The 55,576-nt window shown below is 61.5% G+C and carries 51 protein-coding genes and 4 tRNA genes (1 of these 55 cut by a window edge); 26 read left to right on the top strand and 29 right to left on the bottom strand.

Annotation, left to right across the window (positions count from 1 at the left end; translation table 11 throughout):
• The 5 genes from ACW4TB_RS23010 to ACW4TB_RS22990 all read left to right on the top strand — a co-directional run.
• Positions 1-1,502: the 3' portion of an efflux transporter outer membrane subunit gene (locus ACW4TB_RS23010; RefSeq protein ID WP_008786734.1), read on the top strand. Its footprint begins 4 nt before the window's first position; the window shows 1,502 of its 1,506 coding nt (coding positions 5-1,506); the start codon falls outside the window, past its left edge; its stop codon occupies positions 1,500-1,502.
• A 50-nt stretch (positions 1,503-1,552) separates the two neighbouring features.
• Positions 1,553-1,945 (top strand): MerR family transcriptional regulator, encoded by a 393-nt coding sequence (locus tag ACW4TB_RS23005; protein WP_019396549.1) that lies wholly within the window; start codon positions 1,553-1,555, stop codon positions 1,943-1,945.
• Positions 1,946-2,036: 91 nt separating this feature from the next.
• Positions 2,037-3,233, top strand: a complete 1,197-nt coding sequence (locus ACW4TB_RS23000) for an MFS transporter (RefSeq protein WP_008786732.1) — start codon at positions 2,037-2,039, stop codon at positions 3,231-3,233.
• 224 nt (positions 3,234-3,457) lie between these two features.
• Positions 3,458-4,105: a CopM family metallochaperone gene (gene copM, locus ACW4TB_RS22995; protein ID WP_049950248.1), complete on the top strand. Its 648-nt coding sequence runs from the start codon at positions 3,458-3,460 to the stop codon at positions 4,103-4,105.
• 61 nt (positions 4,106-4,166) lie between these two features.
• Positions 4,167-4,433 (top strand): glutaredoxin family protein, encoded by a 267-nt coding sequence (locus tag ACW4TB_RS22990; RefSeq protein WP_008786730.1) that lies wholly within the window; start codon positions 4,167-4,169, stop codon positions 4,431-4,433.
• Positions 4,434-4,439: 6 nt separating this feature from the next.
• On the opposite strand, the gene ACW4TB_RS22985 is transcribed toward ACW4TB_RS22990, so the two are convergent.
• The 9 genes from ACW4TB_RS22985 to ACW4TB_RS22945 all read right to left on the bottom strand — a co-directional run bounded on the left by ACW4TB_RS22985 (position 4,440) and on the right by ACW4TB_RS22945 (position 11,944).
• Positions 4,440-6,434, bottom strand: a complete 1,995-nt coding sequence (locus ACW4TB_RS22985; RefSeq protein ID WP_019396546.1) for a relaxase/mobilization nuclease domain-containing protein — start codon at positions 6,432-6,434, stop codon at positions 4,440-4,442.
• A 445-nt stretch (positions 6,435-6,879) separates the two neighbouring features.
• Positions 6,880-7,476: a S26 family signal peptidase gene (locus ACW4TB_RS22980; protein ID WP_031631133.1), complete on the bottom strand. Its 597-nt coding sequence runs from the start codon at positions 7,474-7,476 to the stop codon at positions 6,880-6,882.
• Complete coding sequence (locus ACW4TB_RS22975; RefSeq protein ID WP_031631134.1) at positions 7,473-8,018, bottom strand: DUF2840 domain-containing protein; 546 nt, start codon at positions 8,016-8,018, stop codon at positions 7,473-7,475. The genes ACW4TB_RS22980 and ACW4TB_RS22975 overlap by 4 nt, the downstream gene beginning before the upstream one ends.
• A complete protein-coding gene (locus tag ACW4TB_RS22970; protein ID WP_031631135.1) occupies positions 8,015-8,287 on the bottom strand; it encodes a hypothetical protein in 273 nt (90 codons plus the stop codon). Before ACW4TB_RS22970 ends, ACW4TB_RS22975 begins: the two co-directional genes overlap by 4 nt.
• Complete coding sequence (gene parA / locus ACW4TB_RS22965; RefSeq protein ID WP_031631138.1) at positions 8,284-8,922, bottom strand: ParA family partition ATPase; 639 nt, start codon at positions 8,920-8,922, stop codon at positions 8,284-8,286. Before parA ends, ACW4TB_RS22970 begins: the two co-directional genes overlap by 4 nt.
• Positions 8,923-9,223: 301 nt before the next feature.
• A complete protein-coding gene (locus ACW4TB_RS22960; RefSeq protein ID WP_455828576.1) occupies positions 9,224-10,081 on the bottom strand; it encodes a replication initiator protein A in 858 nt (285 codons plus the stop codon).
• A gap of 26 nt (positions 10,082-10,107) precedes the next feature.
• Entirely contained in the window at positions 10,108-10,392 is a 285-nt protein-coding gene (locus ACW4TB_RS22955) for a helix-turn-helix transcriptional regulator (RefSeq protein WP_455843084.1), read from the bottom strand.
• A 112-nt stretch (positions 10,393-10,504) separates the two neighbouring features.
• Positions 10,505-11,275 carry a DUF2285 domain-containing protein gene (locus tag ACW4TB_RS22950; protein ID WP_031631142.1) on the bottom strand — a complete coding sequence of 257 codons (771 nt, stop codon included), beginning with the start codon at positions 11,273-11,275 and terminating at the stop codon, positions 10,505-10,507.
• A gap of 321 nt (positions 11,276-11,596) precedes the next feature.
• Complete coding sequence (locus ACW4TB_RS22945) at positions 11,597-11,944, bottom strand: DUF2958 domain-containing protein (RefSeq protein ID WP_031631145.1); 348 nt, start codon at positions 11,942-11,944, stop codon at positions 11,597-11,599.
• Between the two features lie 265 nt (positions 11,945-12,209).
• Between ACW4TB_RS22945 and ACW4TB_RS22940 the strand changes: the two genes are divergently transcribed.
• On the top strand, positions 12,210-12,500 hold the full coding sequence (locus ACW4TB_RS22940) for a helix-turn-helix domain-containing protein (RefSeq protein ID WP_031631147.1): 291 nt from the start codon (positions 12,210-12,212) through the stop codon (positions 12,498-12,500).
• 33 nt (positions 12,501-12,533) lie between these two features.
• On the opposite strand, the gene ACW4TB_RS22935 is transcribed toward ACW4TB_RS22940, so the two are convergent.
• The 4 genes from ACW4TB_RS22935 to ACW4TB_RS22920 all read right to left on the bottom strand — a co-directional run bounded on the left by ACW4TB_RS22935 (position 12,534) and on the right by ACW4TB_RS22920 (position 16,891).
• Entirely contained in the window at positions 12,534-12,848 is a 315-nt protein-coding gene (locus ACW4TB_RS22935; RefSeq protein ID WP_031631150.1) for a DUF736 domain-containing protein, read from the bottom strand.
• Between the two features lie 775 nt (positions 12,849-13,623).
• The gene (locus ACW4TB_RS22930; protein WP_031631151.1) at positions 13,624-13,833 is read right to left on the bottom strand and encodes a hypothetical protein; all 210 of its coding nucleotides are present in this window, start codon (positions 13,831-13,833) and stop codon (positions 13,624-13,626) included.
• Positions 13,834-13,895: 62 nt separating this feature from the next.
• On the bottom strand, positions 13,896-15,980 hold the full coding sequence (locus tag ACW4TB_RS22925; protein WP_031631153.1) for a ParB/RepB/Spo0J family partition protein: 2,085 nt from the start codon (positions 15,978-15,980) through the stop codon (positions 13,896-13,898).
• Between the two features lie 80 nt (positions 15,981-16,060).
• Positions 16,061-16,891 carry a DUF932 domain-containing protein gene (locus ACW4TB_RS22920; RefSeq protein WP_031631155.1) on the bottom strand — a complete coding sequence of 277 codons (831 nt, stop codon included), beginning with the start codon at positions 16,889-16,891 and terminating at the stop codon, positions 16,061-16,063.
• Between the two features lie 583 nt (positions 16,892-17,474).
• Here ACW4TB_RS22920 and ACW4TB_RS22915 point away from each other — a divergent pair.
• Genes ACW4TB_RS22915 through ACW4TB_RS22880 form a run of 8 tightly spaced genes read left to right on the top strand, consistent with a single transcriptional unit; the run spans position 17,475 to position 30,962 of the window.
• Positions 17,475-17,705: a helix-turn-helix domain-containing protein gene (locus ACW4TB_RS22915; protein WP_075806001.1), complete on the top strand. Its 231-nt coding sequence runs from the start codon at positions 17,475-17,477 to the stop codon at positions 17,703-17,705.
• Complete coding sequence (locus ACW4TB_RS22910; RefSeq protein WP_031631161.1) at positions 17,705-20,518, top strand: DUF499 domain-containing protein; 2,814 nt, start codon at positions 17,705-17,707, stop codon at positions 20,516-20,518. The genes ACW4TB_RS22915 and ACW4TB_RS22910 overlap by 1 nt, the downstream gene beginning before the upstream one ends.
• Entirely contained in the window at positions 20,518-21,537 is a 1,020-nt protein-coding gene (locus ACW4TB_RS22905) for a hypothetical protein (RefSeq protein ID WP_031631163.1), read from the top strand. The genes ACW4TB_RS22910 and ACW4TB_RS22905 overlap by 1 nt, the downstream gene beginning before the upstream one ends.
• A 10-nt stretch (positions 21,538-21,547) precedes the next feature.
• Positions 21,548-22,624 carry an SIR2 family protein gene (locus ACW4TB_RS22900; protein ID WP_031631166.1) on the top strand — a complete coding sequence of 359 codons (1,077 nt, stop codon included), beginning with the start codon at positions 21,548-21,550 and terminating at the stop codon, positions 22,622-22,624.
• A gap of 7 nt (positions 22,625-22,631) precedes the next feature.
• A complete protein-coding gene (locus ACW4TB_RS22895) occupies positions 22,632-24,425 on the top strand; it encodes an ATP-binding protein (RefSeq protein WP_031631169.1) in 1,794 nt (597 codons plus the stop codon).
• 10 nt (positions 24,426-24,435) lie between these two features.
• Positions 24,436-27,654 carry a DUF1156 domain-containing protein gene (locus tag ACW4TB_RS22890; protein WP_455828575.1) on the top strand — a complete coding sequence of 1,073 codons (3,219 nt, stop codon included), beginning with the start codon at positions 24,436-24,438 and terminating at the stop codon, positions 27,652-27,654.
• A complete protein-coding gene (locus ACW4TB_RS22885) occupies positions 27,651-28,163 on the top strand; it encodes a hypothetical protein (RefSeq protein WP_031631174.1) in 513 nt (170 codons plus the stop codon). Before ACW4TB_RS22890 ends, ACW4TB_RS22885 begins: the two co-directional genes overlap by 4 nt.
• A gap of 9 nt (positions 28,164-28,172) precedes the next feature.
• On the top strand, positions 28,173-30,962 hold the full coding sequence (locus ACW4TB_RS22880; protein WP_031631176.1) for a DEAD/DEAH box helicase: 2,790 nt from the start codon (positions 28,173-28,175) through the stop codon (positions 30,960-30,962).
• A gap of 102 nt (positions 30,963-31,064) precedes the next feature.
• On the opposite strand, the gene ACW4TB_RS22875 is transcribed toward ACW4TB_RS22880, so the two are convergent.
• The 6 genes from ACW4TB_RS22875 to ACW4TB_RS22850 form a co-directional block, all read right to left on the bottom strand.
• A complete protein-coding gene (locus ACW4TB_RS22875) occupies positions 31,065-32,231 on the bottom strand; it encodes a PDDEXK nuclease domain-containing protein (protein WP_031631178.1) in 1,167 nt (388 codons plus the stop codon).
• A complete protein-coding gene (locus tag ACW4TB_RS22870; RefSeq protein WP_031631181.1) occupies positions 32,228-33,427 on the bottom strand; it encodes a tyrosine-type recombinase/integrase in 1,200 nt (399 codons plus the stop codon). Before ACW4TB_RS22870 ends, ACW4TB_RS22875 begins: the two co-directional genes overlap by 4 nt.
• A 446-nt stretch (positions 33,428-33,873) precedes the next feature.
• Positions 33,874-34,260 carry a carboxymuconolactone decarboxylase family protein gene (locus ACW4TB_RS22865; RefSeq protein ID WP_012316327.1) on the bottom strand — a complete coding sequence of 129 codons (387 nt, stop codon included), beginning with the start codon at positions 34,258-34,260 and terminating at the stop codon, positions 33,874-33,876.
• A 25-nt stretch (positions 34,261-34,285) separates the two neighbouring features.
• Positions 34,286-35,560 (bottom strand): OprD family porin, encoded by a 1,275-nt coding sequence (locus ACW4TB_RS22860; RefSeq protein WP_012316328.1) that lies wholly within the window; start codon positions 35,558-35,560, stop codon positions 34,286-34,288.
• A gap of 143 nt (positions 35,561-35,703) precedes the next feature.
• Positions 35,704-36,231, bottom strand: coding sequence for a cupin domain-containing protein (locus tag ACW4TB_RS22855; protein ID WP_279933661.1), 528 nt, complete (start codon positions 36,229-36,231; stop codon positions 35,704-35,706).
• A gap of 152 nt (positions 36,232-36,383) precedes the next feature.
• Complete coding sequence (locus ACW4TB_RS22850; protein WP_012316330.1) at positions 36,384-37,421, bottom strand: AraC family transcriptional regulator; 1,038 nt, start codon at positions 37,419-37,421, stop codon at positions 36,384-36,386.
• Between the two features lie 134 nt (positions 37,422-37,555).
• On the opposite strand from ACW4TB_RS22850, the gene ACW4TB_RS22845 reads away from it, so the two are divergent.
• The 3 genes from ACW4TB_RS22845 to ACW4TB_RS22835 all read left to right on the top strand — a co-directional run bounded on the left by ACW4TB_RS22845 (position 37,556) and on the right by ACW4TB_RS22835 (position 40,917).
• Positions 37,556-38,497 (top strand): 3-hydroxyacyl-CoA dehydrogenase family protein, encoded by a 942-nt coding sequence (locus ACW4TB_RS22845; RefSeq protein ID WP_279933660.1) that lies wholly within the window; start codon positions 37,556-37,558, stop codon positions 38,495-38,497.
• A 5-nt stretch (positions 38,498-38,502) separates the two neighbouring features.
• Entirely contained in the window at positions 38,503-39,441 is a 939-nt protein-coding gene (locus ACW4TB_RS22840; RefSeq protein ID WP_012316332.1) for a BKACE family enzyme, read from the top strand.
• 111 nt (positions 39,442-39,552) lie between these two features.
• On the top strand, positions 39,553-40,917 hold the full coding sequence (locus tag ACW4TB_RS22835; protein WP_012316333.1) for an MFS transporter: 1,365 nt from the start codon (positions 39,553-39,555) through the stop codon (positions 40,915-40,917).
• Between the two features lie 4 nt (positions 40,918-40,921).
• Here ACW4TB_RS22835 and ACW4TB_RS22830 read toward each other — a convergent pair whose 3' ends face one another.
• The 3 genes from ACW4TB_RS22830 to ACW4TB_RS22820 form a co-directional block, all read right to left on the bottom strand.
• On the bottom strand, positions 40,922-41,827 hold the full coding sequence (locus ACW4TB_RS22830; protein ID WP_279933659.1) for a DUF6538 domain-containing protein: 906 nt from the start codon (positions 41,825-41,827) through the stop codon (positions 40,922-40,924).
• A 10-nt stretch (positions 41,828-41,837) separates the two neighbouring features.
• Positions 41,838-41,913: transfer RNA gene (locus ACW4TB_RS22825), tRNA-Thr, on the bottom strand.
• A gap of 70 nt (positions 41,914-41,983) precedes the next feature.
• Complete coding sequence (locus ACW4TB_RS22820) at positions 41,984-42,394, bottom strand: pilin (protein WP_012316337.1); 411 nt, start codon at positions 42,392-42,394, stop codon at positions 41,984-41,986.
• 215 nt (positions 42,395-42,609) lie between these two features.
• Between ACW4TB_RS22820 and ACW4TB_RS22815 the strand changes: the two genes are divergently transcribed.
• Genes ACW4TB_RS22815 through yacG form a run of 4 tightly spaced genes read left to right on the top strand, consistent with a single transcriptional unit; the run spans position 42,610 to position 45,507 of the window.
• Positions 42,610-43,818: a type II secretion system F family protein gene (locus tag ACW4TB_RS22815; protein ID WP_012316338.1), complete on the top strand. Its 1,209-nt coding sequence runs from the start codon at positions 42,610-42,612 to the stop codon at positions 43,816-43,818.
• A gap of 2 nt (positions 43,819-43,820) precedes the next feature.
• On the top strand, positions 43,821-44,687 hold the full coding sequence (locus ACW4TB_RS22810; RefSeq protein WP_279933658.1) for a prepilin peptidase: 867 nt from the start codon (positions 43,821-43,823) through the stop codon (positions 44,685-44,687).
• Complete coding sequence (coaE, locus tag ACW4TB_RS22805; RefSeq protein ID WP_012316340.1) at positions 44,687-45,310, top strand: dephospho-CoA kinase; 624 nt, start codon at positions 44,687-44,689, stop codon at positions 45,308-45,310. The genes ACW4TB_RS22810 and coaE overlap by 1 nt, the downstream gene beginning before the upstream one ends.
• Positions 45,307-45,507, top strand: coding sequence for a DNA gyrase inhibitor YacG (yacG, locus tag ACW4TB_RS22800; RefSeq protein ID WP_012316341.1), 201 nt, complete (start codon positions 45,307-45,309; stop codon positions 45,505-45,507). The genes coaE and yacG overlap by 4 nt, the downstream gene beginning before the upstream one ends.
• 130 nt (positions 45,508-45,637) lie before the next feature.
• Here the strand turns inward: yacG and ACW4TB_RS22795 are convergent, their stop codons facing one another.
• Entirely contained in the window at positions 45,638-46,315 is a 678-nt protein-coding gene (locus tag ACW4TB_RS22795; protein WP_039605296.1) for an energy-coupling factor ABC transporter permease, read from the bottom strand.
• A 97-nt stretch (positions 46,316-46,412) separates the two neighbouring features.
• Between ACW4TB_RS22795 and ACW4TB_RS22790 the strand changes: the two genes are divergently transcribed.
• The 3 genes from ACW4TB_RS22790 to ACW4TB_RS22780 all read left to right on the top strand — a co-directional run bounded on the left by ACW4TB_RS22790 (position 46,413) and on the right by ACW4TB_RS22780 (position 48,728).
• On the top strand, positions 46,413-47,042 hold the full coding sequence (locus tag ACW4TB_RS22790) for a DUF1780 domain-containing protein (protein ID WP_012316343.1): 630 nt from the start codon (positions 46,413-46,415) through the stop codon (positions 47,040-47,042).
• 132 nt (positions 47,043-47,174) lie between these two features.
• Positions 47,175-47,348: a DUF3094 domain-containing protein gene (locus tag ACW4TB_RS22785; RefSeq protein ID WP_012316344.1), complete on the top strand. Its 174-nt coding sequence runs from the start codon at positions 47,175-47,177 to the stop codon at positions 47,346-47,348.
• Between the two features lie 84 nt (positions 47,349-47,432).
• Complete coding sequence (locus ACW4TB_RS22780; protein WP_012316345.1) at positions 47,433-48,728, top strand: NAD(P)/FAD-dependent oxidoreductase; 1,296 nt, start codon at positions 47,433-47,435, stop codon at positions 48,726-48,728.
• A 117-nt stretch (positions 48,729-48,845) separates the two neighbouring features.
• Here the strand turns inward: ACW4TB_RS22780 and ACW4TB_RS22775 are convergent.
• The 6 genes from ACW4TB_RS22775 to rluD all read right to left on the bottom strand — a co-directional run bounded on the left by ACW4TB_RS22775 (position 48,846) and on the right by rluD (position 53,958).
• Positions 48,846-48,921: transfer RNA gene (locus ACW4TB_RS22775), tRNA-Lys, on the bottom strand.
• Positions 48,922-48,927: 6 nt separating this feature from the next.
• Positions 48,928-49,004: transfer RNA gene (locus tag ACW4TB_RS22770), tRNA-Pro, on the bottom strand.
• Between the two features lie 4 nt (positions 49,005-49,008).
• Positions 49,009-49,084: transfer RNA gene (locus ACW4TB_RS22765), tRNA-Asn, on the bottom strand.
• A gap of 423 nt (positions 49,085-49,507) precedes the next feature.
• A complete protein-coding gene (clpB, locus tag ACW4TB_RS22760; RefSeq protein WP_012316346.1) occupies positions 49,508-52,072 on the bottom strand; it encodes an ATP-dependent chaperone ClpB in 2,565 nt (854 codons plus the stop codon).
• A gap of 186 nt (positions 52,073-52,258) precedes the next feature.
• Positions 52,259-52,999, bottom strand: coding sequence for a peptidoglycan editing factor PgeF (gene pgeF, locus ACW4TB_RS22755; RefSeq protein WP_279933657.1), 741 nt, complete (start codon positions 52,997-52,999; stop codon positions 52,259-52,261).
• Positions 52,996-53,958: a 23S rRNA pseudouridine(1911/1915/1917) synthase RluD gene (gene rluD / locus ACW4TB_RS22750; RefSeq protein WP_039602973.1), complete on the bottom strand. Its 963-nt coding sequence runs from the start codon at positions 53,956-53,958 to the stop codon at positions 52,996-52,998. Before rluD ends, pgeF begins: the two co-directional genes overlap by 4 nt.
• A gap of 147 nt (positions 53,959-54,105) precedes the next feature.
• On the opposite strand from rluD, the gene ACW4TB_RS22745 reads away from it, so the two are divergent.
• Positions 54,106-55,125, top strand: a complete 1,020-nt coding sequence (locus ACW4TB_RS22745; RefSeq protein ID WP_012316349.1) for an outer membrane protein assembly factor BamD — start codon at positions 54,106-54,108, stop codon at positions 55,123-55,125.
• A gap of 93 nt (positions 55,126-55,218) precedes the next feature.
• Entirely contained in the window at positions 55,219-55,449 is a 231-nt protein-coding gene (locus ACW4TB_RS22740) for a PP0621 family protein (protein WP_012316350.1), read from the top strand.
• Positions 55,450-55,576 lie beyond the last annotated feature (127 nt).

The following is a 55,576-nucleotide window of genomic DNA, read 5'->3' as shown; positions in this document are numbered from 1 at the left end:
AAACATCTTTCGCATTCACACGACCCGCCAGGACGCTGGCGCCGCTCGCCCTCGCGGCGGCGTTGACTGGCTGCTCCATGGCACCGAAGTATGACCGGCCCGCAGCGCCGATCGACACGGCTTATCCCTTGGGCGCGGCCTATGTGGAACCGGCGGCCGCGACGCCCGACGACGCGATCACGGCCGAGATCGGCTGGCGGGACTTCTTCCGCGACCCGCTGCTGCAGCAGTTGATCGGCATTTCACTGGAGAACAACCGCGACATGCGCAAGGCCGCGCTCAACGTGGAGGCGGCTCAGGCGCTGTACCGTATCCAGCGTGCCGAGATGCTGCCGAACCTGGGCGTTTCCGCCCGCGGCGCGTCAGAGCGCGTACCGGCCGACCTCAGCACCACGGGGCAAAGCGACGTGCTCCGGCGCTACGACGTGGCCGGGGTGACGGCCGCCTGGGAACTGGACCTGTGGGGCCGCATCCGCAGCCTCAGCGACCGGGCGCTGGCGTCCTACCTGGCCCTCGACGAGACCCGCATCGCCACGCAGATGAGCCTGGTGTCCGAGGTGGCCAGCGCCTACCTCACGCTGCGTGCCGACCAGGAACTGCTGCGCCTGACGAGCGACACCCTCGCCACGCAGAAGCGCTCCTACGGGCTGACCACCCAACTGGTGGAAGCGGGCAACTCCACGCAGCTCGACCTGCGCCGCGCAGAGATCGCGTTGCGCACCGCCGAGGCCAACCATGCCGCCTACACACGGCAGGCGGCCAAGGACCGCAACGCGCTGGTGCTGCTGTTGGGCCAGCCGCTGACGCCGGAGCTGTCCCGGCAGCTTGACGAGGCCATGGCGCTGCCGGACGACATCGTGCCGACCGGCCTGCCGAGCGGCCTGCCGTCCGAACTGCTCGCGCGCCGGCCGGACATCCGCGCCGCCGAGCAGATGCTGATCGGCGCCAACGCCAACATCGGCGCGGCGCGGGCCGCGTTCTTCCCGACGATCAGCCTTACGGGCTCGGCGGGCACGGCCAGCGCTTCGCTGGACGGCCTGTTCGATTCGGGCTCGCGGGCCTGGAGCTTCCTGCCGCAGATCACGCTGCCCATCTTCCGCGGCGGCGCGCTGCGCGCCAACCTGGACGTGGCGCACGTACAGAAGCGCATCGAGATCGCCAACTACGAGAAGTCCATCCAGGCGGCCTTCGCCGAGGTGGCCGACGGCCTGGCGGGCAAGCGCACGCTCGATGAGCAGATCCGCGCGGAGCAGCTCCTGGTGGCGGCCAGCCAGAAGGCCTACGAGCTGGCCGAGCAGCGCTTCCAGGAGGGCGTGGACGACAACCTCACTGTACTCGACGCGCAGCGCACGCATTACGGCACGCAGCAGACCCTGGTGCGCACGCGCCTGACGCGGCTGAACAACCTCATCCATCTGTACAAGGCGCTGGGCGGCGGCTGGACTGAGCACACGGTGCAATCGGGCGCCACGGCGCAGCAGTCCGCCCGGTCGCCGGGATGAGGGCCGGCGCGCAGCGGTGGCGTCCCCCATCGCTGCGCGCGGAGAGCTGGATGAGGATTGGTGAACTCGCGCGCTTGACCGGCACGCCCCCTGAGAACATCAGGTTCTACGAACGGGAGGGCCTGCTGCCCGCTCCCGAGCGGTCCCGCAACAACTACCGGCGCTATGGCCCGGCCCATGTCGAGCGGCTTTACCTGATTCGCAACTACCGCGCGTCGGGCATCGGCCTGGATGACATGCGCAACTTGCTGGGCTGGACGCATCGCGAGTCCCCGGAACCCGAGCTGCTGACGCAGGCTGTCCGGGACCATCTCGCCTATGTCGAGGAACGCATGGCGCAACTGACCCGGGTGAAAGAGCACCTGCTCGCATTGGAACGGCAGGCTGTTCCTTCTGCCGCTCGGGAGATTTGCGAGGAGCGACCAGGTTGCGGCGGTTCATGAGCATCGCATGGCCGAATCATGGTCGGATAACTGAACATATATTCATGCGTGTAATATTTCCGGCCAGACAAACGAACAAGAAAGACCGCCCATGACCGACCAGAGCATCACGCGCCGAAACATCGGCGTTCTCACCGCCGCGCAGGCGCTCGGTGGCGCCAGCGCGCCCATCGTGATGTCGCTGGGCGGGCTGGTCGGCCAGCAGCTTGCCAAGGACTCGGCCTGGATCACCTTGCCCGTGAGCCTGTTCGGCCTGGGTCTTGCCATCGGCACCTTGCCTGCGGCGTTCATCATGCGGCGCCATGGCCGCCGCAACGGATACGTGGTCGGGGTCGGCTTCGGCGTGGCCTCGGGCCTGATCGCCGCGCTGGGCATCATGCTGGCCTCGTTCTGGATCTTCTGCGCCGGCACCTTCCTGGCGGGCTTCTACGGCGCGTATGTGCAGAGCTACCGCTTCGCAGCCGCCGACACCGCCGAGGACGCGCTCAAGGCCAAGGCGATTTCCTGGGTGATGGTGGGGGGTCTCGCGGGTGCCATCATCGGGCCGCAGTTGGTGATCTTCACGCGCGACGCGGTAGCGGGCACGCCCTACGTCGGCAGCTTCCTCAGCCAGGCGCTGCTGCCGCTGATCGCCCTGCCGATCTTGCTGATGCTGCGCACGCCGCGCCAGACCCCGGCCGAAGCCGCCGCCGACAGCGGCCGCACGGTGCTGCAGCTCCTGGCGATGCCGCGCTACGCGCTGGCCGTGGCCGCGGGCGTGGTGTCCTATGGGGTGATGGCGTTCGTGATGACCGCCGCGCCGGTGGCGATGGTCAACCACGGGCATTCGGTGGACAACGCCGCCCTGGGCATCCAGTGGCACCTGCTGGCGATGTTCGGGCCGAGCTTCTTCACTGGGCGGCTGATGGTGCGCTACGGCAAGGAGCGCGTGACCGCCGTGGGCATGGTGCTGCTCGCCGCCTCCGGGGTGGTGGCCCTGGGCGGGCTCGGCCTGTCCCACTTCTGGGGCTCGCTGGCGCTGCTGGGCATCGGCTGGAACTTCAGCTTCATCGGCGCGACGGCGGTGGTCACCGATTGCCACACCCCGGCCGAGCGCAGCAAGGCGCAGGGCATGAACGATTTCTTCGTCTTCGCCGCCACGGCGGCCGTGTCGTTCCTCGCGGGATCGATCCTGCACAGCTCGGGCTGGCAGGCGGTCAACTGGATGATCTTCCCGGCCCTGGCGCTGATCTTGGTGCCGCTGCTGTGGCAGACCGCGCGAAAGCCGGTGCGGCTAGGTCCGGGCTGATCGGGCCGATGCGGGAGGTGTTCCATCTAGCGGTCGCCTCAGGCGCTACATCACCTGCTTCCACCGCTGCAGCTTCGACAGCGCGTTGTCGTAGGCGGCGGAAGTGAAGGACTGGATCTTGCGCCGAGGGTCTTCATCGGCATCAACGGCGAAATGAGGGGCTTGACCTTCCAACAATGGGAAGCCCTACAGTGACTCCATCAATCTCATTCAAGGAGTTTTTCATGAGAGTCAACAAGTTCAGCCTGTTGTTCATTGCGGGCGCCGTCGTGGTCGCCATCGGCCTGATGGCCGTTCAGAAGAAGGTGGTCCCGTCGGGTGAAGTGATGCAGGCCAATGCGAGCGGAGATCACCAAGGGCACGCGATGCCCTCCAGCGCCTCGGCCAATGACAGCCCTTCCACGACCGCGTATCGCGCCGTGAACGACCAGATGCACGCGGGGATGGGAGCGCAGTTCACTGGCAACGCCGACGTCGATTTCATGCGCGGCATGATCCCGCACCACCAGGGCGCGATCGACATGGCCAAGGTGGCGTTGCAGTACGGCAAGGACCCGGAGGTCCGCAAGTTGGCTGAGGAGGTTATCTCTGCGCAGGAAGGCGAGATCGCCATGATGAATAAGTGGCTTGGAGAACGCGGCCAACAGGCGGCGACCGGCAGCTCGGGCGACGCCTCGACGACCGCCTACCGTGCCGGCAATGACCGCATGCACGCCGACATGATGATTGACTTCAGCGGCGATGCCGATGTGGACTTTATGCGCGGCATGATCCCGCATCACCAGGGCGCGATCGACATGGCCAAGGTGGCGTTGCAGTACGGCAAGGACCCGGAGGTCCGCGAGTTGGCTCAGGAGGTTATCTCTGCGTAGGAAGGAGAGATCGCCATGATGAAGAGCTGGCTTGCCGCTCGGGGAAAGTGAAGGCACGACCATGAACCAAGCCAGCACCCCGCGCATCATCATCTATAGCACTCCAGCCTGCCCGGACTGTCGGGTGCTGAAGGAGTGGCTGTCCCAGCAGAGCATCGTGTTTGAAGAACGCGACCTGACCGACCCGAAGATTTCTGCGGAAGCCAAGTCACGAACCGGCGTGCGCGTGGCTCCGATCACGCTCATCGGTAATGAGGTCTTCTATGGCACCTTTGCGAGCCAGAAGCCGGGGCTGATGAAGGCGCTCGGCCGTTCGACAAGTAGATGAAGGGTCTCAAGAAATACTTGGCCCGCGCTGCCGTCCAAGCTCCCAAGATACGCCGCCACCGCGCACCACGGCGGCGATATGCTGCCCCAGCCGCTGCTCGATCACCGGCCGCCACGGCACCAAGCTGAATCCCATGCCGTCGTCCAGCATCGCGTAGCGCCCGCTGGCGAGCATGACGCTGCGCCGGTAGATGCCAGCCACGCGCTGCCCGTCGGCCACCGGGCGATGCTCCAGGCCGGTTTCAGCGGCAATGCCCTTCGCGGCCTGTGCCAGTTCCCGGTTGCGCAGTGTGCCCAGCAGGTTGCGCGCCAGGATCACGCGCTGCCCGCGCCGCTCGGCCAGCCCCTGTTCGGCCAGGAAGTCGGCGCGCTGTTGCATGGCCTGTTTGGCCTCGCCACCAAAGCCCAGGTCGCCCAGGCCCGAGCCGCCGCCGATCAACTGCTGGTCGAGCCACGTGGCCCCGATCACGCGGGCCTGCCGCTCGATGGGCAAGTGCGATTTCAGCTCCACGGCCACGCCGCCCAGGCGCTGCGCGTCGTACTGGCGGCCACGCTCGGCCAGGTCGTCCGGCACCTTCCATAGCCCTTCGGCAACGCGCTCCACAATGCCGGCCCGACGCAGGGCCTCCAGCCGGCGGATGTGGGCGGCGACGACTTCTTGCGGGTCGCGTCCGGCCTTGGCCCGGCCCTGCCCGATCGCCAGGTGATGGTCAGTGCGGTACAGGCCATCGCTCGCCAGCGCGGCGATGTTCTTGTCGGCTGCGCGCACGTCGGCCGAGCCTTTCACCTCCACCACGGCGCCGCTCGGGTAGTTCGCCAGCTCGTCGCGGGCGTTGAGCGCGACGTAATGGGCCTTGCCGTCCACCCCGTCGATGACCAGATAGCCCCGGTCGCGCAGCTCGTCGGCCAGCCCCTTCGCGGCCACACGGCCGAGGATGGTTCGGCCATCGTCCCCCGGCTCGAACACGGCCAGCTCGCGCGGCTCGCCGCGCATGGCCCGCTGCACGGTGCGGATGATGTCGCCGCGCTCGCCCAGCGCGCGCAATGTCTTTTCCGCATCGGCATGGATGGCCCAGGTGCCGGGCTGCGTCTCGTCGGCCAGGCCCAGGCGCTGCAAGTGTTGCAGGCGGCCGATTAGCATCAGGCGTTGGCGCTGCAAGCGGGGGGCGTTGAACCTTTCGACGCGCACCAGGCCATCGCCGCCGGCCTCGCCTATCTCACGCTTGAGGGTGCGATCCAGGCTCGTCCACCGCTCTTGCTCCACCTCACGCTGCAAGGTCTGCTGGATCTCCAGTTCGGTGCGCGGCCCCAGCCATTCGGTCGCCAGCTCGGCGGCGCGATAGCGGAAGCCATCGGCGATGTAGTCGCCCGCGATGATGAGGTCTTTGCCGGTGTCGTCGCGCCCGCGCACGACGATGTGCGTGTGCGGGTTGTCGGTGTTCCAGTGGTTCACGGCCACCCAATCGAGGCCCGTACCCAGGTCGGCCTCCATGCGGCCCATGAGGTGCCGCGTGTAGGTGCGCAGGTCTTCCAGCTCCGCGCCATCCTCGGGCGAGAGGATGAAGCGGAAATGGTGCCGGTCGTCGGCGCAGCGTTCCTTGAAGGCGTCGAGATCGGCCACGTCTGTCTGCGGCCCGTAGGCTTGGCCCGGCTCGCCGTCGCGGCCCACGCCGTCGCGCTCGATGTAGCGCAGGTGCTTGGCGAGCGACTGCGGGCTGGCCCGCTGGTGGTTCACCAGCAGCGTCTTGATGGTCGCGCGCCGCGACATAGGCGTCAGCTTCGCCCCGGCGAAGCGTGCTGCCGTGTGGCCGCGCCCCAGGCGCGAGCCGGGCCGCTGGCCGGTGCCACTCGCCGATGCCGGACGGCGCACCGTGGACTTGCCGCTGCTGGCTTTGCCCGCCTGTTTGAGCACCTTGGAAACGAAGCTCTGCCCCTGGCCCTTGCCCCGGTTCTTCGGGGCGCTGGGGCGCACGCGGAAATCGTCGTCGCGGCGGTCGGTCATGGCTGCGCTCCCTGCAAGCTCTGGCGTGTCCTGTCGTGCGAAGCACGCGGACATGCCTGCATTGGCGCGACCTTCGCGCCGAACGCGGCACGGCGGCAAAGCCGCTCCGTGCCGCGCCACCCCCATGTGCAGACTGGCTTTCGACGCGGCCCGGTGCCGCGTCCTTTTGTCTTGCCTTCCGCCTTTGCCCCTCGCTGTCGCTCCGGGCGTCGGCGGCCCGGCGGCGCTGTGCTGCTTGCAGCCAGCCCGCCGGCGAACGCGCCGATGGCCGCAGGCCAGGCACGTTCGAGGCAAGACGCCTGCACACTGGACGGCTGCGCCGGAGACAGCGCGAAGTGCGGTGCGAATGCCCCCGCACTGCACGCGCGACGACACGACGACGAACAGTAGAACGAGACGCCCGATGGCACGACAAGATGCACGGCAACGTGCAGCGAGTCGGCCATCATGGGCGCGACTCCAGCCAGACCGGATGCGCGAAGCCGATCACGGCGGATGCGCTGACCGGGCCGAAATACCGGCTGTCGAACGATGCCGGATTGGTCATGCTCAACAGGAACAGCTCGCCCGCTTGGAGACGGCGGCAAAGCTGCAAGGATGGCAGTTGCCGGCCCAGCCGGTCGGCGGGCAGCGCGGCGGCCGCAGGCTCGCCGTCGATGCGTACCTGACCAGCAACGATGCAAACGTGTTGTGGCGCGACCGCACCCACACGTTTGAGCAGCGGCACGCGCGTCGGCAGGTAGCCGCGCTGCGCGGCCAGCATGGCGGACTTGGCGGGCAGCGGCACCAGCACAATGCTGTCCACGGACAACGGACGTGGCAGCGAGGCGGTGCGCGGGTCGAACGGTTCGATGCGATACCAGCCGACCGCCACGCTGTCGGACGGGTTGTAGGTCAGGCGCGGCAGCGGCGACACGAAAGCCGCCCAGGCCAGCGCAGCGAGGCCGACGGCGGCGAAGCCCGCCAGGACGATGCGAGCGCGCAAACGTGCACGGGGCGAGCGAGGACGCGACACGGGGCCGGTCGTGGAAATAGTGGTCATGGGAATGTCCTCCCGGCCAGCCAGGCGGCGTGCCGTTCGATGCTGTATTCGGGCAGCGGCGAGCGCGCCGCAAGCCGGTTGGCGAGCGCGCGCCAGTACGCGGGCGACACGGCGGTGGGCGCGATGCCCAGAGCCTCAATGCCGTCGATGCGTTCGAGCACGGCGCGCACGCTGGCATCGCCTTCGGCGTGCAGCAGCAGGTGTGCGCCCGGCTGCACGGCAGGAATGCGCTGCACCGCATCGAGCGGCGTGGCGGTCTGCATCACCATGAGCTGCCAGCGGATCGTGCCGTAGTCGTTCGCCTGCCAGCGGATGCGGCAGAGCACCGCACCCGGCAGGAACACGGCGCAGCGCCGCCAGCGGTCGAGCTGGAGCGTGCGTGCCGGTTCGCCGAAGCGCAGGTAGAGCTTGAAACGGGCATCGATGTAGGCCAGCGCCACGCGCGTCAGCGGCACGTTGCCGGCCTGGCCGGTGAGTGTCGCAAGCGCGGGCCGCGATGCAGCCGTGGGCGCGTGCGCCGCAGGTAAGGCGGATGTGTTCATGGCGTGTTCTCCCTGCGGTGTTCCGGAAACTCGCGCTCCAGCAGTTCGCGCAGTAGTTCGGCCACGGTCACGCCTCGCGTGAAGGCCGATACCTTGATGCGCGCCCGCATGGCGGGCGTAATGTCGAGCGTCAGGCGAGCCGTGTAGAGGTCGCCTTTGTTGAGTGCATCGGCGTCGCCCTGGCGAATCCACGCCTCGGCGTGAGGATTCGCGGGCGGGCGTGCGCCGATGCCAACGCGCTTACCGCGTGGTGGCTGCTTCGCTGTCATGTCGGCCACCGCAGCAGTTCGTCCACCAGTGCGGTGATTTCGCGTGCGGCGGCACTGTCGGGTGCCGTCTCACGGGCGAGCCGGCCAGCGGCCACGCTGTCGGCGAACACGATGCGCTGATGCACCTCCGAGCGCAGCGCGGGAAGCGGCTGTTCGGCCAGCGATTGCCGTGCCTCGCGGCCGATGATGGTGGTGCTGACGCGCCGGTTGATGACGAAGGCCGCGCGCAGTGCAGGCCGGAACACCTGCGCCTCGCGGATCAGCGCCACCATCTCGGCGCTGGCCCACACGTCATAGGGGCTGGGCTGCACCGGGATCAGCACGCGCTCGGCCGCCAGCAGCGCGGAGCGCGCCAAGGCGGCAATCCTGGGTGGGCCGTCGATGATGACGTGATCGGCCCGCCTGGCCAACTCTGGCGCTTCCTGATGCAGCGTTTCGCGGGCCAAGCCCACGGCGCTGAACAGCCGTGGCAAGCCCTGCTGGCTTCTGCGCTGCGTCCAATCCAGTGATGAGCCCTGCGGATCGGCATCGAGCAGGACGACATGCTGGCCGTGCATCGCCAGTTCGCCCGCGATGTGCGTGGCGAGCGTGGTCTTGCCGACACCGCCTTTCTGGTTGAGCAGAGCGAGGATCATGGCGCGGCCCTCCAGTTTGAAGAACCGGGCTGTTCTTGCCCTGCTGAACGGCGTTTGGTTTTGGGCTGATTTCGCCTTTCAAGCCGCCGTGCTTTTTTCGTTTCGGGAGTTGTCCACCGAAACGGTGCTTCTCTACTAAAAGTTAGAGAATTTAAGTTAGGAATGTTAGAGGCCGGCGAAACCCAATGCTGGCGCGGGTTTTCGGCCAATTTTGTTGCCTGATAGCACGAGGATTTGTTGCCTGATAGCACGAGCCTTCTGTTGCCTGATAGCACGAGTGAATTAACAGGTTTTCCCGCACTTATCCCCGTGCCGTGGGCGGCACGGGCCGGAAGGTCAGCAGCTCGGTTTTCTCGCTGGGCATCCGCTCGATGCCCAGGACGTAGCCGGGCAGCGACTGCCGCGCCACCAGCGTGCGCAGATCGGCGGCGAAGTCGTAGAAACGCGCCACGCTGCCCGACTTGCGGTACAAGTGCTGGAAATCGAATTGCCAGCCGTGCTCCTGCCGGCCTCCATGCTTGCGCACCAGCCGGTACAGCCAGCGTTCGATGCCGCCAGTGAGCCGGAAGTACGTCGGGTCGATGGTCAGTACCAAGGCGGCGTCCACCACGCCCGCGTAGAACCAGTCTGGCAGGATCAACTCTATGCCCAGTGGCGTGCCGCTGGCATCGGCCAGTTCCTTCCACTCGTTGATCCACGAGAATCGGTGCAGCCGCCTTCCCGTGGTTTCGCGGATGGACGTGGCCACTGTGGTCGATTGCAGCCGGTCGAGCGCGGCCTTGAGGCGCTGGTAGTCGCGCAGCGACGTACCGCGCCCGATGAAGCGCAGGATCTCGTAAGGGCGCACCTGCATCAGCCGCGAGGTCGGGATGCCCGCATCGCGGGCTTCCACGATTTGGCTGGCGGCCCAGATCAGGATGTCGGCATCCCAGATTGTTGCGATGCCGTGTTCCCGCGTCCCTTCCACGCAGATGGTGATGCCGCCCGCCCGGAAGTCGATCGGCGCGGTGCGCCGCGACTTCGCCAGCGAGAAGAACGGAAAGGCCATCAAGTCCTGGCTGTCGCGCGGCGCCATGTCGCCCGGCAGCGCGCGGAACAGGTCGAGCTGTTCCCGCTGCTTTGCTGGTCGCTGCCGCAGGGGCAGCGATGGGCTGGACATGGCGATTGCCACCGGCGAGCCAGAGATCAGCGGCCGTCACGGTAGTCGCCCGCATGCCGCTCGGCATATTCCGGGTCGGAAGTCGCCGCGTAGCTGTGCGCATCGGCCCAGGCATCCAGGTCGGACACCGCGTACAAGACACGGCGGCCGAACTTGCGAAACTTCGGCCCGCCGCCGATCACGCGCTGTTTCTCCAGCGTGCGCGGCGACAGGCGCAGGTAGTCGGCGGCTTCGTCGTTGGTCAGGTAGCGTTGGGGCTGCGCGGGTGCAGCGACAGCAGCGGCGGCAGGCCGCAAGGGAGCAGGTCGCATGGGAAGTACCTCCATCAAGCCCGGCCACACCACGCGGCCGGATAGAGGCACTTTCAAGAAAGCGAGGCTTCTTGCTAAGGGACGAAATGAAGAGGCTGCAAAACGTCCCCCCTTACTGCGATGCAACTGGCGGAAGCTGCGCCAGGCTGCGATAGCCGCCGCGCATCAACGCCTCGCCACGCCGCACCAGCCGCCGCACGCGGGCACGCAAGGCGCTGTCCTTGTGCCAGTCGGCCGCGACGGCATCAGTGCCGAACAAGCCTTCGGCCACTTCGCGCAAGGACGCGCCCGCCAGGGTGGCGTCGAGCGCCTGCAAGGTGTGCAGTTCCAGCATTGCCGATAGCGACGGACGTGGCCGAACGGTCGCCGCAGGTGCGGCACCGGCGGCTACGGCGATCGTATTCAATTCGCTCGCGATGGCCGCATAGCGTTCGCAAGGCGCGGCGCAGGCCCGGATGGCATAGGCGTAAGCCATGCCGTCGGCCAAGCCTGGCGCGAGCACGAAGCGCAGGCAGCAGCCGGGCCAGCGCGCCATCAGCACCAGGCGCTTGCCGTCATGGATCAGGTGTTTGCGGCCCGGCAGCTTCCAGAACTCAAAACCCAGCGCATCGGGCGGCGGATCTGCATCCGGGTAGAGCTGCACCACGGCATCGTGATCGGGGAACCAGGCCGGATGCGCATCCCGCGAATCCAGGGTGGGATCTTCCAGCAGACGCAGCCCCCAGCGCTCGGCAGCATCCGGTTGGCGACGATGGCGCAGCCAGTCGCGCCGGTAGTCGGGATCGCGGCGCAGATACTCCCAGGCCAGCGCCGGGCCATCCAGGTGCAGAACGTAGAGATAGGCCGCCGTGGCATACCACGGCTCGGCACTGCGATCAGCCATGAGGCAACCTCCCTGTGCTGGGGATGCGTCGCCAAAGCGAAACGGCGTGCTACGAGGCCATCGTCAAAACGTTATGGGTGAAGCGTAAATTGGCAGTGTCAAGACCGATGGACTCCGATGCGTTGCTGAAATCGTCCGAATGCGACGGCGGCAACGCACTCCAATGGCATGCCGCGTCGGCCAGCTTGCCGCAGCCCGCGCCAGGCATCATGACCGTTTCGATCAGGCACGCACCGCTACGGTGCAAGACTGCCGATTCAGACCGAACGGGTCATAGACCAGACCGAAATAGACATAGTGCGCCCCGCTTCGCGGTGGCGCTCAATCGGTGATCGAGCCGTTGTCTTCGGCCAGTCGCAGGTATTCCGACAGCCGCCGCACCGGCTTGAAGTAGCGATCCCGCATCACGGGCTGCTGGCGCGGCCCGACGATGGCGGCCAGGTCGGACAGCTTCACCGTTCCCAGTGCAGGCATGCCAATCCCCAGGTCGATCAAACCGTGGGCGGTATCGCCATCGGCTGGATCGAGTGAGGCCAGCAGCCAGGTGACATGCGCATCCGGGGTGAACAGGCGCACCACGGGCAGTGGATCGGTGTCCTGCCCGGCAGCACGGGCTTGGCCGTTGGCCAGCAGGCGCAAGCGTTCGTCGGCGGTGATGAGCGGGGTCATGGTTTTACTCCCACGGATGCACAAAGCATCAGAGACGCTTTACCGCGTTCCCTCGTAAGCGGGGATGCGCAAGCCCACGCATCCGCAGAAGCGTGGAAGCACGAAGGCACATGCACGGAAGTCAAGAAAGACACGGATCAGGCTCTCCGCTTTTGAAGAAAGCCGCCAATGCGGATTTCAGTAAAGGCACAAAAACAGGTGAGATTGGATGAATGAGTTAAATATAACGTGGTTTTAATTGTGCTGCGAATCGACGCTTCTGTCTATGCAGAAGCGAACCGTCCAGCGCGGCCGACCGGCCGGCTCCACCACCTTCGACGCCGAGCTGGCCCAGGCTTTCGGTGTGGCGGTGCGTGCGCTGCGCACGGAACGCGGCATCGCCCAGGAAACGCTGGCCAACCTGGCCGGCATTGAGCGCTCGCACATGGGCAAGATCGAGCGCGGCGAGCACGCGCCGACCCTGGCGATCATCTTCAAGATCGCCGGTGCTCTGGAGTGCAGCACAGCAGCGCTAATGGCCGAGGCGGAAAACCGACTTTCGGCTTCCGAGACGTAGCGCCTCGTCGCGATGGACGGGGCGCTGCGGCGGTTACGCCGCTTTGGGCTTGCTACGCGACCAGATCAGGTCGTGCGTGCCGTCCCCGTTGTCGATCAGACGGGCATAGACCGTTGCAGGGAAAGAAGGATCGTCCAGGGTCACGGACACGTAGGAGCGTCCTGCCTCGCTGGTCTTTTTCCACGCTGCGCCGATGTCATGGCCAGCCGCTTGCAGGCGGTAGTCGGGTGCGCTTTCGTTGTTACCTTTGTCGTTGGGAACCAGCTTGACCTTGACGTTGAGGGTCAGGGTGCGAAGCGTGCCGGTGAAGCCGTCTTTCTCTGCGGTGAAGGTGCCGATGTTTGCCATGATGAATTTCCTTTCGGTTGAACAGGGTTCGCGCCCATCGCGTCCTGTTGTGATCCGAACGGCGGGGGGACGGGCTGGCTGCACCGCTTGCGGGCGCAACGCAGTGGAGCGCCTGGAAGCGAAAGGAATTTGTCCCGCGAGGAATGCGCGCAGCGCAGGGGAAATTGTTTTCGCTGGAAGGTTGCAGCCATAGAAGCTCGGCCACCGCCAGTATTCATAAACAGACAGAACGCCTTGGGCCGACCCGCTCCGGAAGGAAACATGGCCGGCTCGGCTCCCCGCGTGACGGCGTCACCGGCTTGCGCCCTGACACGGGCAAGGACAACGCCCAGCGACAAGGTGAACGCGTCCCTGACGTAGCAGGCGGCCTCTTGCTTGAGGCGTGGCGTGGAAGCTCCATTGCAAGGCCGGGCGGCGTGTCGGTGAACCGTCCTTCGTGACGTACAAGCGACGAACCGCCAGCGTCGAGGACGGCACGCTTTCATGCAACCTGTGGCAGCAAGCCGGGGCGTAGGCCCACAAGCCCCGATCATTGGTGCGGGGCGCATTCGGAATGTCGTCGGCGCTGTGCGCCGACGCACTGATGGGTTTTGATCGGCTTCGAGGGTTTCCCGCGCACAAGGCTACTTGTGCGCCACCCCTGCGCGGCCTGCCCGAAGGCGGCGCAGGGGCGCTCTGGCTTTGGGCCTTGAACACCGGGCGCGGCTACCGCCGCGCCCGGATTTTTGGCATTCCCCGCGCCCAAGACGGAACGGCTTGGGCGCGGGACTGCTCCCTATTCTTTGGTTTCGATGATCCACCACACGGCACGCGGCAAGGCGCGGTCCGTAATGGGGTGCAGGTCGGTCAGGTCGGCGCGGGCTATCCAGCCGCGAGTCGGGCGGTAACCGCGCACGTCGCTAGCGCCATGCCAGCGGCGGGCGCGTAGCGTGCCGGGGGCATAGGTCGCGGCCATGCGGGGGCGGTTTGCGGGGTGGTGGTTCATGGTGGGTATCCTCGGCATGAAGCGCCCCGGCCGGAACCGGGGCGCTTATCTGCTGTGCAGGGTCACGCGGCCAGTGCCTCGGCCTGCGGCTGCTCATCCGCCACGGCGGCGGCTTCCTCCGGCGCTTCGGCTTCCGTGTCGGTCGCTGCTTCCTGCGCGGCCTGCTGCGGGTCTTCGGTGCGGAAGATGGCGGGCATCCAGCCGGTGCCATCGGCCAGCCGTTCGGCTTCGCTGGCAATGTCGCCTTTCTTCAACTTCGCCAGCCGGGTGACGTGCGCCGGGGCGTACTGCTCCACGGCTTCCAGAATCGCGGCCTTCGGCACATGCTGGAAATAGCCGTCAGCGGTGGGCTTCCACCATGCGGCCATGTCCAAGCCGACAGCCTGCGCCAGTTCCGCGCCGGGTTGGTGCTGTGCAGCGCGGGACGTCACCACGTCCACCGTGACGGCCACGCATACGGCCAGCAGCCGCACCAGTTCATCCTGCGACTTCGCCAGCAGCACGGCGAACAGTTCGGCGCTGTCCTCCGGCAAGCCTTCGCCTGCTACCTGCTGCAACTCGCGCAGCGCCACGGCGGCGGGCGAATCCGGTATGTCCGGGGCGATGCCTTCCAGCCGGTCTTGCGCTTTGAGGCTCACGCCCAGCGGCAACGCATCATGACGGTGGCCGTAGTGGCTTCCCTGCAAGACGGTCTGCACCATGCCATGCACCAACGCGGCCAGCGCCACTTGCGGATGACGGGCGACTTCGATTTGCAGCGCGGCGGTGCGGTGGGCGCTCAACCGCTGCGCCAACTTGTCGGACATGGCGGCGGTCTTGGGCTGCCCCTCGCTGTCTCCGTCCTCGCCTTCGTGGTCGTTCCCGGCATCCTCGCCGCTGAAACCTTGGCGCAGGCGTTCCAGCGTGCGCAGCGCCTTGGCTTCGGCTTCGCGCATCAACCCGCGATGAATCACGGCTTCGCCGCTGCGGTCGATGGTGACGATGGCACCGGCTGCGGCCTTCACGGTCGCACCGTAGTCCTGCAAACCATCTTCCAGCGCCTGCAACTGCTCGCCCAGGGCTTCTCCTTCTTCCTGCAAGGCATCGGCCTTTTCCTCGTCGTCGGCGTCCAGCGCGGTATCCACGGCCTCGGCCAGTTCGTGCAGCTTGGCTTGCAGCTTCTCGATGCGGGCAGCTTCGCGCTTGTTGGGTTCACGGCACTCCCTCGGCGCACGCTGGAAGGCGTGCAGGTCGGCATGGGTCACGCTCGGCGTGGCATCCACCCATGCCCAGCCTTCGGCCTTCACCTCGGCGGCAATGCCTGCCAGCTTGTCTTGCGCCAGCCGTTCCAGCAGCGCGGCATCGGTCAGATACACGCCTGCATCCCCTTCCGCGAACAGGTCGCGGCGAATGCCGCCGCCTGCGGCATCGTAGGTGTCCAGCCCGACGAAACGCACCAGCGGATGGCGGTAGGCGTCAATCTCCCTTTCGGTGAGGCGGTCGCGCAGCGCGGACGGCTGGCGCTGCCACGCCGGCGCGTCATAGAAGGCGCTTTCCTGCGCGGCGTGGTCGTCGGTGATGGCAAGGGCCATCAACTGATCGAGCGTCACGGCTTCGGCACGGTAGTCGGCCAGCAGGCGCGGCGAGACGTTCGCCAGCTTCAAGCGGCGCTGCACCACCAGCGGGGACACGCTGAAATCGGCGGCTATGTCCTCAATGGGGCGGCCTTCGGCCACCAGAGCGGCGAAGGCTTCAAACTGGTCTGCCGGGTGCATGGCTTCACGCTGCACGTTCTCGGTGAGGCTGGCCGTGCGGGCGGTTCCATCGGCCACCAGCAGGCAAGGCACGTCCCATTCCTTGCTGATGCGGCGCTTCTTCGCCAGCAGCTTCAACGCGGCCAGCCTGCGGCCACCGGCCACCACTTCGTAATGCTCGCCATCGGCGGATGCGATCACGATCAGATTTTGCAGCAGGCCGACCCGCTGGATGCTGGCGGCGAGTTCGGGAATGGACATGCGCGGGGTCTTACGCACGTTGCGGCCAGCGGGACGCGATACCAGCCGCGACAGCGGGACAAGAATCAGGTTCTTGGCCGGGTCGGCGGCTTCCAGCGGGATAGCGGCGGCGGTGTTGAGGGCGCGGGCTTCGGTTTGGGTAATGGCGTTCATGGTGATAACTCCTAACGGTTCAGGGATGCAGCAGCGAGGGATGCGGCAAGGGCTGCTGCCTGCCCCTGCCGCGTGGGGAATCAGGCTTTCAACTGGCGCAGGCCATCGGCCAGCATCCAGAGGGCGCGATTGAGGCGCACATCGGAATCAATGCCCTGCACCGGCCGGGTCTGCTGGCGGCGTCCGTTGGCGCTGCGCCCATGCAGTCCGCCTTTGGTCAGGTTTTCTTGGGTGCGGTTGAACACGCTCCACAAGTCCGGGCGGCGGTCGTCGAACCGGCGCGGCATCAGGATTTGCGATTCGGTGATGGGCGCGGGCTTGTTGTCGGTGGGGTCGTACTTGAGAGCCAGCGCGGAACGGGCGAACACCTCGGCTTCGCCTTCGTCCAGCGTGATGGCCTGCATGGATTCGCGGGATTCCAGCGCACGGTCAAAACCGTGCAGCACCTGATAGGCACCTTCGATCACTTGCCCGGCCACGTCGCCCTTATGCGGCACGCGCACATCGGCCACGGTATCGCCGCAAACAAGGCCATTGCTGCACACGAAACGGAACATGCCGGCCAGCATCTGGTAACTGCTGGTGCCGTCATGCGAGTTCAGCAGGATGATTTCGTTGGCTTCGCCTCGGGCGTTGATCTGGCTGGCGTGGCGCAGCCGGATCATGTGCTTGGTGTAGTCGCGCCGGTCTTCGTGGCGGGTGCGGGTCTGCGTCACCATGAAGGGCTGAAACCCTTCCTTGCGCAGTTCGGTCAGCACCGTGGCGGTGGGGATATAGGCGTAACGCTGGGAACGGCTTTCGTGGGGTGCTTCCGCGAAGATGGACGGAGCCACGCGGTGAATCTGGTCATCGGACAGCGGGGAATCGCTGCGCAGTACCGGGGAAAGGGAAGCGAAACGGGATGCAAGCATGGTCTTTCTCCTGACGAAAAGGGTTTGCTGTTCAAACCGCATACCGGATTCCTAGATTCGGAGCCCAGCCTTTCGGCTGTTCTGTGCGGTTGGCACGAGGAACCCGGTTGGCCCTGTTGCCACCGTCTTTCCTGAGTTCATCGCCCGCGACGGTCAGGAGCCCACGGACGTGGGCCGTCAAGGAGAAAAGCGGCAGGTAGGTGCGGCCCGCAGGCGCAGCCGAGGACACGGCCTGGCGCGCCTTGATGGCACGCGGCCACGGGCTACAGTCGCGAGCAAGGTGATGGAGTCAGGAGAGACGGCTGGACATGGCAACGGCCGCCGCGATGTGCAAACCGCACGCAAGCGAAGCGCGCAGGCCCGAAGCTGGAAGCCGGGCCGTAGGCGTCAGGGATGTGGAAGGCTGGCGAATGCCAGTCCCGTCAGGGATGAGCGGACAACGAACCTGGCGCAGCCTGGGCCGCGAAGCGGAGACGCACGCAAAAGCAATGCGCAACACGCAGAACTTGCCAATTTCGCCGATTCTTGCCAAATTGGACTAAAATTCGCCAATCCATGAACTGTTTTGTTGGGCTATAGCGCCATGCCGACTGATAGCGACGAAATTTTTACCATTGAAGAAATGGCCGTCTATTTAAAGGCGGGCAAGCGCACGGTTTACCGCTTGGCGGCAGAAGGAAAAATTCCCGCGTTCAAAGTTGGTGGGACTTGGAGATTCCTGCGTGCGGACATCGAGCACTGGATCAAGCAGCAGTCAACCGGCCAGTCCAAGGACGGTCTCCAAGAAAAATCGCGTAAAGAGGAAGAAAACTAATGCTTGGATTGACTTTACGTGATGAGTTTCGGGGCAAGCGCCTCAAGGGGACGGCCATTGAGCTTTCCAACGACTCGAACACTGGCGCCACTCAGATTGCCGCACAGGCATTCTTGGAGATTACATATCCGACCCACGATCTGCTGAAGGGGATCGAAGCCGTTGGTCCTAACCAAGGGCGGCCGGTGGTCGTGATCGGCGAGCGCGGCCTGGGTAAGTCGCACTTGATGGCAGCGCTCTATCACGCAGTCAATGATCCCGCATCGACGGGCGCTTGGCTTAACTCTTGGTCAAGCACGCTGGGTGATCCCAGCATCGGAAAGATTGCACTACGCGATGGCATGTTGGTCATTGGCGAGAGCTTGCACCGTCAACGCTATAAATTCTTGTGGGACTTGCTGTTCGAGCGCCATCCGCGTGGCGAATTCATAAAGGGCAAGTGGGAAGGCATGGGGTCGGCCAAAACTGACATACCCTCAGACAAGCTCATCATCGAGCTGCTTGAGCATCGGCCCGCGATGCTCCTCCTCGACGAATTCCAGACTTGGTACGACGGCCTGACCAACACCAAGCAGTACCCCTGGAAGCAATGGGCATTCAACTTCATCCAGATCCTGTCGGAGATCGCCAAAGAGCGCCCCGACCTACTGGTGTTGGTTATCTCCGTGCGCAATGGTAGCAGCGATGCTTACCAGCAGGTACACCGCGTCAATCCGGTGGCCATCGACTTCAAGGCGGGAGGCAATGCCGAGCGCATCCAGCAGGATCGGCGGCGGATGCTGTTGCATCGCCTATTCGACAACCGTCTTCAGATTGCAGACGGCACCATCGAATCGCTGGTTGCACAACACGTCTACGAATACTTCCGCCTGCTGGATGTGCCGCCCGCTGAGCAGGATCGCAAGCGCCGTGAATTCACGGAGTCTTGGCCTTACGCACCCCACTTGCTGCGCCTGCTTGAGGAACAGGTGCTGATCGCCACAGATGCGCAAGAAACACGCGACATGATTCGCATCCTGGCCAACCTCTACAAGAGCCGAGGCGAAGCGGTGCCTGTGCTCACTGCTGCTGATTTCCGGCTGGATGACGATGCTTCGGGCATTGGCGCACTGCTGGATTCAGTTTCCAACGAACACCACCGCACGCTGCGCGAAAAAGCGCAACACAACATCATTTCGGTGACCGAGGCGGTGTACGACCACGCCAACCTTGCCCCTCACCTGCAAGAAATCTTGAGCGCGCTGTGGCTGCGTTCCATCGCCGTCGGCAATCTGGCCGGGGCCGATCCTGCCACGTTGCAGGTGGACATTACCCGCAACAAGCCGGTGGATGGCAATGCCTTTCAGGTCGAACTGGCAACTATTGTCGAAAACAGCTTCAACATCCACCAGGAAGGCCCACGGTTAGTCTTCCGCGAAGAAGAAAACCCTCGCGCCAAGCTGATGGCCTGCGCGCGCAATGACAAGCTATTCACCGATGGTTCCGACCAAGCACAGCTTGCTAGACAGGTTCGCTATGTCATCGGCGGCAGCGAAGATGCTGCTGGTAAGTTCCGCGTGATTGCGCTGCCGAAATCATGGCAGAACGATCCCTGGGCGTCGCTCGACGAAGCCGAGCAGCCGGAGCGCTGGGACGACCGGCTTCCCATTCTAGTGCTGCCCGAAGAACCGGAGAAAATTGACCAGACGCTGGGACGCTGGCTCAAGGATCACCTGCAAAAGCGCCGCAACACCATTCGTTTCTTGTTGCCTCGCGCCGGTTCCACCAATGCCTTTCAGGATCGCGATCTGCTCATCCTTGCCCGTGCCGAAATGAAGGCGCAGGAATGGAGTGGTCAGAACCCCGAATACAAGAAACTCCACAAAGAATTTGAAGGCACGCTGCGCGAGAACCTGAAGAAGCGCTTCGATCGGTTTGCCATCCTGCACCGCTACGACCACCAGAACCCGCAACAATCGCTGCTCAGTGCGGAACATTTGAAAAAGCAAGGTGCACAAATCCCCGAGGGCATCGAGGAAACGCTGACCAACGACCTCTTTGTTCCCGAAGACTTCGAAGACCTCGTGCTTGAAGCCGCCTCTGAGAACGCACCCCTCGGAAAGCTGCTGCGTGAACTGCAAGAGCCTCGTCCTGCGGGCCAGGATTGCATCCCCTGGCTGGGTGAAACCGCGATGAAGGAGCGCATCCTGCGGTTGTGCGCGCGCGGCAAGATCGCCATCAACCTGCGTAATCTGGAGCACCTGCAAACGCAAGCAGGCGAAGATGAGGATACCGCTTGGCGGCGCTTGCGGCCCAAGCTCTCATACACCGGGCGTCAGCTCGATGAAGTGTTCCTGATGGAACCCTCGGCAGTGTCCGCCACCGGCGGCACTACGCCACCCGCGCCGCAGCCGTCCGCTGGCGGCAATGGTGGAATGGGTGGCGATATCTTTGGCAGTGGCACAGCTTCCGCCATCGGTTTACAAGAGCCGCAGCCTGGTACCACATCCACACCAGCTGGCATTTTCGGTGACACGAGCAGCGGCGCCAAACCGCGTATCCCGCTCTCTAATCCACCCACATCGCCGCTCAACCTGATCGGCAAGCTCGAAGGCTGGGGCATCGGCCCAGCTTCTCCTGTCCACGAGGTCCGACTTGCCTCCATTGGCAGTGCAAACGGTCGTCTTGTGGACGCGTTGAAAATTGTTGGCGAAGCCAGCAGTGAAGTCACGATCAAGGTGTCTTCCGCCACCGGTGCGCAAATCAAAGAACTGCTCAAGAAGCTGCCCGATGGCATGACTTTCGAGCTGAGCCTTGAGAAGGAGGACAACTGATGGCGTTGGATGCTCAAATCTTGCGGTGCTTAACCCAGGAAAGCCCGAAAGACGCGTGGCGTATCATTACCGAACGGGCGTTAGAGATCGCCTCCAAACCGCTGGCCGAAGGCAATGCCCCCGGCGAAGTGGTCAAGCGTGACCGCGAAATTGGCGAGCTCGATTTATTCCTTGCCTCTAGCGGCTGGGATCTGTGGCAGACCTTCGGTCAACCCGAAATCAGTGGTGTGGAACGTACCTCAGACCGGCTTGCGCGCTGGTGGAACGAGCCCGGTTATGGCCATAGCGCCGCTCGCGCCGTACTGATTCTTGACGCCCTCTCGTTGCGTGAACTGCCCTGGCTGCTGCAAGGAGCCAAAGAGCGTGGATTCACCCTGCACACAGTGGCCGCTACTGCATCCGAGCTGCCTAGTGAGACCAACCCGTTTGCCCGCGCATTAGGGCTGGCCAGCCGCAGCCAGCTGCAAGCCAACGGCGGCGGCTTGGCGCATAAGCTGCAACCGGCACAGACCGAAACCATCGATCTGCCGTGGAAGGACTGCGCAGGCTTGGTGGGCAACGCCTCGGGCGCGAAAAACTGGGTGTTCTGGCACCATTGGCCAGATGCCAAGCTGCACGATTACGGCGCAGGCCAGGGGCTGGAGCTTCTAACCAAAGATGCCGCGCAGCAACTTACCAGTGACGAATTTTGGGGCCTTGTTGAGCGCCTCGCCACTGGGCGGCGCTTGGTCATCACATCGGATCACGGCTACGCCGCCACTGGCTATTTCCCTGATGCCGATGGCGAGGTTGCAGCTCACCTTAAGCAAACTTTTTCAAGCGGACGCAGCAAGGCGGGGAATGGCGATGTTGGCCCCTTCGTTCCTCCGGTTGCATTGCAAATCGACAGCCCGCACGGCACACACCTGTTGGCGCTGGGCCGCAGAAAGTGGCGAAGTCAAGGCGGCTACCCGACGTTGACGCACGGTGGCCTCACTCTGCTGGAGGTGCTGTCGCCGTTTGTCGAATTGACCAAGTAGGCGGCGCGATATGTCAGCGGCAGAATTACCCGACGATCTCTTCACAGAAATACAGGGCGCTTTCCGCAAAGCGCCTGTGCTCCTTGTGGGGTCTGGATTCTCTTGCGGCTATGGCCTTCCTGGCATGGGGGCTCTGGCAGAGCATCTGGCGAATACCGTTAATGGCGTGCTGACCACAGATGAAGCAAAAAGAGCTTGGGCACAGGCAATTGAGGCGATCAAGGAGAACCTCGAGACAGGGCTGAACAATATTCCGTTGGGCGCTTTGGGCTGGGGTGAAATCGTATCAGCCATACGCAGTGAAACTGCTCGGCTGATTCTTGATAGAACGGCCACCGCTGAATCGAAGGTACTTCAAGAAAAAGCGGATGGTGGACACGCGCCATCACGCCTTCTGAATCGTCTGTTCGATGGCTCGCCGCAGAACGCAGAAGGCATTCACGTCATCACGACCAACTACGACACGTTGTTGGAGCTATTCTGCGATCTGGCAGGACTTCCCATTGATACAGGTTTCACCGGATTTCGCAGACGAAAACCTCGCCCCCGACCAATTTTCGAGAATCAGTACACGCGAATCTGGGTTGCTGAGAAGCGTCAGCAGCAATTCGACCACAGGCTTTGCAAAACCGTTCGCATCTACAAACCTCATGGTTCCATTAGTTGGTTGACCACCGATGAAGGGCCGATGGAGGTTCTTAACGATGCCGCAACAGCAGGTCGGGCGATCGTAGTACCCGGCCCGTCAAAGTACCAAGACGCGCTGGTCAATACCTTGTTCGACGAAATGCGAACCGCGATGAATGCAGCACTCGCCGATGCTCAAGCGTTGTTGTGCATTGGGTTTGGCTTCAATGACGACCATCTGCAAGGCGTCATCAAACGCCGTCTGGCGGCAGGCATGCCCGCAATCATTGTCACGCGCGACTCCACCCCGAACATTGAACAACTGCTTGGCGAACACCCTCACGTGATCGCTGTGTTCAGGAACGGTGACGGGGCGGTTTGCCGCTGGAATGGGAATGCATTGCAGTCTTCAGAGCCAATCTGGCAACTTGATGATTTTCTGAAAAAATTTGTGGAGTGAGGCAAGGATGAGCATTTTCAACTTCACCGACGAGCAGTCACTGGGCGAAGTCCGCAGTGTGGAAACCTCGCGGATCACCGTGCGGGTGACGGACGGTCAACGTCTGCAAAAAGCGCGCGTCGGTCGACTGGTTGCCATCCAGTCGATAGGGGATGAATGGCTGATCGGCATCATCGAAAGAGTGTGGCGACATCCGGTGGAGCTGCCGACGCTACCAGAAGCTGACCCACCAGCGGATATTGCCGGTGTTCCCCAGGAGGAAAACGGCGTGTCGATCAGCTTGGTCGGCACCTATCGCGCTCGGGATGGGCAGCGCAAGGACACCTTCACGCGCGCAGTTTTCATGCTGCCGGAGATCAACCGCCCTGTGTTCCCCATCGAAGAAAAGTCTCTCGAAGAATTCATGGGCATCTTGAGTGCATCGTCCAAGGCGGATGCCGCTGCCCCGCTCAAGGTCGGCACCTACACCCTGGATGGCAAGGCCAGCGCCTATATCGATGGCGACAAGCTTTTTCAGCGCCATGCCGCGTTGCTGGGCAGCACCGGCTCAGGGAAATCCTTCACTGTCGCATCCATCCTAGAGCAGTCCGCGCAACTGCCTCACGCCAATATCGTTGTGCTCGATTTGCATGGCGAGTATTCGAGCATGAAATTCGCGTCGCATTACCGCATCGCTGGTATTGGCGACATTAAAGCCAAGAAAGACGGGGCGATCTTCCTGCCGTTCTGGCTGCTGACCTATGACGAAATGCAATCGGTATTTGTGGATCGCTCAGGGGACAACGCACCCAATCAGGCACTTGCGCTCATGGATTCCGTCATGGTGATGAAGCGCGCAGCTATAGCCGCGCTTGGCAAGCCAGACCTTTTGGAAGGCTTCACCGTTGATACACCAGTACCTTACCGGCTTGCTGATCTTGTCCAATCGCTGGATGACAAAAACGACGAAGCTATTGATACCGGGGAAACCTACGCAAGCGGCCCGCGCAAAGGTCTAGCCAAAACCGAAAAAGGTCCATTGAATGGCAAGCTCTCGCGCTTCCTCATTCGCTTGAAAACCAAGATGAACGATCGCCGTTATGCGTTCATGTACCAGGCGCCGGAGGAATACGAGACTTACGAGGCGCTGCACGATCTCGCAAAAAAACTGCTCGGCACAGGTAACGTCAACGATGGCGTCAATCCTGGCATCAAGATCATCGATTTCTCGGAAGTGCCCTCGGATATCCTGCCGGTAGTGGTGGGCTTGGTCGGGCGGCTGATCTACCAAGTTCAGTTTTGGAGCAGCCCGGGCGAAGACGGTGATGCGCGCCACCCTATTGTCATCGTCTGCGATGAGGCGCATCTCTATCTGCCAAGCAGTGCCGCTTCCACCGGGCCGCTGGAAAAGCGCGCCCTGGAAAATTACGAGCGCATCGCCAAGGAAGGCCGTAAATATGGCGTTGGTCTAATGGTGGTCAGTCAGCGTCCCTCGGATGTCAGCACGACCATTCTTAGCCAATGCAGCAACATCATCAGCCTGCGCCTGGCGAATAAGACTGACCAGGCAGTGGTCAGGCAGCTCCTGCCTGAAAGCCTGGAAGGGTTGATGGAGGTACTGCCGACGCTGGATGTGGGCGAGGCTGTTGTGGTGGGCGACGCCACCTTGCTGCCGACCCGCATCAAGATGTCCAAGCCCAAACACGAACCACGCAGTGCAACGATCCCCTTTTGGTCGCGCTGGGCCACGCCCAAAGCGGAAGTTGATTTGGTTGCCGCGGTAGAAAACATGCGCAGGCAGTCGCGCGCACAAGAAGATTAAGGACGCTTGAATGGCCACCAAAAAAGAACTACTTGCACAGCAAGTCGCCAAAGCCGTCGGGGCGGGCAAGCCCGTCGCGCTGGAAACGGTCGATTTCAACGACCCCAACCGCGCCAAAACCTGCCTGGAGGTGGATTTCCCGATCCTGCCCGTCAATCAAGTGGCGATCATCGAAGGCAACGCGGGCAAGCCGATTTACCAGATGTCAAAGTGGTGGGCGCGGCGGCGCTCCAGCGTGTTTCGTTCGATGTTGATCGCTGCGGCGACCAAGGCCCCCGAAGACAAATCGCACGCGGCCAAACTGGTGTGGGACAACTACTACGCCAACCACCAGAAGAAGGGCGCGTTCAAACACCTGAAGGTGGCGGACATCTTCATGGGCGGCGGCACCACATTGGTGGAAGGCTCGCGCCTAGGCATGCAGATGGTCGGCAACGACCTCAACCCGGTCGCGTGGTTCGTGGTCAAACAAGAACTGGCCAACGTCGATCTGGAGGAAGTGAAGAAGCTTCTCGCCGACATCGAGGCCGAGGTCAAGCCGCAGATCATGCCGTACTACTACTGTGACGGCCCTGAAGGTGAGAAAGGCACGTGGACGCACCTGCCGTCGAACAAGGCAATGCCTGCCGATTTCGACCCGCTCGCCATCCCGCAGGGCGAGCGCAAGGATTACCGTTACGAAGGCCCGGAGGCGATCTATACCTTCTGGGCCAAGCATGGCCCTTGTCAGGTGACGGGTTGCGGCCACCGCACACCGATCATGACCAGCCCGGTGATGGCGGTGAAAACCATTAGCGTGAAGCACTGGGAACATACGTGCAGCAAATGCAGCGGCGAATTTCACGTTGAAGAGGAAGCCGCACGGATGGCGCCGGATGCGCCGCTGTATGTCGCGCCGGATGAATACCCGTTCTCCGTGCTCGACCGTAGAAAGGGTGTGATCTGCCCGCATTGCGGCCATGCGGCAATGGTCAACCTGGGCAAGCCGAAAAAGCCGAACAAAAAGGTCGAGCTAAGCTTGCTGGTACATCCGCAATGGCTGGCAGGCGAAGCCAAGCAGGACGCGAGTGGGCAGCCCTACGGCGGCTCGGCGCAAGACGACGTGGCCGCGACCACGCGGTGGGACAGTGAGCGGGCATCGAAGATTCGACTGCTGGAGGTGCGTGGTGCGCTGCCAGATGAGGTGGCGTGCCCGGAAACGAAGATCACCTTTGCGCCGGAAAGCGGCACGGTGCCGAAAAAATCCCACTACACCTGCGCAGCCTGTGGCACGGTGCAGGATGTGCTGACCACAATCAAGGCGACGGGCAAGACCGGGCCGATGGCTGCCTACGCGGTGCAGGGCTACGCGCCCAAGCGCGATGCGGCTGGCAAACCTTACAGCGGCCGCTTCTTCGCAGCCTACGGCACGGCGCACGCACTGCAATACGACGCAGCGTTCGCTGAATGGGAAGCGCGCAAGGATAAGGACCTCAAGGACTACTGGCCGCGCTCTGAGCTTCCCTATGGCTTCATGACCCATCACCTGCAAGGCGGCGTGCCGAACCACGGCTTCACGCACTGGTGGACGATGTTCAATCCGCGCCAGTTGCTGGTGCATGCTCAACTGCTCAAGGCGATTGTTGAAATCGGAAACTACGACTGGAATGTACGCGAGTTTGTAGTCGGGGCTTTTCAGCAGTATTTGCGGAATCAGAATCTGTTCTGTTTTTGGGACAGCGGCTATGACAAGCTCGTACCGCACATGAGTAACAACAACTATCACCCCAAGAATAATATCGTTGAAAACAGCGTATTCCCGGTGCTGGGTCGTGGCAATTGGGCTTCTTGTATCGATGGGATAAATGAAGGCCGCAAATGGGCGGCTCAACCATGGGATTCGGTGAGCATCGAAGCGCTGAAGCGTGGCGATCCCGTGTTGGCGGACCAGTTGGTCGGAAAAAGCGAAAAGGTCTACCCCGGCGATCCAGTGCTAGATGTGGCCGTGCACCAGGGATCATCTACAGATTTGGCACAGCTTGACAACGGCACTCTTGATCTGGTCATCACCGATCCGCCCTTCGGCGGTTTGCTGCATTACTCGGAATTGTCCGATTTCTTCTACGTATGGCTGCGCCTGGCGCTCAAGGACAAGTACCCGGCGATTTTCGCCGCGGAATACACGCCCAAATCGCTGGAAGCTGTGGCCAACCGTGCTCGCGAACCGGAAGATCCGGATGGCTTCTACCAGCGCCTGCTCACCCAGTGCTGGCGCGAGGCGCATCGCCTCTTGAAGCCCAGCGGCATCCTGGCCTTCACCTTCCACCACAGTGAGGATGAGCCGTGGGTGGCGGTTCTGGAATCGCTGTTCGACGCGGGCTACTACCTCGAAGCAACCTACCCCATTCGCTCCGACGAAACCAAGGGCGAAGGCGAATTCGGCTCCAAGACCATCGAATACGACATCATCCACGTCTGCCGCAAGCGCACCGAAGAACCAAAGCCGGTGAGCTGGGGCCGGATGCGCCGCGAAGTGATGGCCGATGTGCGCCAGTTGCAGGCCATGCTGGAAAACCACGCCAAAGAGGGTCTGCCCGCTGCCGACATCCAGGTCATCCGGCGCGGCAAGGCGCTGGAATATTTTTCTCGCCACTACGGCAAGGTCTATGTAGACGAAGGCCGCACCATCTCCGTCCGCGACGCGCTGGTCGGTATCAACCAGCTCATCGACGAAGACGCCGACAAGGGCAAGGAGCCGCCGCCGGTCAACGCCGAACCGATGACGCGCCAGTTTCTGCGCACCTTTGGCGCGGCCACCGAGATGAAGCGCGACCAGTTGCAGAAGTTTCTGCGCGGCACCATCACCACACCGGATGACTTTGAGCAGCGTGGCTGGTGTAGTGAGGTGAAAAAAGTCTTCACCCGCACTGCGCCGCTGGATTTCGCTCGCGATTGGCAAGGCAAGCACAAGCGCAAGCTCACCTCCGACCTCGATCAGGCGCTGGTGCTGATCGGCGCCTGCGTGGACGGCAGCGGCATCAATGCCTCGGACACACTGACAAACGAAAACTTCAAGCCGCATGTGGCACTGAAGCCGCTGCTGGAATGGCTGCAAAAGAACGGCTCCGATCAGACCACCCGCAACGCGGCGTCGCGCGCGGTGGCGATCTTCTCCACCTGGCAAGCCAGCCAGGCACCCAAGCCGCAGCAGGTTTCGCTGTTCGATGACGATGAGGAGTACACGCAATGAGGCAGGTGCTCGATACGGTATGGCAACGGCGCGGCACCAGCTGGCTGTGGGATGAGGAGGCACGCAACACCGTGTGCGCGGCGGGCGAGGTTTGGAGCCTGCGGCAGTTTTTGCAGGCGGCAGCCCCCAGTGCACAGGGCTGGCCGGATGACCTGCCCAGCAACGGCGGGCAGACGTTGGTGGTGGCCGGGCTGGAGGGCAGCTTAGACTTGCTGGCACCCGATCAAGGCGAAATCTGGCTGGGCGACACGATTAAACGCGCCATCCTGTCATTTCAGGATGAATACGGAGGAGAAGCAGCCTTGATTTTCTGGCTGCCGCAGGGCCAAGGCCGTTTGCGCGTGCAGGCTTCCACCGACGCTGTGAACTGGCTGTGCGAAGCGCCGCATCGGGGTCAACAGCTCGATTTTGGCCGCCTTCTGTGGGGTGAGGCCAACGAGTACCCGCAGGAAATTTTGCTACGCGAGGGCGCGAAAGCCGCCGGCCTATTTCACCTTCGGATTACTTGAGGCCAACGCGTGCAAGCAGACGACTTAGAGGATTTGTTCCAGCCCGGCGAGCGCATCACCCATACTGAATTCGGCCCAGGTGTGGTGCTCGAACCCACGCACGATGGCTATCTGCGCGCGTTCTTCGGCGTGGTTGGCGAGCGCCGCGTGCCGGTTAGTTCGTTACGCCGCGAGCGCACCCGTACCGAGCGCATTCTGCAATCGGTGGCAGGCGGCTCAGACCGGGCACGCAAAGCATGGCTTTCTTACGAGGCGCACGCATTGCCGGTGATGGAAAGCGCCTCGGCGCTGACCTCGGCACGCATTGATCTGCTGCCGCATCAAGTGGTGCTGACGCACCGCATTGCGACTGCTTCACCACGGCGTTACCTGATCGCCGACGAGGTGGGCTTGGGAAAAACCATTGAAGCCGCGCTGATTCTGCGTGAACTGGCCAGCCGGGGCGAGTTGACGCGGGCGCTGATGGTCGTGCCCGCAGGCTTGGTGAACAACTGGCACCGCGAGCTGAACGAGGTGTTCAATCTCGACTTCGAGGTGTTTGGCTCCGAGGGCGACATTACCGATCGCAAGACCAATGCCTTCGCCAAACACGATCGGCTGATTGCCAGCATCGACACATTGAAGCGCCCGGCGCGCATCAAGCGTCTGCTGGACGCGCCTCGGTGGGATCTGGTGGTGTTCGACGAGGCGCATCACCTGACCGCCCACCGCACGGGCGGCAAGGTGCGCAAGACGGAAAACTACAAGCTGGCCGAGGCATTGAAGGATCACGCGCGTGATCTCTTGCTCCTGTCTGCCACGCCGCACCAAGGCAATCACTTCCAGTTCTGGATGCTCGCGCAGCTTTTGAACCCCACGCTGTTTGGCAGTTCCGAGGACATGCTGGAAAACCGTCATCGCCTGAACACGGTGATGTTTCGTCGCACCAAGGCCGATGCCTGCCAACCGGATGGCTCACCGCTGTTTGCACGGCGCTGGGTGCATACCGAATCTTTCCTGATGAATCAGGAAGAGCGGCTGTTTTACGAGAGGCTGCGCGAATACTTGGAAGACGGTTTCGATCTGGCCCGCCGCCAGGGCAACCAGGGACGCGCACTGGGCTTCTTGATGGCGATCTTCCAGAAGATCGCGGCATCGAGCTTTGCCGCCGTGCGTCGCACGCTCAAGCGCCGCCTGTTGATGCTGACGCTGCACGAGGCGCTGCTGCGTGACAAGGAGCTGGACATTGAAGGCCGCGAGCGGCTGACGGAAGAAGCCCGCGAACTGATCCATGCAGAATTTAGGCTGGCGAAGGACAGCGTCGGCCGCAGCGAGGTGGATCGCGTGCTGGCTGACCTCAAGTACCGGCTGGTGAAGAAACTGGATGAAGACGCGCTGGAAATGGCCTCCGATCCTTATGGCAGCGAGTATTCGGCTACGCACGCCGAGGAGGCGGCTTCCGCTGTGGTCGATTTGCATCTGCCCGAGGAGCGGCTGCGCATTGGTGACTTGCTGCGCATCTTCCCGCAGCAGCGCGAGACCAAGGCGCAGAAGCTGCTTGATGGCTTGGGGCATCTATGGCGACAGGACGCTAACGAAAAGATCGTGATCTTCGCCACCTACCTCGGTACGGTCGATCTGATTGCCCGCGAGATTGAACAGGCGTATCCCGGCCAGGGCGTGGTGGTGCTACGTGGCGGCGACCACGGTGCCAAGCTGGCAGCAGAGAAGAAGTTCCGCCTGAAAGACGGGCCGCGTGTGCTGGTGTGTACCGCGGCAGGCCGCGAAGGCTTGAATCTCCAGTTCGCGCGCATTCTGTTCAATTTCGACCTGCCGTGGAACCCGATGGACATGGAACAGCGCATCGGGCGCATCCATCGCTACGGCCAGCGCGACACTGCACAGGTTTACAACCTGGTGCTGTCGGACACCATCGAGGGTCGCATCTTCCTGCTGCTGGATGAGAAGTTGACTGAAATTGCACGCACGGTCGGCAAGGTCGATGATCAGGGCAACGTGGCCGAAGACATGAGGGCGCAGATTCTGGGGCAGCTTTCCGAGCGGTTGAACTACGACCGCCTGTACCAGGAGGCGCTGTCCGATCCCGAACTGAAACGCACCCAGGTGGAGCTGGAAGCGGCGCTGTCCAATTCCCGCGAGGCACGGCAGGTGGTGTTCGACCTGTTTCAAGACCTCGACGGTTTCAGTCTAGATGATTACCAGCCTTTCTCGGATGTGTCATCCAGCCTGGATCGGCTAGTGCATTTCCTGTCAGCGGCAGTGGCAGATCGCCAGCAGAAACTGCTGAAGGTCGATGAGGAGACCTACGACCTTGTAACAGTGGATGGCACGCGCCGTGCGCGTTTCACATTGAGCCGCGACACCGCCACCAGCAGGGACGATCTGGAGCTGATGGGGCTGGATCACCCGGTGGTACAGGAAGAGCTGGGCCGCTGGCGCAGCGTGACGCCCGAAGACATCGGCATTGCGGTGGTCGGGGATGTTGACGAGCCGGTGGTGCTGTCCTTGTGGATGGTGGAGGCGTCTGCGGGCAACGGCGAACGTCGTGTGGTGGTGCAGCCCATCGCAGTCAAGCAGGACGGGGCACGGGTACCGGCGATTGAGCGGCAGTGCGAAAGGTATCTGCAAGCACCGACGATCTCGCCGAGCTTTACACCGGAGCAGCGGCTGGCGCTGTTCGCCCACACCGTGGAGCCGACTCTGCAACGTGAACTGAAGCACAAGGGCGCTGCAAATGGGGACGGTAGCTATTCGGCGGAGCTGATTGGATATGTTGAGATCATTGCTCAGGCGACTTGATGCTGGAAACCGAAGGCGTCACGGATCAGCGCCGAATGGCTGTGATTCGCTACTAAGCAGGAGGGAGCCCGCGAGCCCGACAGCAACAAGCCGGACACACGACTACAGCTTGCCTTCCTTGAGGAAAAGCGTTCCGCGAGATTCAAGCAGACGCCGCGTGTGCTCCAGTTCCTTTTGCAGCAGTTCGGCATCCGGCAATACCGTCCGGTAGTTCGCCGCCATCACCTTGGTCGGCAAGCCATCCAGCGCATACCGCGCCAGGGCATGACCCTTGTCTGCGCACAGGATCAGGCCCACCGGTGGGTTCTCGTCCGGGTAAGCCCAATGCTCCTTGGCATAGTTGCAGTACATGTGCATCTGCCCCACATCGGCATGGGTCAGGCTGCCCAGCTTCAGATCAATGATGACCAGGCAGCGCAGCTTGCGATGGAAGAACAGCAGATCGACCCGATACCAGGTCTGGTCGATGCGCAGCCGACGTTGCCGCCCGACGAAGGTGAAGCCTTCGCCTAGTTCCAGCAGGAAGTCTTCCAGGCGCTGGATCAAGGCCGCTTCCAGGTCGGATTCCGAATACTCGTCCTTGAGGTCGAGGAACTCCAGCACATACGGGTCTTTGATCGCATCATTGGGTGTGACCGCATCCTCGGGTTTGGCCACGGAGCCCTTGACCAGCATCGCCGCCTTGTCCTTGGACAAGGCCGTGCGTTCGTAGAACTGGCTTCCAATCTGTCGATCGAGCTGGCGCACACTCCAGCCACCGCGCAGCGCCTCGGCCTCGTAGAACTGGCGGGCATGGTCATCCTTGACCGACAGCAGCCGGACATAGGCCGACCACGGCAGGGTGAAGACCTGGGCCAGTTCGGAGAGGTCGAATTTCCGAGACACCGTCTCGGAATTTTCGATAGGCAGTCCGTCTCCAGATTTCCGAGACAGTGTCTCGGAAATTGCCTCAAGGGGGTAAGCGGCGAAGAAGCGCCGCATGTTCTCCAGGTTGTCCGGGCTGAAACCACGCCCGAATCGCGCTGTCAGGTCGGCGGACAACCGCGCCATCAACTGCTCGCCGTAACCGGCCCGTCGTCTGCCTTTCTGCTCGGCTTCGACGATCCTGCGGCCAATCTCCCAATAGCTGGCCGTCATCAGCGCATTGACACTGCGCGCCGCTGCCTGGCGCGCCGCATCCAGAAGTTCCACGATGCCGCCGTGGATACCGGCATAGCCGGCAGGTAAGGCAGAAGGTTTCCGCGTCGCCACGGGCATCTTCCTTGTCATTCTGCCACCTCCATAGAGCGGGATGCCCCGGTGATCGCCAGCCGCCGATTCGCCACCAGTTCGGCCGCATCCCGCACCGGCTTGTCCTCGGTATGAACATAGTGCATAAACATCGCCACGGTCTTGTGGCCTGTGAGCTTCATGCCCACCTTGGTCGGCACGCCCGAGTTCGCAATATCGGTCGTCGCCCGGTGGCGGATGCCATGTGTGCCAACGTGCGGCACACCAGCGGCCTTGAGCACGCGCTTCCAGCCGCCGTAGTGTTCGCCGTGTGTCATGTGCCGGGTCGGGTCGTTGGGCGACGGCAGGACGTAGGGGCAGCCGTCCCGGCGCGGTGCGGTAGACAGCAGCCGATAGGCTTCCTCGCTCATGGGCTTGGAGATACCGCCGGTCTTGCTGTCGGGCCAGACGACGCGGCGGTTTTCCAGATCAACCCAGCCCCATTCCAGTGGGCAGATTTCGGAGCGGCGGGCGGCGAATTCGAATTGCAGGCGGATCGCCAGCGGGATGACGTAGTTTTCCAGTCCTTTCGCCTCCAGGTGTTCCAGGTGACGGAAGATCCGCACCAGCTCATCGTCCACGATGAGCCGGGTTTCCCTGCCGGGCGGGTACATCGGGACGTGGCGGCACGGATTCGTGCCGTCAGGGCGTAGCCCCCACACTTCGGCCAGGTTGAACATCTTGCGCAGCACGCCGAAGGTGCGGTTTGCCTCTGCTTGCTTGTAGGCCAGCTTCTTCATCAGCGCGGCCACGTCCGGGCGCTTCACGTCCTGCACCTTCATCCGGCCCATGATCGGGATGATGCAACGGTCGATGACGCCCTGATAGCCGCGCTGCGTGCTGGGCTTGTTGCGCTGCTTGGAGTAGTCCTCCATGAAGGTGTCGCAGAACTCCTTCATGGTCGGCGCCTTGCGGGCGGCGTTCTTGGCAGCGCTGGGATCGCCACCTTTGCGCACCTCGGCCAGCCATTCCTGCGCCATCGTGCGCGCCTGATCGACGGTCAGTTCCCCGTACTGGCCCAAGGCGGGCTTGCGGCGCTCGCCGGCGTTCGTGCGGTACTGGAGCATGAACACTTTGCGGCCTGCTGGGGTGATCTTGCACAGGAAACCCGGCACCACGGTATCCCGCAGTTCGACGGCCTTGTCTTGGGATTGTGCCGCATCGACTGCGGACTTGGTGAGCTTGATTTTCGCCATGATGACTCCTCGGAAAGCCCGGTTTCCAAGAGCCGCATGGGAGCCACGCGAGGGGAAGCCGGGTCAAGTTTCAGAAAGCATCGGCATATGTTGAACTCGCCTAAGTAATTGATAAACCTGCTGTATCGAGCCTCGGCGTAGTCCAGCGAATTGCGATGCTGGAGTCATCGTGAAACAAAAAAACCCGCACACGGCGGGCTTCTTAGCAGGGCCAACAAGCGAAAAATCGCCACTGGCCAATCTGAATGTGGTGCCGGAGACAGGAACGATAGGAATCGAACCGGGGTGTGGCGACCAATGAATTTGGGTGCAATCGCGTGCAGGGCTGGCGAGGTTACCACAGGATTACCACAGCGCTATCACTAGCGGCCGCAGGGATCACGCTTGTTGGCGCAGAGGACAGCCCGTGCTCCTACGTCCCCTCTAGCAATTCTCGCCGCTTGCCGTCATGACTGAACTGGACCTGGAATATCCTCCTCAATCACGGCTCTAGCCACACGGAAGCCTTCCGCAGAAGCGGGTACACCGGCATAAACCGCGCAGTGAAGAATGACCTCCTGGATCTCCTCCGGAGTACAGCCATTGTTAAGAGCCCCGCGCACATGCCCAGAAAGTTCCTTTGGTGATTTCAAAGCAGTCAGCACGGCGATTGTCACCAAGCTTCGAAGCTTGAGGGAGATGCCTTCTCTAAGCCACACACTTCCCCAGGCATGATCATTGATGAACTCCTGGAGCGGTAGAGTGAACCCGTTGGCGCTGCGCATAGCCAGCTCTACAAACGGCTCCCCCATGACTGCTGCCCGCATGCCTCTTCCGTCAAGTACGTCGCTCATAATCACCTGCAGTCAAGAAAGTTGGTCATAAAAACTTAACTGGGTAATTTATAATCACCCTATTCTCATCAATATCGAAATTACTGAAATCTCTTCTTAGCGAAGAGTTTCGCCATTTGATAGACATGTCTTTCAGCGGTCCGCTCTGCACAACATACGCGAGCTCGGACTCGCGCCCCCACTCTTTTCCGTCAGTCACTGCATCGGCATGAATATTACTACCCGACAGGTAGCGGTTCATAATTGTCAGACCAGGTATTCCCAAGGCTACAAAATTGAAATCATGACGAATCTGCCAAGAGCGCTCTTTGGCAAAATCGTAGCTTGAAATGAAAGTATCGTTCGCGAGCGCACTGCCAGCGGCCCCGTTAACACGCATCCAACCTGTATCTCCATAGACGCCCTGTAATCCTACATAAAACGTATTCGCGCCGGTCTTTGCAGAAAGCATCAGTGTGGCAGTCTTGTTGTCCATTTCGCCTGCCTTGGCAGAACCGGACTCATCTCCCAAGAACAGGCCAAGATTCGCACCTAGCCGCCAGTCGCCTAACTGCTGACTATGTACCGCATTAAAATACTGCTGCTTGTAGATGTCTTGCAGTTCTGCATACCAAAGGCCAACTTGAGTAGCCTGGTTATTGAACGAGTACTCACCACCGAAAAAATTGAATCGATCAGATACCGCTCCAGGCCTACCAGACATGAACATTTTTTCCATGCTGCCATCGTTTCTCGGGCTATTGCCTCGAAACTGACCAGTATAAAGTGTAACGTTTTCGATTTCTTTAGATGTGATCTGTGCGCCCCTGAATGTCTGAGGTAAAGATCGACCATCATCTGAACGCAGTACCGGAAGCGATGAGACCCACTCACCAACCTTCAGTTCTGTCTTCGATACTCGGGCTTTCACTGCAACCCCTAAACGACCGAAGTCATCGGCGGCTCTGCCGTCATCATGGACTGGAAGGAGCTGAGTGCCTGCAGTTCCACGCCCACCGTCAAGTTTTAGGGAGTAGAGCCCGAGAATATCCACACCGAAGCCCACAGGCCCTTGTGTGAAGCCTGAGCGGACATCCAAGATGAAGCTCTGCGCCCATTCTTCTGCCATGCCCTGTGGATAAGTGGGATCTACAAAATTCCTATTGTGGTAAAAATTTCGCAGATTAAGCGAAGCGCTCGTATCCTCGATCATCCCCTCGGCGTTTGCCTGGGCTCCTAAACCTAATACCGAAAGCGTTACAACTGTGCCGCCGAGCAGGCTGGATTGAAGTTTTAATTTCTGGATCGAAAGGATCTTCATTATTTTTATTTTCCTTTTTACGGGCAGACGAGAACGAAGCTGACACTTAGCAGCATTCAAAAAGTCACAAGTGGAGCACACAGTAAAGCCGCCCCCCTAAAATCATTAAGGGATCGAGTTGCTTTAAGTAATTCAGCGAGCTTTCAAGACCCTCTTGCGTCTACCAGGACCGCCATCAACAGAGCATCAACATCACCCCGGTTTACCCATGAGTGATTGGTGCCGAGCTGAATAACTACATCAAACGGCTTCATTTCAACTTCGGCTTCATCGAGCACGAGCGTGATTGAACCTTGCAGGAGAATTATGTAGTCAGTAGTAGAACTCTTGTGCATGCCCGGATCACGAGTGGTATCAGGTTGAACGTGGGCCGCATTCATTCTTGCGAACAGGTCACCCCAAGCCTTCGCCTTCTCCTCAAGACTGAGGTGAGCTGTATCTGCTTCAGGAGGGATCTGAAAGAATCTGAAAACCGTGCCCGATGCGGGAGGCTCCAAGCTATTGGACAGCTCACCGTGATCAGTGGTTGAACTGTGATCATGCGGAGCTTTTCCGGTGGTCCACAGCTCGGTGAGACCGCCGATGCAGTGAGTGGCAGGACCGTCAGAGAGGACGGTAGATCGACCGTTTGAATTATCACACGTGATGATACGTCGCACAGGTATGAGCATGGTCAGGCACTCTTATTCTTTGATTGGGCCATTTGCCGAGTAGGCCCTCAATGAGGTCTACCTTCGCCGCATACTACGAATCCTGCCTGAAAAATGCGAGGTCATAACCGGATTCAAAACGGTCATAATCGGACATCCAGACGTAGGGCGCACTACTTCGATTCCTCCCTGACCTGCCGAGGTGTCTTCCCTGTCCACCGCTTGAACGCTCGTCGAAAATTTGTACTGTCGCTGAAGCCGATTTTGGCTGCGATGTCCTCAGTGCTCATCTTAGTGGTTTGCAGATACTCCAAGGCAAGGCTGCTTCTCACGTCATCAAGAATAGCTCCGAAGTCCGTCCCTTCCGCGTCCAGCTTTCTGCGTAGAGTCCTGGTGGTCAATCGCATTTGCTGAGCGACCTGTTCCATCGTCGGAAACTGATTCGGAGTCAGCATCATCAGTTGGTAAACCTCACCCGCGAAGCCTGACGAGGTCTTCGCTTTGCCTATCAGACGGTCACACGTTTCCTGCAGCACGGTACGGGTTAGGCGATTAGCAAGCTGAGGAGCTTGGGCCAAAATCTTATGAGGGTAGTGAAGCTCCGTCACTTGATGGCCAAACTCGCATTCACACCCTAGGAACCGCTCATACCTGGCCGAATCCGAAGGAGTGGGAAATGCGAACAGAGCCTTTATAGGCCGGCACTCAGGCCCTGCCGCATCGTTCAGATGAGTGACGTGTTGAGCCATCTGCTGGCGGAGCAGAAACTGCCTCGCCTTTGGGCTCATGAGATGACTGTAAACCTCCGTGAACTCCCAAATGGCGGCATCGGCTTCTTCGCGCCAACTGATCGTCAGTGTGGGTGTGGCGAGCACGTGGTATTTCACGCCGAAGTCGAAAAAATCTCGCAGCGTTGAACTGCACATCAACGCATACCCATACATCCCGTATGCAGAGAGATGCATACGAGATCCAACCTGAAAAGCAGTTGAGGAGTCTGCCGAGGCTCGGATGACATTTTCGCAGGCCTCAATGTACTGATGAATCGAGGTCAGCGTATTTGGATCGCTGATTTGGGAGACATCGAGCTGCGTTCCCTGGAGGACGACTTCCGCAGTGATCCCTTGCTCAGCCACTGCTTCAACGAGCGTGGCGATCTTGTATGGAGCAAATATTTTCTGATTGAGGAAGACCTGATTAGGTGCAGGCATGGCAACCCTCCGTTAGCGCGAGTGTCCGGATAGGACTGGTAACTGTCCTAAAGCAACCTTACCAGCTTATCTGCACGCTCGTAGTATGACTTCAACAAGAAAGCCCGAACGGGCTCGATAAAAACGGAGTCACCATGCACAAGATTCTACAGGCCTGTGTAATCGGGGCCGGGCTCATGGGCCATGGCATTGCACAGGTTTTTGCCCAAGCCGGACATAAAGTATCGCTCTACGATCCCGATGCGGCCACCTTGGACCTCGCTCCGCAGCGAGTGGCCCATAACCTCGATCAGATGGGTATAGCCTCAGCGCCGATTCTCGCGAACATTGCCCTCTTCACAGACTTGCGGGAGGCGGTGAGCAACGCCGATATCGTCATTGAGGCTGTGCCAGAGCGGCTGGAACTGAAGCAAAAGCTCTTCGCCGATATCGCTGGCTTCGCCCCACCACACACCGTGCTGGCAAGCAACACTTCTGTCATTCCCATCACTGAAATCGGCGAGATGCTGGGCTCCGAGGCCCGAGCGCGACTGGTCGGCACACACTGGTGGAACCCTCCTCATCTCGTTCCTCTGGTAGAGGTAGTGCGTACTGAGCACACCTCACTGAGCGTATTTGAATCGACCTTCGAACTCCTCCAGAGCCTGGGTAAGTCACCGGTTAAGGTGAATCGAGACGTCGCTGGTTTCATCGGTAACAGGCTTCAACATGCAATGTGGAGGGAGGCCATCTCTCTGGTCTCCCAAGGCGTGTGTGACGCCGAGACTATCGATACGGTGGTAAAGCAAAGCTTCGGCATGAGGTTGCCCTACCTGGGCCCGATGGAGAACGCAGACTTGGTGGGGCTCCAACTGACGAAGCTAGTCCACCAAGTCATTTTCCCGGATTTATGTAACGACCAAACTCCAAATCCGCTGCTCGAAACCCTGCTGGCAAATGGGCACGAAGGAATGCGATCCGGCGAAGGACTCCGGTCATGGACAAAAGAACAAGCCGATGGGGTTCGTCAGCAATTGGCTATGCGACTCATCGAGTTAGTGGCCGCCAAGTCCCCTGGAACGTCCCAAGCTGAGTAAAAGCGATGAACAATAAGAACCGCAAAATTATCATCACCTGTGCCGTTACCGGTGCAATGCACACCCCGACCATGTCGGAATATCTGCCGATCACACCTGAACAAATCGCCCAGCAGGCTATCGATGCTGTCGAGGCTGGTGCCTCCATCGTCCACTTGCATGCTCGTGACCCCATCGATGGTCGGCCATCACCAGATCCAGCGCTGTTTGATCAATTTGTCCCGGAAATTGCTCGCCAAACGGGTGCGGTGATCAACATCACTACAGGCGGAAGCACGCGTATGACACTTGAAGAGCGTCTCGCATATCCGCTGCGGGCACGCCCTGAAATGTGCTCACTAAACATGGGATCAATGAACTTTTCGATCCATCCTATTGCTCGTAAATTCGACAACTGGAAACACGAGTGGGAAAAACCATATGTCGAGGGCATGGAAGATCTGATCTTCAGAAACACCTTCAAAGACATCAAGCACATCATGCAAGATCTGGGTGAGTCGGGCACACGCTTTGAGTTAGAGTGCTACGATGTAGGGCACCTTTACAATCTCGCGTACTTTGTTGATGAAGGTTTGATTAAGCCACCATTCTTTATCCAGTCGATTTATGGAATTCTAGGTGGCCTGGGCGCTTGCCCTGAAAACCTCACAATGATGCGTAGCGTCGCGGATCGCCTATTCGGGCGCACCAACTATGAGTTTTCGATTTTGGGGGCTGGCCGCCATCAAATGCCTCTGCTCACCATCGGCGCAATCATGGGTGGACATGTGCGGGTAGGATTGGAAGACAGTATCTACTTGGGTAAAGGGGTGAAAGCAAAGTCCAGCGCAGAGCAGGTTCAGAAAATTCGTCGAATTCTCGAAGAGCTGTCGTATGAAATCGCCACGCCAGATGAGGCTCGCCAGATCCTGGGGCTCAAGGGCGCTGCGAACGTCGGATTTTAGTTTCCACTAAGCAACACCCTTGACAGTGGAGGTTACGAAGGCTTGGTATCTAGGGAGCCTTCGAACTCCACAGGCGAGAAAGAACAATAATAATCATCGCGAGGCAATGCTATGGCTAATGTCGAAACCACCGTGGACGCTTCTGGTGGCCCCGCTTCCTCACATAAATACCTGGTCACCGAGAACTCCGTATATCGGAGGATCACATGGCGCTTGGTCCCGCTGCTTTTCTTGGCGTACCTATTAGCCTTCCTCGATAGAATCAACGTTGGGTACGCGAAACTTCAGATGAGCGCCGACCTCGGATTTTCTGAGGCCGTATATGGATTAGGCGCAGGAATCTTCTTCATCAGTTATCTGTTATTCGAAGTTCCTAGCAATATGTGGCTCGAACGAGTAGGTGTTCGAATCACTCTGCTGCGAATAATGGTGCTGTGGGGACTGGTATCAGCCTCAACGATGTTGGTGAAAACCCCTGAGCAGTTTTACTTCGTTCGGCTACTGCTGGGAGTTTGTGAGGCAGGATTCTTCCCGGGGATCATTCTCTACCTCACCTACTGGTTCCCGAGCACGCGGCGCGGGAAAGTCACTGGCCAGTTCATGTTTGCTATTCCAGTGGCCGGGATCATCGGCGGCCCACTCTCTGGCTGGATCATGCAGTCTATGAATGGTGTCAGCGGCCTCAGCGGTTGGCAGTGGATGTTCCTAATTGAGGGACTTCCTACTGTTTTGCTGGGTTGCTTCTGCTATCTCCTGCTGGCCAATCGTCCATCAGAGGCGCGCTGGTTAAGTGATGCCGAGAAGCAAGTGGTTGCTGATGCCATGGCAAAAGATTCAGATGCCTCTGTTGAGAAGGGCCATGTGGGTGCCCTATCGAAGCTGCGCCTGGCGCTGGGGGATTCGAAGGTTTGGCTACTGGCGTTCATCTATTTCACCACTGCATGCGCGAACTACACCTTCACCTTCTGGTTGCCCACAATCATTAAAAACCTGGGGGTGAATGATGTTTCCCATATAGGGGCGCTTTCGGCTATTCCTTATGTCTTCGCTGCCCTTGGAGTGCTCTTCGTCTCGGCCAGCTCGGATCGACTGAAGGAACGCCGCTGGCACGTGGGCGGCTCGTTGATCCTGGGGGCAATCGGCCTCGCTACCACACCATTCCTTAACAACTCGTTGGTGGCCACAATTGCGGTGCTGAGCTTCGTTGGCTTTTTCCAATTTGGGGCAGGGATTGCCTACTGGGCCATACCTTCGACCTATCTCAATAAAGCCACTGCGGCTGTCGGGATTGGACTAGTGAGTTCGATTGGAGTTGTTGGTGGCTTCGTCAGCCCAGCGCTGCTCGGATTTATCAAGGAGCTGACAGGCAGTCTGGATAACGGGATTTTCACCATCTCGCTTCTGATGCTTGCAGGAGGATTGGCGATTTTACTGGCGCTACCTGCGAAGGCGGTGCGAGTGGGAAGCCATCGATAGACCCTCAGGACTCGTGCAAAGTGGACTCGGTTTCCGGGGTGAATGGTTGGCGCTCTTTCGAGTCGCTGCCCTCGCCCATAATCTTAAGCTCGGCAAACGGGTTCGGTCTCGAAAGCTCATGCTCCCGTGCGTAACGAGTGAACACCGCCACGATGGTGGATAGCCTGCGGCGAACGCTGGTGGTGGCAGAGCCGCGAGCCAACTCAGCATCAACGTAAGCCCTCGCATCCGCCCGAGTGACCGACTCAAAGGGCTTGTCACCAATCACATTCATCAGTCCATCGAACACTCGCCGAGCATCTGCGGAGAACTTGGCATCGTCACGCTTGGTGTGGTTATCCAGGTAGAAGTCCAGCGCATCGCTCAGCCTTACCTCAACCCGTCCTGCCAGCAGCTTGGCCGCTTCCCGCTCAGTGGGTGAGAGGTACTCCACGGGGTTGGGTTGCGCGCGTTGATCTTCATCCTCCACTGCGTGATTTGGCCGTTTGCCGTCCAGAAAGTCGAAGAACACCTCGACGATAGAGGGGTCATTCTTCGCAGGCTGATCGGCGAGCCCCCAATCACGGAGGAGAGACACGGCGTGGGCCCTGAGAGCTTGCGGGGAGAATGTCGGTTCCGCCCGCAGGCGTTCCCACTCAGCCTCAACCTGTCGGTTCAAGCGATCCACCTCACGGCTAGCCATGAGCACATCCGCGCTCTTGAGCTTCACCTTCACGAGTTTTTTGCCGTATCGAGGCTGGAGTTCTTTCGGGATGGGCCGCTGATAGTACAGCGTCCCTTTGCGGGAGTAGGTGTAACGGAGGTTCACTTGGAGGGGGCCAAAGCTAGCTTTCATCGAGTAGTTACCACAAAGGTTACCACGCGAGAGGGGCTTTAGAGGCCTCAAACCCTTGATTTCAAAGGGTTTCATGGAGATTTCATGGTGCCGGAGACAGGAATCGAACCTGCGACCTTCGCGTTACGAGTGCGCTGCTCTACCGACTGAGCTACACCGGCGTGTAGCGCAACGTACCACTGCCGCAGCCGTTACGCAAACGCCTGTTTCCGCTGACTTATTCCCCTGCCTTTAGGCCCCTTTGCAGCCACTGGGCGCCAGGTCTTCCTCGATGTTGGTGGTGCAGCGCCAGCCGGTAGCCGAGCGCGTCAGGGTGAGGGCCTTGCCCACCACATTGGCCGGCGCGTCCACCAGGGTGCAGACGATGCTCCCGTTGCCGTCGGCAGCCTTGCCGGCAGCGGTGATCGCGCAATGTGCAGTCGCGGGCTGGCCGCCCAGTGCAGCGACATCGGCCACATCCTTCCCTTCATTCAAGCGCAGGTCCATCGCTGTCTTCAGCGCGCTGATCTCCAGCAAACCGGCAGCCGCCTTGGTGCGTGACTGGTGGTTGGTGTACATCGGGATGGCGATGGTCGCCAGGATGCCGATGATCGCGACGACGATCATCAGTTCGATCAGGGTGATACCGCGTTGCCCTTTCATGAACGGTTTCCTTTTTGATACGCGTGTTCGTTGAGGTCAGGCTCGACCCCGGCTGGCAGCGGCGCAGTAGGCCTGAACAGACACCTTTTGTCACCCCTGCCGGCCGGGGCGTCACCTTCGCTGAACTACTCTAGTGAGCATCGCCAATGCGCGCCCCTTCATGGACACGACAAGCTGTTTCCAGGCTTGTCACACGGGCAGAAAAGGACATTTGCATGAACCATTCAACACAGCTCTACGCCTGGCAGGGCATCGATGCCAATGGCGCAGAAGTGCGCGGGCAGATGGCTGGGCGCAGCCCGGCCTATGTGCGGGCCGGGCTGCAGCGCCAGGGCATTCGCGTGGCTAGTTTGCGGCCCGCGGGCGGGCTGGTATGGCGCTGGCCTGCACGTCGGGCAAAGAGCGACCCGGCGGGTTTCAGCCGGCAGTTGGCAACGTTGCTGAGGGCGGGTGTACCGCTGCTGCAGGCCTTCCAGGTGATGGGCCGCAGTGGGTGCAGCGCGGCGCAGGCGGCGTTGCTGGAACGTTTGAAACAGGATGTGGCGGCGGGGTTGGGGCTGGCGGATGCGTTGCAGCGCCACCCGCAGTGGTTCGACGGGCTTTACTGCAACCTGGTACGCGTGGGCGAGCAATCCGGCACCCTCGACCGGCAGCTTGAGCAACTGGCGGGCATGCTGGAGCAGCGCCAGGCACTGCTCAAACGGGTGCGCAAGGCGATGCTGTATCCCCTGCTGCTGTTGCTCACCGGCCTGGGCGTGTCGGCGGTGCTGTTGCTGGAAGTGATTCCGCGCTTTGAAAGTCTGTTTGCCGGCTTTGATGCTGCGTTGCCGGCGTTCACGCAATGGGTCATCGACTTGTCCACAGGGCTGGGCCGCCATGGGCCGCTGCTGTTGATAACCCTGCTTGTGGTGGCATTGGGTATGCGCCAGCTGTATCGGCAGCATGCGCCAGCACGCCTGTGGATATCTTGCCAGGTACTGCGCCTGCCGGTGTTCGGTCGGCTGCTGGGGCAAGCGGCGCTGGCCCGTTTTGCACGCAGCCTGGCTACGGCGTATGCCGCTGGGGTACCGCTGCTGGACGGGCTGGGCACCGTGGCCAGGGCCTGTGGGGGCGAGCTGCACGAGCGGGCCATTTTGCGGCTGCGCCAGGGCATGGCCAATGGGCAAGGGCTGCATCAGGCGATGGCGGCTGAGCCGTTGTTCCCGCCGCTGCTGGTGCAGCTGACGGCCATCGGTGAATCAAGCGGCACCCTGGACCAGATGCTGGAAAAAGCCGCCAGCCTTTACGAGGAACAGGTCAGCCAGGCGCTGGACCAGTTGACCAGCCTGCTGGAGCCAGCCATCGTGCTGGTCCTGGGCCTGCTGGTCGGTGGCCTGGTGGTGGCGATGTACCTGCCGATCTTCCAGTTGGGTAGTTTGATCTGAACATGACTTTATGGACTTTACTGGCCGAACAGCCGGCGTATTTCTTCACCCTGGCGACCTTGCTTGGCCTGTTGGTCGGCAGCTTCATCAATGTGGTGGCGTATCGGCTGCCGATCATGCTGGAGCGCCAATGGCAGCGTGAAGCGCAGGAGGCGCTGGGGCTGCCGACCGATGAGCATGAGCGCTTCGACCTGTGCCTGCCCGCTTCACGTTGCCCGCACTGTGGGCATGCTATCCGTGCCTGGGAAAATATTCCGGTGCTCAGTTACCTGGCCTTGCGCGGGCGCTGCTCTGCGTGCAAACAGCCCATCGGCTCACGCTACCCGCTGGTGGAGCTGGCCTGCGCCTTGCTGTCGCTGACGGTGGCCTGGCATTCCGGTGCCGGGATGGAGGCACTGGCCTTGCTGGCCTTTACCTGGAGCCTGCTGGCGCTGAGCCTTGTCGACCACGACAAGCAGATATTGCCGGATGTGCTGGTGCTGCCCACGCTGTGGCTGGGGCTGATCGTCAATGTTTTCGATACCGTGGTGCCATTGTCCGACGCCATCTGGGGCGCGGTGGCCGGTTATCTCAGCCTGTGGACAGTGTATTGGCTGTTCAAACTGATCACCGGCAAGGAAGGCATGGGTTACGGCGACTTCAAGCTGCTGGCGCTGATCGGGGCCTGGGGCGGCTGGCAGGTAGTGCCGCTGACCTTGATGCTGTCGTCGCTGGTCGGGGCGGTGGTGGGGTTGTGCATGTTGCGCCTGCGCAGCCATTCGATGGGTACGGCGATACCTTTTGGTCCTTATCTGGCCATTGCGGGGTGGATTGCCGTGCTCTGGGGTGATGAAATATACGCCTCATACCTGCAACTGCTTGGATTCTGATGACCACTGCGCCGTTCACCCCCTGGATTCTCGGCCTCACCGGCGGCATTGGCAGCGGCAAAAGCGCCGCCGCCGAGCGCTTCGTCGAGCTTGGTGTGCACCTGGTCGATGCCGACCAGGCCGCGCGTTGGGTCGTGGAGCCCGGCCGCCCGGCCTTGGCCAGCATTGTCGAGCGCTTTGGCCCGGGCGTGCTGCTGGAGGACGGCCAGCTCGATCGCACAGCATTGCGCCAGTTGATCTTCGCCGACCCGGCCCAGCGCAAATGGCTTGAACAGCTGCTGCACCCACTGATCGGGCAGGAGATATTCAGCTACCTGGCCAAGGCTGAGTCGCCGTATGCGGTGTATGTGTCGCCGCTGCTGATCGAGTCTGGCCAGTACCAGAAAACCCAGCGTGTGCTGGTGATCGATGCACCGCAAGCGCTGCAGGTTGCGCGCACCTTGCAGCGGGACAACACCAGCCCCGAGCAGGTGCAAGCCATCCTCAAGGCTCAGTTGGCCCGCGAAGAGCGCTTGCGCCATGCCGATGATGTGGTGGTCAACGACAGTGACCTTGCCGCGCTGCATGCGCAGATCGACCATCTGCACCACTTTTACCTGACTTTACGAGGAGGCCAGCCATGAGCCAGCCATTGACCGTCGATTGCCCTACCTGTGGCGCACCTGTGGAATGGGACGCGAAGAACGCGTTCCGGCCGTTCTGCTCTGACCGTTGCAAGTTGATCGACCTGGGCGCCTGGGCGGCTGAGGAGCACAAGATTGCAGGGTCGCAAGAGTCCGAGGATGAGTTGTATTCGGGGGACCTGGAGCCGCGCCACTAAGGCGCTGCATCGGGACCTGTAGGCGCGGCCTTGTGTCGCGAAAGGGCTGCGCAGCGGCCCTCGATGTTTCGGTATTGATGCAACAATTGCTGGGGCCGCTCTGCGGCCCTTTAGCGACACAAGGCCGCTGCTACTCGTCCTTCCACGGCGCCTGCAGGTACCGCGTGCGGTTGAATGTCTCCAGCCACTCCGGGCAGAACACCACCAGCGCACTGACCACCATGCCGTTGATGAACGCCTCCGGGAACATCATCAGCCACAGGTAGCCGACAAAGTCGCTGAGCCACTCCGGCATGGCGAAACGCCCGTCCAGCCACAGCAGCCCCAACCCGGCCAGCAGGCACACCAGCACGGTCAGTGCTGCGGGAAAGAACCCCGAGCAGAAGATGTAAACGAAGAGGTTACGCGGCTGCGCCCGCTCGACCAGGATGGCGCACACCTCAGTGATCAGCACCGGCAGGCCGATCAGCAGCAGGCCGTTGATACCAAGCGCAGCCAGGTCCTGGCGCCCCAGCGCCAACAAGCCGAGCTGGGCCAGAAACCCGCCAAGCACCGCCAGCGGCCAGTCCAGCAACAACGTCACGGCGGTCATGCCGATGAAGTGGTACGACACACCGGTGTCGAAGTCGCGCCGGACCAGCCAAAGTGCAAACAGGCAGAACACCGTACCGAACAGCAGGTGCTGCCGGCGGCTGTCGGCGAACAGTTCCAGCCAGCGGGTGCGGCTGGCCGCCCACAGCAGCAAAGGGACGAACCCTACCCAACCGAGCGTGAGGCTGGTGCTGGACAAGACTTGCGCGCTGATCACTTGACGAATGCCCCTGTCGAGACTGTGGACATACCTGAGTCTACACCCATTCAAAAACAGCATCTTATCGTCATGGTTTAGCGTCTAAGCTGTGAGCATGGATGACTCAGACTACCTGCGCCTGCTCACCATCCAGGCCGAACAAGCCAATGCATTCCTCTCCAATGCTCGCAAATGGGAGCGGGAGCGTTGGGTATGCCAGCGCCTGCTGCAGGGGCTGAACATCCCCTATCGCAGTGAAGATTTCACCCCGGCCGGCCAGGAGCCGCCCGACGTGCTGTTCCGCGATGCGTCGTTCGAGGTGTTTTTTGTGCTCGACGAAGGCCGCCGGCTCAATGATGAGTGGCGCGAAGAGCTGCAGCGAAGACGCAGCGCCTTTTCACTGGCCCAGCTGGTGCGGCGCGAGGCGCGGCCCAGGCGTATCGCCGCCACCGAGCTGCTGGCGCGGCTGGCGCCCACCTTGCGCAAAAAGGCGCACAACTATCGTGAACGCGGCCTGGACCTGAGCGAGCTGGACATCATCGCCTTCGCCAGCCTCAAGCGTGAAGTGCTCGACCTCAACACCCACTTCCCGCCGCCCACCGAGTACCTGCGTCAGGGTTGGCGCTCGCTGTCGCTGGTGGGGCCGACGTTTGCCCGGGTGCTGTTCGCCCACCCCGATGCCCCGGACTTTCTGCGCGGCAACCTGGGGCGCAGCATCGTGTTCGACGTGGGCATCAGTCTTTGATCCAGTGCCGAGAGTCTTTGCGATGGCGTACACTCGGCGCCAGGGATAGAAAGCTTTATCATTTGTCTCAAGTACTTGCCGGAACGCTGTAGCGTTCAGGCAGTCACATACGTCTACCTGACGAGGCCCACCATGACTAGCCGACTGAATCCGGAAGATCAGCGTCGTGTCGATGAGTATCTGCGAGCCCCTCAGCACCAAGTCGAGCGCAAGCCATTCCGGCCGTGGCTGCTCCTTGTGCTGGTGGTGGCCGTGACCATCGGGCTGGGCCTCATCAGCCGCCTGTTGAGTGGACTGGTGCTATGAGCTGCCTCGCGCTCGCCCTCCCCTCGTGCAGTTTGCGGCCGGCCCCTGGGGCCACGAATTCCGTAAACCTTATGAGATATCCCCATGACTCATCGCATCGTGATTGTCGGCGGCGGCGCCGGCGGCCTGGAACTGGCGACCCGCCTGGGTAAAACCCTCGGCAAGCGCAAGCAGGCCGAGATCACCCTGGTCGACGCCAACCTCACGCACATCTGGAAGCCGCTGCTGCACGAAGTGGCCGCCGGCTCGCTCAACTCCTCGGAAGACGAACTGAACTACGTGGCCCAGGCCAAGTGGAACCACTTCAACTTCCAGCTGGGGCGCATGAGTGGCCTGGACCGTGAAGGCAAGCAGATCCAGCTGGCCGCCACCCTCGATGAAGAGGGCCGCGAGCTGGTACCTGCGCGCACCTTGCGCTATGACACCCTGGTCATTGCCGTGGGCAGCAACACCAACGACTTCGGCACCCTGGGCGCGGCGCAGCACTGCCTGTTCCTAGATACCCGCAAGCAGGCCGAGCGTTTCCACCAGCAACTGCTCAACCACTACCTGCGTGCTCATGCGGGTGACCAGGCTAGCGAGAAAATCAGCGTGGCGATTGTCGGCGCCGGTGCCACCGGTGTGGAGCTGGCGGCCGAACTGCACCACGCAGCGCACGAACTGGCGGCTTATGGCCTGGACCGTATCCAGCCAAAGGACATGCACATCACCGTGATCGAGGCAGGCCCGCGCGTGCTGCCTGCGCTGCCAGAGCGCATCAGCGTGCCGGTGCACAAGACCCTGGAAAAGCTCGGCGTGACGGTGATGACCAACGCTGCCGTCAGCGAAGTGACCGCCGATGGCCTGAAGACCGCCAACGGCGAAGTGATCCAGGCCAGCCTCAAGGTGTGGGCGGCCGGTATTCGTGCGCCGGGCTTCCTCAAGGATATCGACGGCCTGGAAACCAACCGTATCAACCAGCTGGTGGTGCGCCCTACCCTGCAAACCACCCGCGACGATGACATCTTCGCCTTCGGTGACTGTGCAGCCTGCCCGCAACCGGGCAGCGACCGCAACGTGCCGCCACGCGCCCAAGCAGCGCACCAGCAGGCCGAGATGCTGGCCAAGAGCCTGAAAGCGCGCCTGGAGAACAAGCCGCTGCCGACCTATGCCTACAAGGATTACGGTTCGCTGGTGTCGCTGTCGCGCTTCTCGGCGGTGGGTAACCTGATGGGCAACCTGATGGGTAGCGTGAAGCTGGAAGGCTGGCTGGCGCGGATGTTTTATGTGTCGCTGTATCGCATGCACCAGATGGCGCTGTACGGGTTCTTCCGCACCGCGATGATGATGCTGGGTAGCAAAATTGGGCGGGGCACTGAGCCGCGACTGAAGCTGCACTGATCGTGTAGAAAGGGGCCGCTGATGCGGCCCTTTTTTTGCTTCCGGTTGGCGGTACTGGCCAAAACTTTTCGCGAGACAAAAGAAAAAGGGCATCTCAGTCGAGATGCCCTTTTTACATGGTGGGTCGTGTAGGATTCGAACCTACGACCAATTGGTTAAAAGCCAACTGCTCTACCAACTGAGCTAACGACCCTGAAAATGGTCGGGGTGAGGGGATTCGAACTCCTGACATCCTGCTCCCAAAGCAGGCGCGCTACCGGACTGCGCTACACCCCGAGATTGGCTCCGCGACCTGGACTCGAACCAGGGACCCAATGATTAACAGTCATTTGCTCTACCGACTGAGCTATCGCGGAACTGAACTTCGGTACATCTTTACAGCTTCGAAGTCTGTGTTAGCTTCGATCTCTTTGGCTATCCGCTTTCGCGTTGTCGCTGCTGAGGCCGGCTATTCTACATTCTTCGTTTTGCTTGTCAACCACTTTTTTTCATTCAACTTACTGATTTCTAAGTTGTTTTGCGGTCACCGATGTTGCTGGTGATTCGCTTAGTGCCTGACAACGCGGCGTATATTAGGGGCACTCTAATTTCTGTGCAAGCGTTTTTTTCAAAAATTTCAGCAAGTTATGGAAAAAACTGGCGAGCCCCCGATTTTGCTGGGTTTGGCCGGGGCTGTCCGCCGGCAAGCCGCCCCCCACAGGGTTCCACGTTGGCTGCCGAAACGCTGCGGCCAATAAAAAAGCCCCGCAGGTGCGGGGCTAGTTTTTGCAGCGAAGGGATCAGGCGAACACGATTTCTTCGCCTTGCACCTTGGCAGTGATCGCCGAACCCGGCATGAATTTGCCGGCCAGGATCATTTGCGCCAGCGGGTTCTCGATCCAGCGCTGGATCGCACGCTTCAGCGGACGGGCGCCATAGACCGGGTCGTAACCCACCGCGATCAGCTTGTCCAACGCCTCCGGGCTCAGGCTCAAGGCCAGCTCGCGCTCGCTCAGGCGGCTGCGCAGGCGGCCAAGCTGGATCTCGGTGATGCCGGCGATCTGCTCGCGGCCCAAGGGCTCGAACACCACCACTTCGTCGATCCGGTTGACGAACTCCGGACGGAAGTGCGCACCCACCGCATCCATCACTGCCGCACGCTGCGCTTCGCGATCACCGGCCAGCTCCTGGATCTGCGCCGAGCCCAGGTTGGAGGTCATCACGATCACCGTGTTGCGGAAGTCCACCGTACGGCCATGGCTGTCGGTCAGGCGGCCATCCTCGAGCACCTGCAGCAGCACGTTGAACACATCCGGGTGGGCTTTCTCCACTTCATCCAGCAGCACCACCGAGTATGGCTTGCGCCGTACCGCTTCGGTCAGGTAACCGCCCTCTTCATAACCTACATAGCCTGGTGGGGCGCCGATCAAGCGAGCCACGGAGTGTTTCTCCATGAACTCGGACATGTCGATCCGCACCATGGCCTCTTCGGTGTCGAACAGGAATTCGGCCAGGGCCTTGCACAGCTCGGTCTTGCCCACACCGGTCGGGCCTAGGAACATGAACGAACCACTTGGCCGGTTCGGGTCGGAAAGGCCTGCACGCGAGCGGCGTACCGCGTTGGCTACGGCGGTCACCGCCTCGTGCTGGCCGATTACGCGCTGGTGCAGCAGGTCTTCCATTTTCAGCAGTTTTTCGCGCTCGCCTTCCAGCATCTTGGCCACCGGGATGCCGGTCCACTTGGACACTACTTCGGCAATCTCTTCCTCGGTCACCTTGTTGCGCAGCAGCTGGTTTTCGGTCTTGCCATGCTGGTCGACCATCTGCAGGCTGCGCTCTAGGTCCGGGATAACCCCGTACTGCAGTTCGGCCATGCGGTTCAGGTCGCCTTTGCGACGGGCCGCTTCCAGCTCCTGGCGGGCTTGCTCGATCTTTTGCTGGATCTGCGCCGAGCCCTGCACTTCTGCCTTCTCGGACGCCCAGATTTCTTCGAGGTCGGAATACTCACGCTCCAGGCGCTCGATTTCCTCGGTCAGCTTCTCCAGGCGCTTCTTGGCTGCTTCGTCTTCTTCTTTCTTCAGCGCCTGGGATTCCACCTTCAGCTGGATCAGGCGACGGTCGAGGCGGTCGAGCACTTCCGGTTTGGAGTCGATCTCCATGCGGATACGGCTGGCCGCTTCGTCGATCAGGTCGATGGCCTTGTCCGGCAGCTGGCGGTCGGTGATGTAGCGGTGGCTGAGCTTGGCCGCAGCAATGATCGCGCCGTCGGTGATGGCCACCTTGTGGTGCACTTCATAGCGCTCTTTGAGGCCACGCAGGATGGCGATGGTGTCTTCCTCGCTCGGCTCCTCCACCAGTACCTTCTGGAAGCGTCGCTCCAGGGCGGCGTCCTTCTCGATGAACTGGCGGTATTCGTTGAGCGTGGTGGCACCGACGCAATGCAGTTCGCCACGAGCCAGCGCCGGCTTGAGCATGTTGCCGGCGTCCATGGCGCCTTCGCCTTTACCGGCACCGACCATGGTATGCAGCTCGTCGATGAACAGGATGATCTGGCCTTCCTGCTTGGACAGCTCGTTGAGCAACGACTTGAGGCGCTCTTCGAACTCACCGCGGTACTTGGCACCGGCGATCAGCGCGCCCATGTCCAGCGCCAGCAGGCGCTTGCCCTTGAGGCCGTCCGGCACTTCACCGTTGATGATGCGCTGGGCCAGGCCTTCGGCGATGGCAGTCTTGCCCACGCCGGGTTCGCCGATCAGCACGGGGTTGTTCTTGGTACGGCGCTGCAGCACCTGCACGGTGCGGCGTATCTCGTCGTCACGGCCGATGACCGGGTCCAGCTTGCCCTCTTCGGCACGCTTGGTCAGGTCTACGGTGTACTTGTCCAGCGCCTGGCGCGACTCTTCGGCATTGGCGTCATTCACCGCCGCGCCGCCGCGCAGGTTGTTGATGGCGTTTTCCAGGGCCTTCTTGCTCACGCCCTGGCTGAGCAGCAGCTTGCCGAGCTTGCTGTTCTCATCCATGGCGGCGAGCAGCACCAGCTCGCTGGAAATGAACTGGTCGCCCTTCTGCTGGGCCAGGCGGTCGGCCTGGTTGAGCAGGCGCGCCAAGTCCTGCGACATGTTCACATCGCCGGTGGGGTTCTGGATTTTCGGCAGCTGGTCGAGTTCTTTTACCAGTGTCTGGCGCAGGTTGTTGATGTCGAAGCCGACCTGCATGAGCAGTGGCTTGATCGAACCACCTTGCTGCTCGATCAACGCCTGCAACAGGTGCAGGGGTTCGATGGCAGGGTGGTCCATGCCAACGGCCAGGGACTGGGCATCGGATATCGCTAATTGAAGCTTGCTGGTCAAACGGTCTATTCGCATGGGGATACCTTCCTGTAAGGGCAGGTCGGAGCGATGGACAGCGCCTTTGATGAAGAAACCTGCCTGAGATGACCTTATAGATAAGGGTGATTCTGGAGGTTTCAAGCGTAGCGGGGTTGACTAAAGTCAGCTTTATGGATTAGCGGTGCCCCAATCGCCGGCTTGCCGGCGATGAGGCCGGGACTGTCAGCGAGGATCCAGCCAGACCAAAGAAGCAAACCGCCCACCCTGTGGGGTGCGGCGATAGGAGAAAAACCGCTCATCGCTGACGGTGCAAAAGCCACCGCCATAAACAGCTGTCACACCGCGCGCCGCCAGGCGAATGCGCGCCAGCGCATAGATGTCGGCCATCAGCTTGCCCGGCCGCTCGCCCTCGACAAAGGCCTTGGCAGCCTCCGGGTGCACAGCGGTGAAGGCATCCCGCACTTCCAGGCCCACTTCGAATGCCTGCGGGCCGATGGCAGGCCCCAACCACACCAGCACCTCTTCAGGCGACAATGCCAGGCGCTCCAGCGTGGTTTCCAGCACGCCACCGGCCAGCCCGCGCCAGCCCGCATGTGCGGCAGCCACACGGGTGCCCGCACGGTCGCAGAACAGCACGGGCAGGCAGTCGGCAGTCATTACGGTACAGGCAATGCCTGGCTGGTCGGTCCAGCTGGCGTCGGCTTCGGCGACCACCGATGGGTCGGCATCCGCCACGATCAGGCCATGCACCTGCTTGAGCCAGCCGGGCTGAATGGCAAATTCGTCGCTCAGGCGGCGGCGGTTCTCGGCGACCGCAAGCGGGTCGTCGCCCACGTGGTCACCGAGGTTGAAGGATTCATAGGGCGGCAGGCTAATGCCACCCTGGCGGGTGGTGACACAGGCGCGAACCGAGGCCGGGGCCGGCCAGTCGGGGAACAGCAGCGCCTGCGTCAGGCCACTCATCCGATAAACGCCTCGCGGTCCTGGTTCAGCAGCGACAGCAACCAGACGAAGTCATCCGGCAGTTCCGACGCCCACTCCATGCGCTCACCGGTAGTGGGGTGGTCCAGCGCCAGGAAGCGTGCGTGCAGGGCCTGGCGCGGGAAGGTCTTGACCGCCTCGACCATGGTCGGGCTGGCTGCCGGCGGGATGCGGAAGCGGCCGCCGTAGGTCTGGTCGCCGACCAGCGGGAAACCGACATGGGCCATGTGCACACGGATCTGGTGAGTACGGCCGGTTTCGAGCTTGACCCGCACGTGGGTGTGCGAACGGAAGCGCTTGAGCACACGGTAGTGGCTGACCGCCGGCTTGCCGCCTTCGGTCACCGCCATACGCTGGCGTGCACCACCGTGACGGCCGATCGGGGCGTTGATCTTGCCGCCGGCAGTCACCACGCCGATCACGATGCACTCGTAGATCCGGCTGACCGTACGGCTCTGCAGCTGCTCGACCAGCTTGGTCTGCGCCTGCAGGGTCTTGGCCACGACCATCAGGCCGGTGGTGTCTTTGTCCAGGCGATGGACAATGCCAGCGCGCGGTACGTTGACGATATCCGGCACATGGTGCAGCAAGGCGTTGAGCAATGTGCCACTGGCGTGCCCGGCAGCCGGGTGCACGACCAGCCCGGCCGGCTTGTTGATCACCATGATCTGGTCGTCTTCGTAGACGATGTCCAGCTCGATGTCTTCGGCGATCCACTCGCCCTGGGCCTCTTGCTCGGCCTCAAGTGCAAGCATGGAGCCACCATGGACGGTGTCTCGAGGGCGCACGACGGCACCATCGACCGTCAGGCGGCCCTCTTTGATCCACGAAGTAAGCCGCGAACGCGAGTACTCGGCGAACAATTGGGCGGCGACCTGGTCGAGGCGTTGACCGCCCAGTTCGGACGGTACCTCTGCGCTAAGTTGAATGATCTCGGACATGCTCGATTCGGCGGGCGCACAGCCTTTGGTTTCGGCTGCGAGCTTGTGGTTAAATACGGCTTCTTTTGTCCCGGGGTTGGCCGGGGCGCTCATCATAACAGGACGGCACCGCCCAAGACAGCGGCCGTCAAAGGGACGCAAGCCGCTATGCAAGTGAAACACCTGCTGCTGATCGCCATCCTCGGGCTTACCGCGGCCTGTTCCTCTAATAAAGAGGTCATTGACGAGAACCTCAGCGAGGCCGAGCTGTATCAGCAGGCCCAGGCTGATCTGGACAACTCCAGCTACAACAGCGCCGTGAACAAGCTCAAGGCCCTGGAGTCGCGCTACCCGTTCGGCCGTTACGCCGACCAGGCGCAGCTCGAGCTGATCTACGCCAACTACAAGAATTCCGAGCCCGAGGCTGCCAAGTCGGCTGCCGAGCGCTTCATCCGCCTGCACCCGCAGCACCCGAACGTCGACTACGCCTACTACCTCAAGGGCCTGACCTCGTTTGACCAGGACCGCGGCCTGGTGGCGCGCTTCCTGCCGCTGGACATGACCAAGCGTGACCCGGGTGCCGCCCGCGACTCGTACAACGAATTCGCCCAGCTGACCAGCCGCTTCCCCAACAGCCGCTACGCCCCGGACGCCAAGCAGCGCATGATCTACCTGCGCAACCTGCTGGCGTCTTATGAAATCCACGTGGCCGACTACTACCTGAGCCGCCAGGCTTACGTGGCCGCCGCCAACCGTGGCCGCTACGTGGTGGAAAACTTCCAGGAAACCCCATCGGTCGGCGACGGTCTGGCCGTGATGGTCGAGGCGTACCAAAAGATGCACCTGGACGATCTGGCCGCCACCAGCCTGGAAACCCTCAAGCTCAACTACCCTGACCACCCGAGCCTGGTCGATGGCGAGTTCCAGCCCAAGCAGACCGAGTCTGACGGCCGCGGCTGGCTGTCCAAGGCCACCCTGGGCCTGATCGAAACCGACGCGCCACTGCCACCAGGTGAAACCCGCGCCAACCAGGACGTGGTCCGCCAGTTCCAGGATGCCCGCGCCGAGATGCCGCAGGACTTGCTGCCCAAAGATGAAAACGGCGACCCGATCCTGCCGGAAGGGCCGAAAGAAGCCGAAAAAGACCGCTCCTGGTTCAGCTACATGACCTTTGGTCTGTTCGACTGATTCAACGGGGTGCGAGAAAGGGAGACTGAGGTCTCCCTTTTTTATTGGCCTCGTCCTAGACTGTCGCCTCAATCAATAGACAAGCTGGACACCATGGTTCGCCTACTTTTCTGGATCGCCCTGATCGCCGCCGCGTTCTGGCTGTGGCGCAAATTCAAGATCAGCCAGCAGTCGCCGTCCGAGCCGAAACTCGACGACCCGCTGAAGATGGTGCGCTGCGCCCACTGCGGCGTGCACCTGCCCAATGATCGGGCGCTGCAGCAAGGCAGTCAGTGGTATTGCAGCCAGGCGCACCTTCAGCAAGGGCCTGGCCAGCAAGACTGAGCCAATACCTCACGGGCCTCATCGCCGGCAAGCCGGCTCGCACGCTGTATCCTGTGGGAGATTCTATGGTTGAAAACAACGGTCTTTAGGCCGTTCTGCTTACGTATTCCTCCTTCTTCTTCATCAG

The organism is Lelliottia jeotgali, assembly GCF_977070485.1.
The sequence above is the reverse complement of the archived record's forward strand: the minus strand, read 5'-3'. Positions and strand labels throughout refer to the sequence as shown.

What these genes read in the sequence shown, in the direction of transcription:
- ACW4TB_RS22745 (WP_012316349.1), top strand. Translation starts at nt 54,106, where the DNA reads ATGCAAGTGAAACACCTGCTGCTGATCGCCATCCTCGGGCTTACCGCG.
- ACW4TB_RS22905 (WP_031631163.1), top strand. Translation starts at nt 20,518, where the DNA reads ATGGCGTTGGATGCTCAAATCTTGCGGTGCTTAACCCAGGAAAGCCCG.
- ACW4TB_RS22915 (WP_075806001.1), top strand. Translation starts at nt 17,475, where the DNA reads ATGCCGACTGATAGCGACGAAATTTTTACCATTGAAGAAATGGCCGTC.
- ACW4TB_RS22950 (WP_031631142.1), bottom strand. Translation starts at nt 11,275, where the DNA reads ATGGCTGATCGCAGTGCCGAGCCGTGGTATGCCACGGCGGCCTATCTC.
- ACW4TB_RS22780 (WP_012316345.1), top strand. Translation starts at nt 47,433, where the DNA reads ATGACTCATCGCATCGTGATTGTCGGCGGCGGCGCCGGCGGCCTGGAA.
- ACW4TB_RS22940 (WP_031631147.1), top strand. Translation starts at nt 12,210, where the DNA reads ATGCAGAAGCGAACCGTCCAGCGCGGCCGACCGGCCGGCTCCACCACC.
- ACW4TB_RS22875 (WP_031631178.1), bottom strand. Translation starts at nt 32,231, where the DNA reads ATGACAAGGAAGATGCCCGTGGCGACGCGGAAACCTTCTGCCTTACCT.
- ACW4TB_RS22975 (WP_031631134.1), bottom strand. Translation starts at nt 8,018, where the DNA reads ATGAACACATCCGCCTTACCTGCGGCGCACGCGCCCACGGCTGCATCG.
- ACW4TB_RS22810 (WP_279933658.1), top strand. Translation starts at nt 43,821, where the DNA reads ATGACTTTATGGACTTTACTGGCCGAACAGCCGGCGTATTTCTTCACC.
- ACW4TB_RS22900 (WP_031631166.1), top strand. Translation starts at nt 21,548, where the DNA reads ATGTCAGCGGCAGAATTACCCGACGATCTCTTCACAGAAATACAGGGC.
- ACW4TB_RS22860 (WP_012316328.1), bottom strand. Translation starts at nt 35,560, where the DNA reads ATGAAGATCCTTTCGATCCAGAAATTAAAACTTCAATCCAGCCTGCTC.
- ACW4TB_RS22790 (WP_012316343.1), top strand. Translation starts at nt 46,413, where the DNA reads ATGGATGACTCAGACTACCTGCGCCTGCTCACCATCCAGGCCGAACAA.
- ACW4TB_RS22960 (WP_455828576.1), bottom strand. Translation starts at nt 10,081, where the DNA reads ATGTCCAGCCCATCGCTGCCCCTGCGGCAGCGACCAGCAAAGCAGCGG.
- pgeF (WP_279933657.1), bottom strand. Translation starts at nt 52,999, where the DNA reads ATGAGTGGCCTGACGCAGGCGCTGCTGTTCCCCGACTGGCCGGCCCCG.
- ACW4TB_RS22910 (WP_031631161.1), top strand. Translation starts at nt 17,705, where the DNA reads ATGCTTGGATTGACTTTACGTGATGAGTTTCGGGGCAAGCGCCTCAAG.
- ACW4TB_RS22855 (WP_279933661.1), bottom strand. Translation starts at nt 36,231, where the DNA reads ATGCTCATACCTGTGCGACGTATCATCACGTGTGATAATTCAAACGGT.
- ACW4TB_RS22845 (WP_279933660.1), top strand. Translation starts at nt 37,556, where the DNA reads ATGCACAAGATTCTACAGGCCTGTGTAATCGGGGCCGGGCTCATGGGC.
- ACW4TB_RS22840 (WP_012316332.1), top strand. Translation starts at nt 38,503, where the DNA reads ATGAACAATAAGAACCGCAAAATTATCATCACCTGTGCCGTTACCGGT.
- clpB (WP_012316346.1), bottom strand. Translation starts at nt 52,072, where the DNA reads ATGCGAATAGACCGTTTGACCAGCAAGCTTCAATTAGCGATATCCGAT.
- rluD (WP_039602973.1), bottom strand. Translation starts at nt 53,958, where the DNA reads ATGTCCGAGATCATTCAACTTAGCGCAGAGGTACCGTCCGAACTGGGC.
- parA (WP_031631138.1), bottom strand. Translation starts at nt 8,922, where the DNA reads ATGATCCTCGCTCTGCTCAACCAGAAAGGCGGTGTCGGCAAGACCACG.
- ACW4TB_RS22925 (WP_031631153.1), bottom strand. Translation starts at nt 15,980, where the DNA reads ATGAACGCCATTACCCAAACCGAAGCCCGCGCCCTCAACACCGCCGCC.
- coaE (WP_012316340.1), top strand. Translation starts at nt 44,687, where the DNA reads ATGACCACTGCGCCGTTCACCCCCTGGATTCTCGGCCTCACCGGCGGC.
- ACW4TB_RS22870 (WP_031631181.1), bottom strand. Translation starts at nt 33,427, where the DNA reads ATGGCGAAAATCAAGCTCACCAAGTCCGCAGTCGATGCGGCACAATCC.
- yacG (WP_012316341.1), top strand. Translation starts at nt 45,307, where the DNA reads ATGAGCCAGCCATTGACCGTCGATTGCCCTACCTGTGGCGCACCTGTG.
- ACW4TB_RS22990 (WP_008786730.1), top strand. Translation starts at nt 4,167, where the DNA reads ATGAACCAAGCCAGCACCCCGCGCATCATCATCTATAGCACTCCAGCC.
- ACW4TB_RS22890 (WP_455828575.1), top strand. Translation starts at nt 24,436, where the DNA reads ATGGCCACCAAAAAAGAACTACTTGCACAGCAAGTCGCCAAAGCCGTC.
- ACW4TB_RS22920 (WP_031631155.1), bottom strand. Translation starts at nt 16,891, where the DNA reads ATGCTTGCATCCCGTTTCGCTTCCCTTTCCCCGGTACTGCGCAGCGAT.
- ACW4TB_RS22885 (WP_031631174.1), top strand. Translation starts at nt 27,651, where the DNA reads ATGAGGCAGGTGCTCGATACGGTATGGCAACGGCGCGGCACCAGCTGG.
- ACW4TB_RS22830 (WP_279933659.1), bottom strand. Translation starts at nt 41,827, where the DNA reads ATGAAACCCTTTGAAATCAAGGGTTTGAGGCCTCTAAAGCCCCTCTCG.
- ACW4TB_RS22895 (WP_031631169.1), top strand. Translation starts at nt 22,632, where the DNA reads ATGAGCATTTTCAACTTCACCGACGAGCAGTCACTGGGCGAAGTCCGC.
- ACW4TB_RS22815 (WP_012316338.1), top strand. Translation starts at nt 42,610, where the DNA reads ATGAACCATTCAACACAGCTCTACGCCTGGCAGGGCATCGATGCCAAT.
- ACW4TB_RS22935 (WP_031631150.1), bottom strand. Translation starts at nt 12,848, where the DNA reads ATGGCAAACATCGGCACCTTCACCGCAGAGAAAGACGGCTTCACCGGC.
- ACW4TB_RS22945 (WP_031631145.1), bottom strand. Translation starts at nt 11,944, where the DNA reads ATGACCCCGCTCATCACCGCCGACGAACGCTTGCGCCTGCTGGCCAAC.
- ACW4TB_RS22985 (WP_019396546.1), bottom strand. Translation starts at nt 6,434, where the DNA reads ATGACCGACCGCCGCGACGACGATTTCCGCGTGCGCCCCAGCGCCCCG.
- ACW4TB_RS22980 (WP_031631133.1), bottom strand. Translation starts at nt 7,476, where the DNA reads ATGACCACTATTTCCACGACCGGCCCCGTGTCGCGTCCTCGCTCGCCC.
- ACW4TB_RS23000 (WP_008786732.1), top strand. Translation starts at nt 2,037, where the DNA reads ATGACCGACCAGAGCATCACGCGCCGAAACATCGGCGTTCTCACCGCC.
- ACW4TB_RS22850 (WP_012316330.1), bottom strand. Translation starts at nt 37,421, where the DNA reads ATGCCTGCACCTAATCAGGTCTTCCTCAATCAGAAAATATTTGCTCCA.
- ACW4TB_RS22740 (WP_012316350.1), top strand. Translation starts at nt 55,219, where the DNA reads ATGGTTCGCCTACTTTTCTGGATCGCCCTGATCGCCGCCGCGTTCTGG.
- ACW4TB_RS22930 (WP_031631151.1), bottom strand. Translation starts at nt 13,833, where the DNA reads ATGAACCACCACCCCGCAAACCGCCCCCGCATGGCCGCGACCTATGCC.
- ACW4TB_RS22785 (WP_012316344.1), top strand. Translation starts at nt 47,175, where the DNA reads ATGACTAGCCGACTGAATCCGGAAGATCAGCGTCGTGTCGATGAGTAT.
- ACW4TB_RS22865 (WP_012316327.1), bottom strand. Translation starts at nt 34,260, where the DNA reads ATGAGCGACGTACTTGACGGAAGAGGCATGCGGGCAGCAGTCATGGGG.
- ACW4TB_RS22970 (WP_031631135.1), bottom strand. Translation starts at nt 8,287, where the DNA reads ATGACAGCGAAGCAGCCACCACGCGGTAAGCGCGTTGGCATCGGCGCA.
- ACW4TB_RS22835 (WP_012316333.1), top strand. Translation starts at nt 39,553, where the DNA reads ATGGCTAATGTCGAAACCACCGTGGACGCTTCTGGTGGCCCCGCTTCC.
- copM (WP_049950248.1), top strand. Translation starts at nt 3,458, where the DNA reads ATGAGAGTCAACAAGTTCAGCCTGTTGTTCATTGCGGGCGCCGTCGTG.
- ACW4TB_RS22955 (WP_455843084.1), bottom strand. Translation starts at nt 10,392, where the DNA reads ATGCGACCTGCTCCCTTGCGGCCTGCCGCCGCTGCTGTCGCTGCACCC.
- ACW4TB_RS23005 (WP_019396549.1), top strand. Translation starts at nt 1,553, where the DNA reads ATGAGGATTGGTGAACTCGCGCGCTTGACCGGCACGCCCCCTGAGAAC.
- ACW4TB_RS22820 (WP_012316337.1), bottom strand. Translation starts at nt 42,394, where the DNA reads ATGAAAGGGCAACGCGGTATCACCCTGATCGAACTGATGATCGTCGTC.